Origin of the sequence: Rhodococcus sp. Leaf278, from assembly GCF_001426085.1 — a bacterium.
Lineage (GTDB): Bacteria > Actinomycetota > Actinomycetes > Mycobacteriales > Mycobacteriaceae > Rhodococcoides.
In genome coordinates, this window is record NZ_LMRR01000034.1 from 115,344 (window position 1) to 173,014 (window position 57,671).

Annotated in this window: 53 protein-coding genes (2 of these 53 cut by a window edge); 40 read left to right on the top strand and 13 right to left on the bottom strand. The window is 65.2% G+C overall.

Annotated features, from left to right (window positions below):
• Nucleotides 1-521: the 3' portion of a 3-dehydroquinate synthase gene (aroB, locus tag ASG84_RS19565; protein ID WP_057478660.1), read on the top strand. 592 nt of this gene lie to the left of the window's left edge; only the last 521 of its 1,113 coding nucleotides appear in the window; its start codon lies off the left edge, out of view; its stop codon occupies nucleotides 519-521.
• 87 nt (nucleotides 522-608) lie between these two features.
• Here aroB and ASG84_RS19570 read toward each other — a convergent pair whose 3' ends face one another.
• Nucleotides 609-1,277, bottom strand: coding sequence for a B-4DMT family transporter (locus ASG84_RS19570; RefSeq protein WP_057478791.1), 669 nt, complete (start codon nucleotides 1,275-1,277; stop codon nucleotides 609-611).
• Between the two features lie 106 nt (nucleotides 1,278-1,383).
• Between ASG84_RS19570 and ASG84_RS19575 the strand changes: the two genes are divergently transcribed.
• The 17 genes from ASG84_RS19575 (at nucleotide 1,384) to ASG84_RS19655 (ending at nucleotide 19,698) form a co-directional block, all read left to right on the top strand.
• Nucleotides 1,384-2,487 (top strand): M24 family metallopeptidase, encoded by a 1,104-nt coding sequence (locus ASG84_RS19575; RefSeq protein WP_057478661.1) that lies wholly within the window; start codon nucleotides 1,384-1,386, stop codon nucleotides 2,485-2,487.
• Nucleotides 2,488-2,563: 76 nt separating this feature from the next.
• Nucleotides 2,564-3,127: an elongation factor P gene (efp, locus tag ASG84_RS19580; protein ID WP_057478662.1), complete on the top strand. Its 564-nt coding sequence runs from the start codon at nucleotides 2,564-2,566 to the stop codon at nucleotides 3,125-3,127.
• A 1-nt stretch (nucleotide 3,128) separates the two neighbouring features.
• The gene (nusB, locus tag ASG84_RS19585) at nucleotides 3,129-3,683 is read left to right on the top strand and encodes a transcription antitermination factor NusB (RefSeq protein WP_057478663.1); all 555 of its coding nucleotides are present in this window, start codon (nucleotides 3,129-3,131) and stop codon (nucleotides 3,681-3,683) included.
• Nucleotides 3,684-3,800: 117 nt separating this feature from the next.
• Nucleotides 3,801-4,388 carry a bifunctional pyr operon transcriptional regulator/uracil phosphoribosyltransferase PyrR gene (gene pyrR / locus ASG84_RS19590; RefSeq protein WP_057478664.1) on the top strand — a complete coding sequence of 196 codons (588 nt, stop codon included), beginning with the start codon at nucleotides 3,801-3,803 and terminating at the stop codon, nucleotides 4,386-4,388.
• The gene (locus ASG84_RS19595; RefSeq protein WP_057478665.1) at nucleotides 4,385-5,326 is read left to right on the top strand and encodes an aspartate carbamoyltransferase catalytic subunit; all 942 of its coding nucleotides are present in this window, start codon (nucleotides 4,385-4,387) and stop codon (nucleotides 5,324-5,326) included. The genes pyrR and ASG84_RS19595 overlap by 4 nt, the downstream gene beginning before the upstream one ends.
• Nucleotides 5,323-6,639, top strand: a complete 1,317-nt coding sequence (locus ASG84_RS19600; protein ID WP_057478666.1) for a dihydroorotase — start codon at nucleotides 5,323-5,325, stop codon at nucleotides 6,637-6,639. Before ASG84_RS19595 ends, ASG84_RS19600 begins: the two co-directional genes overlap by 4 nt.
• 4 nt (nucleotides 6,640-6,643) lie before the next feature.
• Nucleotides 6,644-7,150, top strand: a complete 507-nt coding sequence (locus ASG84_RS19605) for a PH-like domain-containing protein (RefSeq protein ID WP_057478667.1) — start codon at nucleotides 6,644-6,646, stop codon at nucleotides 7,148-7,150.
• On the top strand, nucleotides 7,147-8,277 hold the full coding sequence (carA, locus tag ASG84_RS19610) for a glutamine-hydrolyzing carbamoyl-phosphate synthase small subunit (protein WP_057478668.1): 1,131 nt from the start codon (nucleotides 7,147-7,149) through the stop codon (nucleotides 8,275-8,277). The genes ASG84_RS19605 and carA overlap by 4 nt, the downstream gene beginning before the upstream one ends.
• Nucleotides 8,277-11,618, top strand: a complete 3,342-nt coding sequence (gene carB, locus ASG84_RS19615; protein WP_057478669.1) for a carbamoyl-phosphate synthase large subunit — start codon at nucleotides 8,277-8,279, stop codon at nucleotides 11,616-11,618. Before carA ends, carB begins: the two co-directional genes overlap by 1 nt.
• Nucleotides 11,615-12,445, top strand: coding sequence for an orotidine-5'-phosphate decarboxylase (pyrF, locus tag ASG84_RS19620; protein ID WP_200936632.1), 831 nt, complete (start codon nucleotides 11,615-11,617; stop codon nucleotides 12,443-12,445). The genes carB and pyrF overlap by 4 nt, the downstream gene beginning before the upstream one ends.
• Nucleotides 12,446-12,653: 208 nt before the next feature.
• A complete protein-coding gene (gene mihF / locus ASG84_RS19625) occupies nucleotides 12,654-12,974 on the top strand; it encodes an integration host factor, actinobacterial type (RefSeq protein ID WP_027496987.1) in 321 nt (106 codons plus the stop codon).
• A 5-nt stretch (nucleotides 12,975-12,979) separates the two neighbouring features.
• The gene (gene gmk / locus ASG84_RS19630; protein ID WP_057478670.1) at nucleotides 12,980-13,591 is read left to right on the top strand and encodes a guanylate kinase; all 612 of its coding nucleotides are present in this window, start codon (nucleotides 12,980-12,982) and stop codon (nucleotides 13,589-13,591) included.
• Nucleotides 13,592-13,663: 72 nt separating this feature from the next.
• Complete coding sequence (gene rpoZ, locus ASG84_RS19635) at nucleotides 13,664-13,969, top strand: DNA-directed RNA polymerase subunit omega (protein ID WP_032377808.1); 306 nt, start codon at nucleotides 13,664-13,666, stop codon at nucleotides 13,967-13,969.
• 23 nt (nucleotides 13,970-13,992) lie between these two features.
• On the top strand, nucleotides 13,993-15,246 hold the full coding sequence (gene coaBC / locus ASG84_RS19640; RefSeq protein ID WP_156399620.1) for a bifunctional phosphopantothenoylcysteine decarboxylase/phosphopantothenate--cysteine ligase CoaBC: 1,254 nt from the start codon (nucleotides 13,993-13,995) through the stop codon (nucleotides 15,244-15,246).
• 184 nt (nucleotides 15,247-15,430) lie between these two features.
• Entirely contained in the window at nucleotides 15,431-16,645 is a 1,215-nt protein-coding gene (metK, locus tag ASG84_RS19645) for a methionine adenosyltransferase (protein ID WP_057478672.1), read from the top strand.
• 148 nt (nucleotides 16,646-16,793) lie between these two features.
• On the top strand, nucleotides 16,794-18,761 hold the full coding sequence (locus ASG84_RS19650) for a primosomal protein N' (RefSeq protein WP_200936637.1): 1,968 nt from the start codon (nucleotides 16,794-16,796) through the stop codon (nucleotides 18,759-18,761).
• Between the two features lie 82 nt (nucleotides 18,762-18,843).
• Nucleotides 18,844-19,698, top strand: coding sequence for a cyclase family protein (locus ASG84_RS19655; RefSeq protein WP_057478673.1), 855 nt, complete (start codon nucleotides 18,844-18,846; stop codon nucleotides 19,696-19,698).
• On the opposite strand, the gene ASG84_RS19660 is transcribed toward ASG84_RS19655, so the two are convergent.
• On the bottom strand, nucleotides 19,611-21,341 hold the full coding sequence (locus tag ASG84_RS19660) for a GGDEF domain-containing protein (protein WP_057478794.1): 1,731 nt from the start codon (nucleotides 21,339-21,341) through the stop codon (nucleotides 19,611-19,613). The genes ASG84_RS19655 and ASG84_RS19660 overlap by 88 nt on opposite strands.
• Before the next feature lie 295 nt (nucleotides 21,342-21,636).
• Between ASG84_RS19660 and ASG84_RS19665 the strand changes: the two genes are divergently transcribed.
• The 3 genes from ASG84_RS19665 to ASG84_RS19675 all read left to right on the top strand — a co-directional run bounded on the left by ASG84_RS19665 (nucleotide 21,637) and on the right by ASG84_RS19675 (nucleotide 24,837).
• Entirely contained in the window at nucleotides 21,637-22,359 is a 723-nt protein-coding gene (locus tag ASG84_RS19665; protein ID WP_082521111.1) for a PadR family transcriptional regulator, read from the top strand.
• 88 nt (nucleotides 22,360-22,447) lie between these two features.
• On the top strand, nucleotides 22,448-23,371 hold the full coding sequence (fmt, locus tag ASG84_RS19670; RefSeq protein WP_057478674.1) for a methionyl-tRNA formyltransferase: 924 nt from the start codon (nucleotides 22,448-22,450) through the stop codon (nucleotides 23,369-23,371).
• On the top strand, nucleotides 23,368-24,837 hold the full coding sequence (locus ASG84_RS19675; RefSeq protein ID WP_057478675.1) for an RsmB/NOP family class I SAM-dependent RNA methyltransferase: 1,470 nt from the start codon (nucleotides 23,368-23,370) through the stop codon (nucleotides 24,835-24,837). The genes fmt and ASG84_RS19675 overlap by 4 nt, the downstream gene beginning before the upstream one ends.
• A 16-nt stretch (nucleotides 24,838-24,853) precedes the next feature.
• On the opposite strand, the gene ASG84_RS19680 is transcribed toward ASG84_RS19675, so the two are convergent.
• On the bottom strand, nucleotides 24,854-25,243 hold the full coding sequence (locus tag ASG84_RS19680) for an MmcQ/YjbR family DNA-binding protein (RefSeq protein ID WP_057478676.1): 390 nt from the start codon (nucleotides 25,241-25,243) through the stop codon (nucleotides 24,854-24,856).
• A 35-nt stretch (nucleotides 25,244-25,278) separates the two neighbouring features.
• On the opposite strand from ASG84_RS19680, the gene rpe reads away from it, so the two are divergent.
• From rpe to ppc, 15 genes are all read left to right on the top strand, one after another.
• Nucleotides 25,279-25,953, top strand: coding sequence for a ribulose-phosphate 3-epimerase (gene rpe, locus ASG84_RS19685; RefSeq protein ID WP_057478677.1), 675 nt, complete (start codon nucleotides 25,279-25,281; stop codon nucleotides 25,951-25,953).
• A 22-nt stretch (nucleotides 25,954-25,975) separates the two neighbouring features.
• Nucleotides 25,976-27,007 (top strand): bifunctional diaminohydroxyphosphoribosylaminopyrimidine deaminase/5-amino-6-(5-phosphoribosylamino)uracil reductase RibD, encoded by a 1,032-nt coding sequence (gene ribD / locus ASG84_RS19690; RefSeq protein ID WP_057478678.1) that lies wholly within the window; start codon nucleotides 25,976-25,978, stop codon nucleotides 27,005-27,007.
• Complete coding sequence (locus tag ASG84_RS19695; protein ID WP_057478679.1) at nucleotides 27,008-27,619, top strand: riboflavin synthase; 612 nt, start codon at nucleotides 27,008-27,010, stop codon at nucleotides 27,617-27,619.
• An 87-nt stretch (nucleotides 27,620-27,706) separates the two neighbouring features.
• Nucleotides 27,707-29,029 (top strand): bifunctional 3,4-dihydroxy-2-butanone-4-phosphate synthase/GTP cyclohydrolase II, encoded by a 1,323-nt coding sequence (locus ASG84_RS19700; protein ID WP_235581749.1) that lies wholly within the window; start codon nucleotides 27,707-27,709, stop codon nucleotides 29,027-29,029.
• Complete coding sequence (gene ribH, locus ASG84_RS19705; RefSeq protein ID WP_057478681.1) at nucleotides 29,026-29,523, top strand: 6,7-dimethyl-8-ribityllumazine synthase; 498 nt, start codon at nucleotides 29,026-29,028, stop codon at nucleotides 29,521-29,523. Before ASG84_RS19700 ends, ribH begins: the two co-directional genes overlap by 4 nt.
• Nucleotides 29,524-29,552: 29 nt before the next feature.
• Complete coding sequence (locus ASG84_RS19710) at nucleotides 29,553-30,011, top strand: PH domain-containing protein (protein ID WP_057478796.1); 459 nt, start codon at nucleotides 29,553-29,555, stop codon at nucleotides 30,009-30,011.
• A gap of 72 nt (nucleotides 30,012-30,083) precedes the next feature.
• Entirely contained in the window at nucleotides 30,084-32,174 is a 2,091-nt protein-coding gene (uvrC, locus tag ASG84_RS19715) for an excinuclease ABC subunit UvrC (RefSeq protein ID WP_057478797.1), read from the top strand.
• A gap of 83 nt (nucleotides 32,175-32,257) precedes the next feature.
• Nucleotides 32,258-33,124: an RNase adapter RapZ gene (gene rapZ, locus ASG84_RS19720; protein ID WP_057478798.1), complete on the top strand. Its 867-nt coding sequence runs from the start codon at nucleotides 32,258-32,260 to the stop codon at nucleotides 33,122-33,124.
• A complete protein-coding gene (locus tag ASG84_RS19725; protein WP_057478682.1) occupies nucleotides 33,121-34,146 on the top strand; it encodes a gluconeogenesis factor YvcK family protein in 1,026 nt (341 codons plus the stop codon). The genes rapZ and ASG84_RS19725 overlap by 4 nt, the downstream gene beginning before the upstream one ends.
• Entirely contained in the window at nucleotides 34,137-35,120 is a 984-nt protein-coding gene (gene whiA, locus ASG84_RS19730) for a DNA-binding protein WhiA (RefSeq protein ID WP_032377822.1), read from the top strand. The genes ASG84_RS19725 and whiA overlap by 10 nt, the downstream gene beginning before the upstream one ends.
• Before the next feature lie 120 nt (nucleotides 35,121-35,240).
• Nucleotides 35,241-36,260 (top strand): type I glyceraldehyde-3-phosphate dehydrogenase, encoded by a 1,020-nt coding sequence (gene gap, locus ASG84_RS19735; protein ID WP_032365753.1) that lies wholly within the window; start codon nucleotides 35,241-35,243, stop codon nucleotides 36,258-36,260.
• 5 nt (nucleotides 36,261-36,265) lie between these two features.
• A complete protein-coding gene (locus ASG84_RS19740; RefSeq protein ID WP_057478683.1) occupies nucleotides 36,266-37,477 on the top strand; it encodes a phosphoglycerate kinase in 1,212 nt (403 codons plus the stop codon).
• Nucleotides 37,478-37,480: 3 nt separating this feature from the next.
• Nucleotides 37,481-38,266 (top strand): triose-phosphate isomerase, encoded by a 786-nt coding sequence (gene tpiA / locus ASG84_RS19745; RefSeq protein WP_032403368.1) that lies wholly within the window; start codon nucleotides 37,481-37,483, stop codon nucleotides 38,264-38,266.
• 119 nt (nucleotides 38,267-38,385) lie between these two features.
• Nucleotides 38,386-38,619 (top strand): preprotein translocase subunit SecG, encoded by a 234-nt coding sequence (gene secG, locus ASG84_RS19750; RefSeq protein ID WP_057478684.1) that lies wholly within the window; start codon nucleotides 38,386-38,388, stop codon nucleotides 38,617-38,619.
• Between the two features lie 51 nt (nucleotides 38,620-38,670).
• Nucleotides 38,671-41,502, top strand: a complete 2,832-nt coding sequence (gene ppc / locus ASG84_RS19755; protein ID WP_057478685.1) for a phosphoenolpyruvate carboxylase — start codon at nucleotides 38,671-38,673, stop codon at nucleotides 41,500-41,502.
• Nucleotides 41,503-41,771: 269 nt separating this feature from the next.
• Here ppc and pgl read toward each other — a convergent pair whose 3' ends face one another.
• From pgl to tkt, 5 genes are read right to left on the bottom strand one after another with little or no spacing between them, the layout of a single operon-like run.
• Nucleotides 41,772-42,518 carry a 6-phosphogluconolactonase gene (gene pgl / locus ASG84_RS19760; RefSeq protein WP_057478686.1) on the bottom strand — a complete coding sequence of 249 codons (747 nt, stop codon included), beginning with the start codon at nucleotides 42,516-42,518 and terminating at the stop codon, nucleotides 41,772-41,774.
• Nucleotides 42,511-43,419: a glucose-6-phosphate dehydrogenase assembly protein OpcA gene (gene opcA, locus ASG84_RS19765; protein WP_327213087.1), complete on the bottom strand. Its 909-nt coding sequence runs from the start codon at nucleotides 43,417-43,419 to the stop codon at nucleotides 42,511-42,513. Before opcA ends, pgl begins: the two co-directional genes overlap by 8 nt.
• Nucleotides 43,416-44,972 (bottom strand): glucose-6-phosphate dehydrogenase, encoded by a 1,557-nt coding sequence (zwf, locus tag ASG84_RS19770; protein ID WP_057478688.1) that lies wholly within the window; start codon nucleotides 44,970-44,972, stop codon nucleotides 43,416-43,418. Before zwf ends, opcA begins: the two co-directional genes overlap by 4 nt.
• A 6-nt stretch (nucleotides 44,973-44,978) precedes the next feature.
• Entirely contained in the window at nucleotides 44,979-46,103 is a 1,125-nt protein-coding gene (tal, locus tag ASG84_RS19775; protein WP_057478689.1) for a transaldolase, read from the bottom strand.
• A 3-nt stretch (nucleotides 46,104-46,106) separates the two neighbouring features.
• Nucleotides 46,107-48,206 (bottom strand): transketolase, encoded by a 2,100-nt coding sequence (tkt, locus tag ASG84_RS19780; protein ID WP_057478690.1) that lies wholly within the window; start codon nucleotides 48,204-48,206, stop codon nucleotides 46,107-46,109.
• Nucleotides 48,207-48,623: 417 nt separating this feature from the next.
• Here tkt and ASG84_RS19785 point away from each other — a divergent pair, with 417 nt between their 5' ends.
• A complete protein-coding gene (locus ASG84_RS19785) occupies nucleotides 48,624-49,631 on the top strand; it encodes a heme o synthase (protein ID WP_057478799.1) in 1,008 nt (335 codons plus the stop codon).
• 23 nt (nucleotides 49,632-49,654) lie between these two features.
• On the opposite strand, the gene ASG84_RS19790 is transcribed toward ASG84_RS19785, so the two are convergent.
• A complete protein-coding gene (locus ASG84_RS19790; RefSeq protein WP_057478800.1) occupies nucleotides 49,655-50,620 on the bottom strand; it encodes a quinone oxidoreductase family protein in 966 nt (321 codons plus the stop codon).
• A gap of 136 nt (nucleotides 50,621-50,756) precedes the next feature.
• Between ASG84_RS19790 and ASG84_RS19795 the strand changes: the two genes are divergently transcribed.
• Nucleotides 50,757-51,128, top strand: coding sequence for a hypothetical protein (locus ASG84_RS19795; RefSeq protein WP_057478801.1), 372 nt, complete (start codon nucleotides 50,757-50,759; stop codon nucleotides 51,126-51,128).
• Between the two features lie 65 nt (nucleotides 51,129-51,193).
• Here ASG84_RS19795 and ASG84_RS19800 read toward each other — a convergent pair whose 3' ends face one another.
• Genes ASG84_RS19800 through mptB form a run of 4 tightly spaced genes read right to left on the bottom strand, consistent with a single transcriptional unit; the run spans nucleotide 51,194 to nucleotide 55,605 of the window.
• Nucleotides 51,194-52,210 carry a COX15/CtaA family protein gene (locus ASG84_RS19800; RefSeq protein WP_057478691.1) on the bottom strand — a complete coding sequence of 339 codons (1,017 nt, stop codon included), beginning with the start codon at nucleotides 52,208-52,210 and terminating at the stop codon, nucleotides 51,194-51,196.
• A gap of 55 nt (nucleotides 52,211-52,265) precedes the next feature.
• A complete protein-coding gene (locus ASG84_RS19805; RefSeq protein WP_442970991.1) occupies nucleotides 52,266-53,060 on the bottom strand; it encodes an ABC transporter permease in 795 nt (264 codons plus the stop codon).
• A gap of 2 nt (nucleotides 53,061-53,062) precedes the next feature.
• On the bottom strand, nucleotides 53,063-53,965 hold the full coding sequence (locus ASG84_RS19810; protein ID WP_442971000.1) for an ABC transporter ATP-binding protein: 903 nt from the start codon (nucleotides 53,963-53,965) through the stop codon (nucleotides 53,063-53,065).
• A 38-nt stretch (nucleotides 53,966-54,003) separates the two neighbouring features.
• Entirely contained in the window at nucleotides 54,004-55,605 is a 1,602-nt protein-coding gene (mptB, locus tag ASG84_RS19815; RefSeq protein ID WP_057478803.1) for a polyprenol phosphomannose-dependent alpha 1,6 mannosyltransferase MptB, read from the bottom strand.
• A gap of 406 nt (nucleotides 55,606-56,011) precedes the next feature.
• Here mptB and ASG84_RS19820 point away from each other — a divergent pair, with 406 nt between their 5' ends.
• Together ASG84_RS19820 and sufB are read left to right on the top strand one after the other, a co-directional pair.
• Nucleotides 56,012-56,716: a helix-turn-helix transcriptional regulator gene (locus ASG84_RS19820; protein WP_442971001.1), complete on the top strand. Its 705-nt coding sequence runs from the start codon at nucleotides 56,012-56,014 to the stop codon at nucleotides 56,714-56,716.
• Nucleotides 56,713-57,671, top strand: the 5' portion of a protein-coding gene (gene sufB / locus ASG84_RS19825; RefSeq protein WP_032398021.1) for a Fe-S cluster assembly protein SufB. The gene runs 487 nt beyond the window's last position; 959 of the gene's 1,446 nt are visible here — the first part of the coding sequence; the start codon lies at nucleotides 56,713-56,715; its stop codon lies beyond the right edge, outside the window. The genes ASG84_RS19820 and sufB overlap by 4 nt, the downstream gene beginning before the upstream one ends.

Consider the following 57,671-nt stretch of genomic DNA (forward strand, 5'->3'; position numbering starts at 1 on the left):
TCATCGAGGCCGATCCGGCGGCGGCGCTCGATCCCACCGGTGACGTTCTACCGGAGTTGATCAAGCGGTCGGTAGAGGTCAAGGCAAAGGTGGTGGCGGCGGATCTGCGCGAGTCGAACCTGCGCGAGATTCTGAACTACGGTCACACGCTTGCCCACGCCATCGAGCGACGCGAGCAGTACCGCTGGCGCCACGGTGCCGCGGTGTCGGTCGGTCTGGTGTTCGCGGCCGAGCTCGGACGGCTGGCCGGTCGTCTGGACGACACCACGGCCGACAGGCATCGCTCGATTCTCGAATCGGTCGGATTGCCGGTCACCTACGACGAGCACGCGTTCGGGGACCTGCTGAAGGGCATGCAGACGGACAAGAAGAATCGGGCCGGACTGTTGCGGTTCGTCGTCCTGGACGGTCTGGCCAAGCCGGGACGGCTGGAGGGTCCCGATCCAGCTCTGCTCGTTGCCGCATTCTCCGCGGTCGGTCGCGAGGCCCCGGCGACCGGTGGGTCCGCGATCATGCTGTGAGGATCGGCTCCTGTTCCGGAGGAGATGAGAACGGGCGGTGAGTGACGCGTCATGCGTCGCTCACCGCCCGTGTGTCTGTGGCCGGAGTCAGGAACCGTCGGCGCTGCCGTGTCGGTTGCCGCGCTTGTCCATTCGGGGCTTCCCGTCGGCGTCCACTGCCGAGAACACCTCCGTGTCGGCTTCGCCGTGCTCGGCGGCCCACTGGGGTTCGGAGCGCGTGGGCTCTGCTTGCGATCGAGTGTCGCGACTCGACTCGGCGCGTTCCGCGCTGCCTGCCTTGACCAGCTCGCGGTCGTGGGCACGGTCGGCGTCGGACGTCGCCAGCTTCTTCTTCGCTTCGCGGTTGACGATCAACCGACCGACGAACACCGCAATGCTGGCCACGATGAAGATGGTGAGAATGGTGAATGCTGCGCCCGAGGTGAGCTCGAAGATCAGACCGTTCTGACCGAGGCTGAAGTCGACGAAGAAGTCGATGATCCAACTGAGAAGTCCAGCGAGCAGTCCTGCGACCGCCGCGGCCTTGAGCCACACCATCGTGAGGTCCTGGCCGTCGTCGGGATCAGGATGATTACGACGATCACGGACTCCGTCGATTCCCGCCCAGACGACGATCACGAGGACCACGAGGGCGTATGCCACCCATCGCAACGCCGAGCCGCTCAGCGGCCACATCGATACTGCCGCCCCCAGCAGCAATCGAACGACGGCGTTGATCAATCCCATACTTATGCCACGCACTGCCCACCCAGTCATGCGGCACAGCATATCCGCACGTCGCCGTTCGTGTGGCAGGGCCCACAAAGTTCGAGTCCGACGCGTCCGGGCAGAGGTGCCAGGGGCGAGCAGTAATGTCGAACGCATGCCTGCTGATTTCGGTGCCCGTCGCGGCGCCCTGCGTGAACTGTTGGCCGCCGACGGCCTCGATTCGATGTTGATCACCGACTTGCTGAACGTGCGTTATCTGACCGGCTTCACCGGTTCGAATGCGGCGCTGCTGGTCTCGGCGGCGGATTCGAGCCACGGTGAGAACGAGACCGTGATCTGCACCGACGGTCGGTATGTCACCCAGGTCGCGGAGCAGGTGCCGGATCTCCGTGCGGAGATCGATCGCGCGTCGGCGATACACCTCCTCCGATCAGGGGTGTCGGGTCGTGGTGGCCGTATCGGGTTCGAGAGTCACGTGGTGACGGTCGATGCTCATCGGGCCTGGGCAGAGTTGGACGGGCGCGTCGAATTGGTGCGGGCACCGGGTGTGGTCGAGTCGCTGCGCATGGTCAAGGACGAGTTCGAGGTGGGATTGCTCCGCGATGCGTGCCGCGCCGCCGACGATGCGCTTGCCCAATTGCTGAGCGGAGGCAGCATCCGCGCCGGGAGAACCGAGCGTGAGGTGGCCCGCGAACTGGAATCCGCGATGCTCGACCACGGTGCCGATGCGATCTCGTTCGAGACGATCGTGGCTGCCGGGGTCAATTCCGCAGTGCCGCATCACCGCCCGACGGATGCGGTGTTGGCCGTGGGTGACTTCGTGAAGCTGGACTTCGGTGCGCTCGTGGGCGGGTACCACTCGGACATGACCCGGACCTTCGTGATCGGGAGTCCGGCGCAGTGGCAGCGCGACCTGTACGAGTTGGTGCAACGGTCGCAGACGGCCGGGCGAGAGGCGCTGGCACCCGGGGTGAACACAGCTTCGGTCGACGCGGCGTCACGCTCGGTCATCGACGACGCCGGGTACGGCGAGCACTTCTTGCACGGCCTCGGTCACGGCGTCGGCTTGGAAATTCACGAAGCGCCCGGAATCGCGAAGACGAGCACCGGTACACTGCTGAGCGGTGCAGCGGTCACCGTCGAGCCGGGTGTCTACTTCTCCGGTCGCGGCGGCGTTCGGATCGAGGACACACTCGTCGTTCGCGACGGGGGTCCGGAACTGCTCACCCTGACAAGCAAGGAACTCACGTCCGTCTAGCGCGCGGGCGGGAGCAAATCCCGCACCAGACCGACGGCGCGTCACGCGCACAAACGATTGAGGAGACGCGAAGCAAGTGGCTTCCACCAGCGATTTCAAGAACGGACTGGTTCTCAACCTGGAGAACCAACTGTGGTCGATCATCGAATTCCAGCACGTCAAGCCCGGCAAGGGGCCTGCCTTCGTGCGGACCAAGCTCAAGAACGTGCTCTCGGGCAAGGTCGTCGACAAGACGTTCAACGCCGGTGTGAAGGTCGAGACCGCAACGGTCGACCGTCGCGACATGACCTACCTGTACCACGACGGCAGCGACTACGTGTTCATGGACGCCGACACCTACGACCAGCTCTCGATCGGTGAGGCCACGGTCGGTGACGGTGCGCGATTCCTGCTCGAGAACCTGCGCGTCCAGGTCGCCATGCACGAGGGCGTCCCGCTGTACGTCGAGCTTCCCGTCACCGTCGAGCTCGTGGTCAAGCACACCGATCCCGGCCTGCAGGGCGACCGCTCCACCGGTGGCACCAAGCCTGCCACGATGGAGACCGGAGCCGAGATCTCGGTGCCGCTGTTCATCAACACCGGCGACAAGCTCAAGGTCGACTCGCGTGACGGCAACTACCTCGGGCGTGTGAACTCCTAACGTGTCATCGAAGAAGTCGGCATCCTCCGGCGCGCAGAGCGGTGCCCCCGGTGCCAAGAAGCTGGGCGCGCGTCACAAGGCCCGTAAGCGTGCGGTGGACTTCCTGTTCGAGGCAGAGGCGCGCAACGTGGACCCGGTGAACCTGGCCGCCGAGCGCATCGAACTCGCGCGCGGCGACGACACCATCGCGCCGGTCAGCGAGTACACCTCGACGTTGGTCGAGGGTGTGGCGGAGAACTTGGATCGCCTCGACGGAGTGATTGCCGATCACCTCAAGGATTGGACGCTCACGCGTCTTCCTGCAGTCGACCGGGCCATCCTTCGGATCGCCGTCTGGGAGCTGTTCCATGCCACCGACGTGCCTCCCGTCGTCGCCGTCGACGAGGCCGTCGAGCTGGCCAAGCAGTTGTCCACCGACGAGTCGCCCGGCTTCGTCAACGGTGTGCTCGGTCAGATCGTTCTGGTCGCGCCTCAGGTACGCGCGGCGGCAGCGGCGGTCTCGAGCCGTACACAGGCCGAAGCCACCGCCGAGACGCCGGTCGACGCCGAACAGTGACCGAACGCTCTGCGAGCCTGGTAGGTGTGGTTCGCAGAGCGTTGCTAGGCTCTACGCAGTTTCATGTCAGACATCCTTTAACGATCCGTCCAGAGAGGCGGAGAAGGAGGTCGTAGTTTGTCTGCGCCCGAAAGCTCGTCTGCGAACTCTGCTGTTCGCGAATTGCTGTCCTCGGCCGATGTGGGACGAACCATCTCCCGCATGGCCCATCAGATCATCGAGAAGACGGCCCTCGACGCCGCAGACTCACCTCGCGTCGTCCTCCTGGGCATTCCCACTCGCGGCACCACTCTGGCCGAGCGCCTCGCCGAACGCATCGAGGCATTCTCCGGCGTTCGACCCCCGCTGGGTTCTCTCGACATCACCCTGTACCGCGACGATCTTCGCAACAAGCCGCACCGTCCCCTGGAGAGGACGTCGGTCCCGGCCGGCGGTGTCGACGACGCGTTGGTCGTGCTGGTCGACGACGTCCTGTTCTCGGGCAGAACAGTTCGCTCCGCGCTCGACGCACTACGCGATCTCGGTCGACCGCGCGCCGTGCAGCTGGCGGTTCTCATCGACCGCGGGCACCGCGAGCTCCCGCTTCGGGCGGATTACGTGGGCAAGAACGTGCCCACTGCGCGCACCGAGGACGTGTCGGTGCTGCTCTCCGAACACGACGGCCGCGACGGTGTCAGCCTGTCCGAGGGGGGATCGGCGCGATGAAGCACCTTCTCTCGGTCGCCGATCTCACCGTCGACTCGGCCACCGAACTCCTCGACGAAGCCGAACGCTTCGAGCAAGCGCTGCTCGGACGCGAAGTCAAGAAGCTGCCGACGCTGCGCGGACGCACCATCATGACGGTCTTCTTCGAGAACTCCACGCGCACTCGCGTCTCGTTCGAGGTGGCCGGCAAGTGGATGAGTGCCGACGTCATCAACGTCAGTGCCAGCAGTTCATCGGTGTCGAAGGGGGAGTCGCTCCGCGATACCGCGATGACGTTGCGGGCTGCTGGAGCCGACGCCCTCATCGTTCGACACCCGGCATCGGGTGCCGCACACCAAATAGCTCAGTGGACCGCTGATCAAGGCGCTGGCCCCGCGGTGATCAACGCGGGCGACGGAACCCACGAACATCCCACCCAAGCCCTCCTCGACGCGCTGACGGTTCGTCAACGTCTGGGCACCATCGCCGGCCGACGAGTCGCGATCGTCGGCGACATTCTGCACAGCCGGGTGGCGCGGTCGAACGCGATCCTGCTGGCCAAGCTCGGTGCCGAGGTGGTGCTGATCGCGCCACCGACTCTGCTTCCCGTTGGTGTGTCCGGCTGGCCGGTGCGGGTGTCACATGACATCGACGCCGAACTGCCCGGGTTGGATGCTGTGCTGATGCTGCGCGTGCAGGCAGAACGAATGAACGGCGGGTTCTTCCCCTCGGCTCGGGAGTACTCCATCACGTACGGGCTCTCGCAGCGCCGACTGGAGCTGCTGCCCGATCATGCCGTCGTGCTGCACCCCGGTCCGATGCTGCGCGGTATGGAGATTGCATCCTCGGTCGCGGACTCTCCCAAAACTGCAGTCTTGCAACAGGTTACGAATGGAGTTCACGTGCGGATGGCGGTGCTGTTCCGATTGCTGGTCGGTTCGGACGGGGGTGCCTCATGACCGCATCCACCTCCTCGGTGCTGCTGCGGGGCGTGCTGCTGTACGGCGAGGGCTCCGAAACCGACGTGCTGATCACCGGCGAGGAAATCGCCGCGATCGGTGCCGACCTCGATGCCGAGGACGCGCAGGTGATCGACGCCCGCGGGCACATTCTGCTGCCCGGATTCGTCGACATGCACACGCATCTGCGCGAGCCGGGCCGTGAAGACACCGAGACGATCGAATCCGGTTCGGCAGCTGCGGCTCTCGGCGGTTATACCGCGGTGTTCGCCATGGCCAACACCGATCCGGTTGCCGACTCGGTGGTCGTGACCGACCACGTCTGGCGTCGGGGACAGGAAGTCGGCCTCGTCGACGTCCACCCGGTCGGTGCGATCACCGTCGGCCTCAAGGGCAAGCAACTCGCCGAGATGGCCACGATGGCAGCGGGAATCGGCCGAGTGAAGATGTTCTCGGACGACGGCCACTGCGTCGACGATCCACTGATCATGCGTCGGGCGTTGGAGTACTCGAGTTCGCTCGGTGTGCTCATCGCTCAGCACGCCGAGGAGCCACGGCTCACAGTCGGTGCCGTCGCGCACGAGGGGCCTACTGCTGCACGGCTCGGACTGGCCGGTTGGCCGCGTGCGGCCGAGGAATCGATCGTCGCACGGGACGCCCTGCTGGCCCGAGACGCCGGTGCGCGGGTGCACATCTGCCATGCGTCCACCGCCGGCACCGTCGAGTTGATGAAGTGGGCACGCGGACAGGGGATCAAGATCACCGCCGAGGTGACCCCGCATCATCTTCTGCTGGACGATTCGCGCCTCGAGACGTACGACGCGATCAACAAGGTGAACCCGCCGCTGCGCGAGAAGTCCGATGTCGACGCCCTCCGTCGAGGCCTCGCTGACGGTGTGATCGATTGTGTGGCAACCGATCACGCGCCTCACGCCGAGCAGGACAAATGCTGTGAATTCTCGATTGCCCGTCCCGGCATGCTCGGACTCGAGACCGCTCTGTCCATCGTGGTCGACACGATGGTGACGCCCGGCCTACTCGACTGGCGTGGCGTCGCCAGAGTGATGAGCGAGCGTCCCGCGCAGATCGTCGGGCTGTCCGACCAGGGCCGGCCGATCGAGGTGGGCGAGATCGCCAACCTCACCGTGGTCGATCCGGACGCGAGCTGGACGGTATCGGGCAAGAAATTGGCCAGCGTCGCGCACAACACGCCGTTCGAGGACATGACCTTCTCCTCGAAGGTGACCACGACGGTGTTACGCGGACGAATCACCGTCCACGGCGGAGTCGTGACGAACAGGGCAGGGGAGTAGAGCCGTGGACAGAGTTCTCATCGTCATCGGATTCATCTTGTTCTGGGCGTTGATGATCGCGCTGATCTTCTGGGGTTGGCGAGGACGGCAGAAGCGTCAGGAAGAGCGAATCGGCGAATTCCCCTCAGTGCCCCAGGATCTGGGTGCCACGCACATCGAGCCGGCCACCGGCCTGTACGTCGGCAGTACCATCGCGCCGAGCTGGCAGGACCGTATCGCCGTCGGCGACATCGGCCACCGCGCGACCGGGGAGCTGTCGCGACACGAGAAGGGGATCCTTCTCGATCGGGACGGCGAATCTCCCATCTGGATTCCGACCCACTCGATCCGCGCGATCCGAACCGAACGCGGACTTGCGGGGAAGGTCATGACCAAGGACGGTCTCCTCGTGATCCGCTGGGAGTTGCCGACGGGGACCGAGATTGACACCGGCTTTCGAGCCGACGACAAGCAGATCTACCCGGTGTGGACAGAGAGTTTCACCGGAGAAACCAAGGAGGAAACCGCGTGAGCAGCGCAGTTCTTGTTCTGGAGGACGGCCGGACATTCCGCGGCACCACATTCGGCGCACAAGGGCGCACCCTCGGCGAGGCTGTGTTCTGCACCGGAATGACCGGATACCAGGAGACACTCACCGACCCGAGCTACCACCGACAGATCGTCGTCGCGACCGCGCCGCAGATCGGCAACACCGGCTGGAACCAAGAGGACGGTGAAGCCGCCAGCGCACAGGATCCCAACAAGATCTGGGTGGCCGGCTACGTCGTCCGAGATCCGGCACGCCGCACGTCGAGTTGGCGTTCGACCGGAACTCTGCAGGATCAGCTCGAGGCCCAGAACGTCGTGGGCATCGCTGGAATCGACACGCGCGCTCTGGTCCGGCACCTGCGCACCCGCGGCTCGATGCGGGCGGGAGTTTTCTCGGGCGACGCGCTCGGCACTGCGGAGGAGATGCTGGAGCAGGTGAACGGTCAGCCGTCCATGCTCGGTGCCGATCTCGCCGGTGAAGTCACCACTGGAGCCGGGTACACAATCGAGCCGACCGGTGAGGCTCGATTCACGGTCGTCGCAGTCGATCTCGGTATCAAGACCAACACTCCCCGGATGTTCGCCGAGCGCGGTATCCGAGTGCACGTGGTGCCGTCGAGCACTACCTTCGATCAGGTTCTGGACCTGAACCCGGATGGTGTCTTCCTGTCCAACGGACCGGGCGACCCGGCCACAGCCGACACCAGCGTCGCGCTGACCAGGCAGGTTCTCGAACGGGAGCTGCCGCTCTTCGGGATCTGCTTCGGCAACCAGATCTTCGGACGGGCTCTCGGCCGTGGCACCTACAAGATGAAGTTCGGCCACCGCGGCATGAACATCCCGGTGATCGAGCACACCACCGGCCGCATCGCGATCACCGCACAGAACCACGGATTCGCACTCGAAGGCGAAGCAGGCGAGGAGTTCGACACCGACTTCGGTCGTGCTCGGATCAGCCACACCTGCGCCAACGACGGCACCGTCGAAGGCGTCGAGCTGATCGGCGGTAGCGCCTTCTCCGTGCAGTACCACCCCGAGGCCGCGGCCGGTCCGCACGACGCCGCCTACCTCTTCGACCGTTTCACCAGCGTCCTTCAGGAGAAGAAGTAATGCCACGCCGCACAGACCTGAACCACGTCCTGGTCATCGGATCCGGCCCGATCGTCATCGGTCAGGCCTGCGAGTTCGACTACTCCGGCACCCAGGCCTGCCGAGTGCTTCGCGAGGAAGGGCTCCGCGTCAGCCTCGTCAACTCCAACCCGGCGACGATCATGACCGACCCCGAGTTCGCCGACGCCACCTACGTCGAGCCCATCACGGCGGAGTTCATCGAGAAGATCTTCGCCCGCGAGGCCGAGCAGGGGCACCCCATCCAGGCCGTGCTCGCCACCCTCGGTGGCCAGACGGCGCTCAATGCTGCTGTTGCACTGCATGATCAGGGCATTCTCACGAAATACGGTGTCGAGCTGATCGGTGCCGATTTCGACGCGATCCAGCGCGGTGAGGATCGGCAGAAGTTCAAGGACATCGTCGCCAAGGTCGGTGGCGAGTCCGCCAAGTCGGCCGTCTGTTACACGATGGACGAAGTGCGCGAGACCGTCGCCGAACTGGGGTTCCCTGTCGTCGTGCGGCCGTCGTTCACCATGGGCGGTCTGGGATCCGGACTGGCCTACAACGACCAGGACCTGACCCGAATCGCAGGCGGCGGACTGGCCGCGTCACCGACGGCGAACGTCCTCATCGAGGAGTCCATCCTCGGCTGGAAGGAATACGAGCTCGAGCTCATGCGCGACGGCCGCGACAACGTGGTCATCGTCTGTTCCATCGAGAACGTGGACCCTGTCGGCGTGCACACCGGCGACTCCGTGACCGTTGCCCCGGCCATGACGCTGACCGACCGCGAGTACCAGAAGATGCGCGATCTCTCGATCGACATCCTGCGCGAGGTGGGCGTCGACACCGGCGGCTGCAACATCCAGTTCGCGATGGATCCGGCGGACGGACGGCTCGTCGTCATCGAGATGAACCCTCGTGTGTCGCGCTCGTCGGCGCTGGCGTCGAAGGCGACCGGTTACCCGATCGCGAAGATGGCCGCCAAGCTGGCCATCGGATACACCCTCGACGAAATCATCAACGACATCACCAGGGAAACCCCGGCGTGCTTCGAGCCGACGCTGGACTACGTGGTCGTCAAGGCACCGAGATTCGCGTTCGAGAAGTTCCCCGGTGCGGACGGCACGTTGACCACGACGATGAAGTCCGTCGGTGAGGCGATGTCGATCGGCCGCAACTTCACCGAGGCATTCGGCAAGGTGATGCGCTCACTCGAAACCAAGCGGGCGGGATACTGGACCGGGCCGGAGGTGGAGGCCGAGAGTCTGGAGGCCTTGCTGAAGGACCTGTCGGTTCCTCAGGATGGCCGGATGTACGGGATCGAGAAGGCGTTCGCGCTCGGTGCCACTCTCGAGCAGCTCTTCGAAGCGACCAAGATCGACCCCTGGTTCCTGGATCAGTTCCAACAGATCCACGAGCTCGGCGTGCAGGTCCGCGAGGCGGCCGAATTCGACGAGGCGCTGTTGCGCCAGGCCAAGTACCACGGGCTGTCCGACCGTCAGATCGCCGCGTTGCGACCCGAACTCGACGGCGAGGACGGTGTGCGTGCGCTGCGCGACCGGCTCGGAGTGCACCCGGTCTACAAGACCGTGGATACCTGCGCGGCGGAGTTCGAGGCCAAGACCCCGTACCACTACGGCACCTACGAGCTCGACCCCGAAGCCGAGACCGAGGTTGCCCCGCAACCGGACCGGCCCAAGGTCCTGATCCTCGGATCCGGTCCCAACCGCATCGGTCAGGGCATCGAGTTCGACTACAGCTGTGTGCACGCGGCGCTGACGCTGTCCGAGGCCGGCTACGAGACGGTCATGGTCAACTGCAACCCCGAGACCGTCTCCACCGACTACGACACCGCAGACCGCCTGTACTTCGAGCCGCTGACCTTCGAGGACGTGCTCGAGGTCTACCGGGCCGAGGCCGCCTCGGGAACGGTGCGCGGTGTCATCGTGCAGCTGGGCGGCCAGACTCCACTCGGACTCGCCAAGCGACTGAAGGCCGCAGGCGTCCCGATCGTCGGAACCTCGCCCGAGGCCATCGACCTCGCCGAGGACCGGGGTGAATTCGGCAAGGTACTCGACGCAGCCGGATTGCCTGCAGCGAAATACGGCACCGCGACGACGTTCGACGGGGCCCGTGAGATCGCGTCGGGCATCGGCTACCCGGTACTGGTCCGCCCGTCGTACGTACTCGGCGGACGCGGGATGGAAATCGTGTACGACGAGGCGTCACTCGCGACGTACATCTCCAACGCGACGGAGATCTCGGACGACCGCCCGGTGCTGGTCGACCGTTTTCTCGAAGACGCGGTCGAGATCGACGTCGACGCGTTGTGCGACGGCACCGAGGTGTACATCGGCGGCATCATGGAGCACATCGAGGAGGCCGGTATCCACTCCGGCGACTCCGCGTGTGCGCTGCCGCCCATCACACTCGGCAAGACCGACCTGGAGAACGTGCGTCGGTCCACGGAGGCCCTCGCGAAGGGAATCGGTGTTCAGGGCCTGCTGAACGTGCAGTACGCGCTCAAGGACGACATTCTGTACGTCCTCGAAGCCAATCCTCGTGCGAGCCGAACAGTGCCATTTGTGTCCAAGGCAACTGCAGTGCAGCTCGCCAAGGCCTGTGCACGAGTGATGCTGGGGGAGAGCATCGCCGAACTCCGGACGGCGGGAATCCTGCCGGAGACCGGAGACGGTGGCACCGTCCCGGCCGGTGCACCCATAGCCGTCAAGGAAGCGGTGTTGCCGTTCAACAGGTTCCGCCGTGCCGACGGCACCGGAGTCGACACTCTGCTCAGCCCGGAGATGAAGTCCACCGGTGAGGTGATGGGAATCGACTTCGATTTCGGTACCGCCTTCGCCAAGAGCCAGACCGCCGCATACGGATCGTTGCCCGCGAGCGGCGCGGTGTTCGTATCGGTGGCGAACAAGGACAAGCGGTCGCTGATCTTCCCGGTGAAGCGGCTCGCGGATCTGGGATTCACCGTCCTGGCAACCGAAGGTACCGCAGATGTGTTGCGGCGCAACGGAATCAAGTGCGAGCAGGTGTACAAGCAGTCGGGTGAGGCTGTGCCGGAGGGTGAGCAGACCATCGTCGACCGCATTCTGGCCGGCGATATCGCGATGGTGATCAATACCCCGTACGGCAACTCCGGCCCCCGCGTCGACGGGTACGAGATTCGTAGCGCAGCGGTGGCACAGAACATTCCGTGCATCACCACGGTGCAGGGTGCATCGGCTGCAGTGCAGGGAATCGAGGCCGGTATCGCCGGCGGAATCGGCGTTCGGTCGCTCCAGGACCTACACGCCGGGCTGAAGGAAGGCCTGGTTCTGCCGTGAGTCATCACCGGAGTTGGTCGGATCGGCTGCGTTCGGCGGTCGGGGCACGCGGTAGATTGTGCGTCGGTATCGATCCACATCCGGCCCTGCTCGAGGCGTGGGAATTGCCACGCTCGGCCGACGGTCTCGAGGTGTTCGCCGAGTTGTGTGTCGAGGCGTTCGTCGGCGAAGTGGCGATCGTCAAGCCCCAGGTGGCGTTCTTCGAGGCGTACGGATCTGCTGGATACGCTGTGCTCGAACGCACTGTCAGTGTGCTTCGTGACGCAGGCACCCTGGTGATTGCGGACGCCAAACGCGGCGATATCGGCACCACTATGGATGCGTACGCGCAGGCGTGGCTCGAGCCCGAGTCTCCCTTGTCGTCGGATGCCGTCACGGTGTCGCCGTACCTGGGCTTCGATTCGCTGGGGGAGACCGTCGAGCGAGCAGTGCGCCATCAGCGCGGGTTGTTCGTGTTGGCCCGCACCTCGAATGCGGAGGGCTCGGGCCTGCAACAGGCGGCAACGTCGAACGGCGGGTCGGTGGCGCAGTCGATTGTCGATGCGGCGGCGACGCGTAACCGCGCCGATGCAGACACCGTGGGGTTGGTCGTCGGTGCCACTCGTGATCATGGCCTCGACCTGTCGAATTACACCGGTCCCATCCTCGCGCCGGGTCTGGGCGCACAGGGTGCAACGGTCTCCGATCTCGCGGACATCTTCCGTGATTCGCGTGAGCTGTTGCTTCCCAACTCCTCTCGAGGTGTGCTGGCGGCCGGTCCGTCGGTGACGGCATTGCGTGACGCCGCGACGCGGCTGCGCGACGAGATCGAAGCCGGTCTCGCATAGTCGACGCTGCTGCGCTCCGGCACTCGGGGGCGAGTTAGCGGTGAACGCGAGTCGTCGGTACGGTCGCTAGCGCTGCCGACGAACAGTGCGGACTGCCGTTGCCGAGCGCCGATGGCTGCACTACGTGGCAGTCGAACACCGATGGTCGACGTGCCGAGAGTGATCGTGTGCGTCGTATCGCCCAGAACGAGAAGACGGAGGAACCACAGTGGCCCTTCCCCAGTTGACCCCCGAGCAGCGAGCTGCCGCCCTCGAGAAGGCAGCTATCGCCCGTAAGGCTCGCGCCGAACTCAAGGAGCGTCTCAAGCGTGGCGGCACCGATCTCAAGCAGGTGCTGAAGGACGCCGAGACGGACGAGATCCTCGGCAAGATGAAGGTGTCTGCGTTGCTCGAGGCGTTGCCCAAGGTGGGCAAGGTCAAGGCCGCGGAGCTGATGACGGAGTTGGAGATCGCTCCCACCCGCCGACTTCGTGGTCTCGGCGATCGGCAGCGTAAAGCGCTGCTGACGAAGTTCGATTTCGAGGCCTGACCACAGTGGATGACGCTGCGACTTCATCGGCACCATCGAACGAACGGGGTCGATTGGTGGTGCTCTCCGGCCCCTCCGGCGTCGGCAAGTCCAGTGTCGTTCGGCTCGTACGCGCGGCGTTGCCCGAACTGGTCTTCAGTGTGTCGGTCACGACGCGATCACCACGGCCGGGCGAGGTGGACGGTCAGGATTATCACTTCGTGTCGGCCGAGGAGTTCGATCGAATGATCGCCGACGGCGAATTGCTCGAGTGGGCAAGTATTCACGGTGGTCTGCAGCGGTCCGGAACTCCGGCCGCACCCGTGGAGGCCGCGCTCGAGGCGGGCAGCCCGGTGCTGCTGGAGCTGGATCTGGCCGGTGCCCGCGCCGTGCGGGTGTCCAAGCCCGAGGCTCTGCTGGTGTTCATGGCTCCACCCACATGGGAAGACCTGGTCTCCCGGTTGGTCGGTCGTGCGACCGAGGAGAGCGCTGCGACCGAGCGTCGATTGGAGACCGCGCGGGTGGAACTGGCCGCTCAGGACGAGTTCGACACGGTGGTTGTCAATACCGATGTCGACCATTCGTGCGAACAGTTGGTATCCTTGTTGGTCGGTAGGTCGTCGGTCGGCAACAGTTGACCAGTTTCACGGCGCACGAAGCCCCGACCAGCTAGTTCGTAGCACCAACGATGCAATTTCAGGAGATCATCAGTGAGCAGCATTTCAGCGGCCGTTTCCGACTTCGACGGACGCAGCGCTCTGCCGGCCTACGACACGCCGCTCGGCATCACCAATCCACCCATCGACGAGTTGCTCGCTCGCACCTCGTCCAAGTACGCACTCGTGATCTACGCAGCCAAGCGGGCGCGTCAGATCAACGACTACTACAACCAGCTCGGTGACGGCATCCTCGAGTACGTGGGACCCCTGGTCGAGCCGGGTCTGCAGGAGAAGCCGCTCTCGATCGCTCTCCGTGAGATCCACGCGGACCTTCTCGAGCACACCGAAGGCGAATAAGAACCTCACAGAGGACATCTGACTTGCACGTTGTCGTCGGAGTCGGCGGAGGTATCGCCGCCTACAAGAGTTGTTCGCTCATCCGCAGTTTCACCGAGAGCGGGCATCAGGTACGGGTGATTCCGACCGCATCGGCCCTGGAGTTCGTCGGACGCGCGACGTTCGAGGCGCTGTCCGGTCAACCGGTGCACACCGGGGTCTTTGCGGACGTGCCGGAGGTTCCGCACGTCCGCCTCGGTCAGGACGCGGACCTCGTCGTCGTCGCGCCCGCCACCGCGGACCTGATGGCTCGCATCGCCGGGGGACGTGCCGACGATCTTCTGACGGCCACCCTGCTCACCGCGCGGTGTCCTGTGGTTCTGGCTCCCGCGATGCACACCGAGATGTGGGAGCACCCGGCCACGGTCGCCAACGTCGCGACCCTCCGCTCGCGCGGGACACACGTGATCGAACCGGCGTCGGGGCGACTGACCGGACGTGACACCGGTTCTGGCCGGCTTCCGGAACCGGACGAGATCTTCGCGCTGTCGATGCTCGTGACCGAGCGTGCCGACGCGCTGCCCCGGGACCTCGAAGGACGCCATGTTCTGGTGTCTGCCGGCGGTACTCGTGAGCCCCTCGACCCTGTCCGTTTTCTGGGCAATCGAAGCTCGGGCAAGCAGGGATTTGCACTGGCACGAGTGGCTGCTCAACGCGGAGCCCAGGTGACGTTGGTTGCCGGCTACACCAGCGACCTCCACGCTCCCGCCGCCGTCGACGTGGTGCACGTCAAGACGGCGTCGGACATGCAGGACGCGGTTCGCAAGCTTTCCGTCGGTGTCGATGCAGTGGTGATGGCGGCCGCGGTCGCCGACTTCCGTCCTGAGTCGATCGCGGGCAGCAAGATCAAGAAGGGTGCGAACGAGCCGTCGTCGATCCCGTTGATCCGCAACGACGACATACTCGCCGGCCTGGTCGCTGCTCGACGGGACGGCGACATCGAATCATCGACCGTCATCGTCGGGTTCGCCGCGGAGACAGGCGACGCCGACGGCGATGTGTTGACGTATGCGCGGGCGAAGCTCGAGCGCAAGGGCTGCGACCTGCTCGTGGTCAATGCCGTCGGTGACGGCAAGGCATTCGAAGTGGACCACAACGACGGCTGGTTGCTCGGTTCCGACGGTTCCGAGGCGGCGCTCGGTGAGGGCTCCAAAGCGCTTCTCGCGAGCCGCGTGCTGGATTCGGTGGCTCAGATGCTCGATACGCGCAGCCCCCGACAGAGTTCGAATCAGCCATGATGCCAAAGGTGCACGAGCGATGTTGTGCCGGATACTGTGCTGGACACGTGTCGTATCGATCGTAGAGATCAGGTTTGCCATGTTCCGGCAGGGGCGATAACACCGAGGGAACGTCAATTTTCGTGTAGTGCCCGACCGGCGCCAGGCGTCGGGTCGGGCAGGAACATGCGTCGAGAGGAAGTCCGTGAGCAAGTCCGGTAGTCGGCTTTTCACCAGCGAGTCAGTCACAGAGGGTCATCCAGACAAGATCTGTGACGCCATCAGCGATTCGATTCTCGATGCTCTGCTGACGGAGGACCCGCGTTCTCGTGTGGCCGTCGAGACATTGGTCACCACCGGTCAGGTGCACGTCGCTGGCGAGGTCAACACCACCGCGTACGCCGACATCCCCAAGATCGTGCGCGAGAAGGTGCTCGAGATCGGGTACGACTCGTCGGCCAAGGGGTTCGACGGAAATTCGTGCGGCGTGAACGTTGCCATCGGCGCGCAGTCTCCCGAAATTGCTCAGGGAGTCGATCATTCGCACGAGGCGCGAGTCGAAGGACTGTCCGACGACGAGATCGATCGTCAGGGCGCGGGAGATCAGGGGTTGATGTTCGGCTACGCCAACACCGACACTCCGGAGCTGATGCCGTTGCCTATCGCGTTGGCGCACCGGCTTTCTCGGCGGTTGACCGAGGTCCGCAAGAGTGGGGTGCTGCCGTACCTGCGTCCGGACGGCAAGACGCAGGTGACGATCGAATACGACGGTGACAACGCCGTTCGCCTCGACACCGTGGTCATCTCGACTCAGCATGCGGCCGACATCGATCTCGACAACCTGCTCACTCCTGATATCCGGGAAAAGGTGCTGGGATCGGTACTCGCCGAATTGGACGTGCCGACGCTGGACACCTCCGACGTGCGTCTGCTGGTCAACCCCACCGGAAAGTTCGTGCTGGGTGGCCCGATGGGTGACGCCGGCCTGACCGGACGCAAGATCATCGTCGACACCTACGGGGGCATGGCGCGGCACGGCGGCGGAGCCTTCTCCGGAAAGGACCCGTCGAAGGTCGATCGCAGCGCCGCCTACGCAATGCGGTGGGTCGCCAAGAACGCGGTCGCTGCCGGGCTCGCCGATCGCATCGAGGTACAGGTGGCCTACGCCATCGGCAAGGCCGCCCCCGTCGGGTTGTTCGTCGAGACATTCGGCACGGAGAAGACCGATCCCGCTCGTATTCAGGCGGCGATCAGCGAGGTGTTCGACCTCCGCCCCGGGGCCATCATCCGCGATCTGGATCTGCTCCGCCCGATCTACGCGCAGACGGCCGCGTACGGCCACTTCGGCCGTACGGATATCGATCTTCCGTGGGAATCCACCGATCGCGCGGGGAAGCTCCGCGAGGCTGCCGGGCTCTGAGTTCGGCTTCGGCCGCCCTGCACGTACCCTGCTCGCACCGGCTCGGTGCTCCGACATCGAGTGTGGGGTGAGAATCGAGGAGGGAGGTGCAGTGGCGGGCGTAGCACGGGTGGCAGCGTCGAATCTGCCGATCGCGCGGATTCTCCCGATGTTGCCGCTGCCGCATCTCGACCGAGAGTTCGACTACCTCGTTCCCGAGGAGCTCGGTGAGGATGCGCAACCCGGCGTTCGCGTCCGGGTGCGGTTCGCAGGCCGTCTGGTCGACGGTTTCGTGCTGGCCAGGCTGGCCGAGACCGACCACGACGGCAAGCTCGGATGGCTCGATCGGGTGGTGTCCGCGGAGCGGGTCCTGACACCCGAGATCGCCGAGCTCGCCGAGGCCGTAGCCGATCGCTACGCCGGAACGCGGGCGGACGTGCTGCGTCTGGCGGTACCGGCACGCCACGCGCGGGTCGAGGCGGAAGCGACATCCGTCGTCGATCCTCCGAACGAGCCTGCCGTCGACCGCGTGGCGTGGTCCGCTTACACCCACGGTCCGAACTTCCTCGACGCCCTGGCGTCCGGCCGCCTTCCGCGCGCGGTGTGGCAGGCGCTTCCCGGCGAACAGTGGTCGATTCGTCTGGCCGAGGCTGCGGCCGTGACGGTGGCAGGCGGTAGGTCTGCGGTGGTCGTGGTGCCCGATCAGCGCGATCTCGATCGCGTGGAAGCGGCGTGCACGGCGTTGCTCGGGGCCGAACATGTTGTGGCGCTGTCGGCCGGACTCGGTCCGGCCAAGCGGTATCGGCAGTGGCTGAGGTGTCTGCGATCGGGATCGGTCGTCGTCGTCGGAACGCGGAGTGCCGTTTTCGCTCCGGTGTCGACACTCGGCATGATCGCGATCTGGGACGACGGTGACGACAGTTTCGCGGAGCCTCGGTCCCCGTATCCACACGCGCGCGAGGTGGCATTGCTCCGCGCCCACGTGTCCGGGACGGCTTTGGTGATCGGTGGACACTCGCGCACGGCGGAGGCCGAAGCGCTCGTCGACTCGGGCTGGGCCCACGACCTGGTCGCTCCGCGTGAGCTGGTCCGTGAGCGCCAACCTCACGTGGTTGCGCTTGCCGATTCGGACCATGCTCTGGCGCGGGATCCGGCGGCTCGCGTGGCCCGTTTACCGGCGATTGCCTTCGAGGCTGCCCGGGCGGCGTTGAAGGCCGATGCACCTGTGCTGGTTCAGGTTCCACGTGGCGGTTATGTGCCGTCACTGGCATGCGCGAAGTGCCGGAATCCGGCGCGGTGTCGTCGATGCAACGGCCCGCTGGCCCTTCCCTCGGCCGCGGGCAGTGACGGTGCGAGCAGTCCGACGTGTTCGTGGTGCGGAATTGCCGACGCTGCACATCGATGCACGGTCTGCGGATCGCGAAATCTCCGTGCGGTCGTGATCGGGGCGGGCCGAACTGCCGAGGAACTGGGGCGGGCCTTTCCGGGTGTGCCGGTACACAATTCCGGAGGTGCGACAGTGCTCGACTCGGTCCGTCCCGGTGCCGGACTCGTGGTGTCCACGGTCGGTGCCGAGCCGACGGTCGAGGGTGGCTACGGCGCGGCGTTGCTGCTCGACGGCTGGGCATTGCTCGGCCGGGCCGATCTGCGTGCCGCAGAGGAGACCCTACGTCGGTGGATGACGGCCGCCGCCATGGTGCGACCGGGTTCCGACGGTGGCCGTGTGGTCGTCGTGGCCGAATCGGAGATCCCTACTGTGCAAGCCTTGGTTCGCTGGGATCCTCTGTGGCACGCGAGGAGTCAGCTGGACGAGCGTGTGGAGGTGCGTTTTCCGCCGGCCGTCCACGTTGCAGCGATAGACGGCACCACCGAGGCGATCATGGCGCTGGTCGAGAGTGCAGACCTACCCGAGGCCGTGGAGGTGCTGGGGCCGGTCGATCTACCGGACGGTCAACGCCCGCCGGCGAGCAGTGGAGAGGACGGGCTTTCCGGTGATGTGCAGCGGCTGCTGATACGCGTGCCCCGTAGTACCGGGGCGGCGCTGGCTCGGGCGTTGTCCGCTGCGCAGGCATCTCGCAGTGCCAAGAAACTGGGCGCGGGAGTGCGGGTCCAGATAGATCCGATTCGGATCGGTTGACGCTGCCTTCGGGGTTCGGCAGGGCCTAGAGTTGCGTCGGGGAGGCGCACGGGGTGCCGACGAGAGGTGGAGAGTGGGGGATATGAAGAGAAGGCAGCTCTTTCGCCGAGTGACAACAGGTGTGGCAGTGCTGATGGGGGCACGGTTGGTTGCGCCCGCCACCGCCGACGCCCTGCCCGGTACCGGCTCGGCGCAGCCTGCCGGGCCTGCCGTTCCGTTGGACCGCATGCTCGGGATCGTGTCTCTGTCCCATGTCAACGATCCCGCGCTCACCCCGATCTTTCCCGGTGATCCCGAGTTCTCACTCGACACGGCATTCACAGTCGCCGAGGACGGGTTCTACCTCCAGTACGTCAAGGAGGGCGAACACACCGGCACGCACTGGGGGGCACCCGCGCACTTTCAGGAGGGTGGACTGACCGCCGACCAGCTCGATCCGGAAGATCTGTTTCTGCCCGCGGTGAAGATCGATATCCGGCAGCAGGCAGCGGCCGACGCAGACTATGCCGTCACAGTCGCAGATCTGCAGAACTGGGAGGCTCGACACGGCGTCATTCCGACGGGGGCGGCCGTGATCGCCTGGACCGGATGGTCGTCGCGTTGGGGCACAGACGCGTACGCCAATGCGGACGCGGACGGTGTGACACATCAACCCGGGTTCTCTGCGGAGGCGGCGCAGTGGTTGATCGACACGGGCAAGCTGGCGGATCGCGGCGCACTCGGCACCGATACCTTCGGACCCGATCTGGGCAACGACGAGACCTACCCGGTGTCGGTCAAGCTCTACGATCGGCGACGGATCAGCTTGGAGAACCTGACGAATTTGGAGTCCATCCCGGCCACAGGCGCCTATGTTCTGGTCGGCGGCCCCATCAACCGAGCCGGATCTGGTTCTCCTGCAACAATATTCGGCCTGGTTCCTAAATTGTCCCGATAGGTGTCGATCGGTACCGCGCTGAGCGCGCCCATGATGTCGTAGGCGTAGACCCTGGCCTTGCCCTCACGCTTGGCCCGATACATCGCGCGATCGGCGAGCCGCATCAGCTCGTCCTCGTCGATATCGGTGGTTCGTGGTGCGGTGTGGTCGGCATCGGCCTCGGTTGCCCGGCCTATCTCCACGACACCGACGCACGCTCCGACCGAGACCGGATGCCCGTCGATGTCATGGGGAGTCTGCATCGCTTCGGCGATGCGTACCGCGGTGGCGTGACCGGTGTCGAGGTCTGCGTACACCAGGGCGGTGAACTCGTCACCGCCGAAACGCGCCACCACTCCCTCCCCGACACACGTGTTCAGTCGCCGTGCAAGTTCGATCAGCAATTCGTCGCCGCCGCCGTGGCCGAATCGGTCGTTCACGCTCTTGAAGTTGTCCAGGTCGATCAGAAGCAGGACTGAGCTCTGGCGGCCCGCCCGGGCGTCGTTCACTGCCGCGCGCAGATGTTCGTCGAACGACGATCGATTGAGCAGTCCGGTCAGACCGTCGTGATGCGCGCGGTAGGTCAGCTCGTCCCGAGCCAGAGTCAAGCTACGGAGCAGGTTGTCGTTCTGTATCAAGGTGACCATCTGTCGGACGAGTGAGAGCAGCACCACCGCAACCCCGAGCACGATGACCGTCGAGTCGAGGGTGCCGGTCAGCACACGCAGAACCGCCAGCACGATGCCGATGGCGCCCATCAGCGCGTAGGGCAGCAGCATCTGCGTTCGTTCACCGGCGACGCTGGCTGTGGACGTAAGCGCAACGGGCTCTCGGCCGTATGCCGACGGGCCGTACGTCACAGGGCCGGATGTCGACGGGCGGTCGTCGAGGGTTCTGGGTGTGGCGGCCGCGAGAGCGATGAGCGCGGTGCCGGCGATGAATCCCCCGTCGGTGAGGACGGGCATGAATTCTGCCCCGATTGCGACCAGGTACGCGTAGATGCTGTCCGAGATCGCCAGCATCAGGATCCCTGCACCGAGCAGGGTGAGCTGTGACCTGTACCGAGCCGCGATGGTCGGAATCACGATGAGCAGCACGATCATGGCGACGAGAACCAGATCGGTGATGGGGTACATGACGGCCACCAGGAACTCGATGGGTTCGGACTCCGACGAGTGCACGACCGCACCGAGCACAGTGGCCCATGACAGAACGAAGAGTGATCCCACGACGACGGCACCGTCGAGCAGCGACATGAGCCAGATATGGCGGGCACCTGCGGCCGCTCGTCGGGGCGACACTCCCACGAAGGCGAACAGAGCGGGAACGGCGAAGACAGGGAAGAGGAAGAACCCGAGGTCTGCGACCGATGCGGTCGGCAGTGGCATGTCGAGCACGGATCGGTAGAAGGCCCATACCGCCATGCCTGCGCTCCAGCACGCCATTCCCGCGGCCATCAGCACGCGCCACTGGCGTTCGGAACCCGTCCGACTCCTGGCAGTCCGGCCGCAGACGACCGTCGCGGCGATTCCGCCTGCGAGCTGTGCGACGTCGTCGATCAGCACCGAGATGCGGTGGCCGAGGACGCCGGATCCGACCAGGAGGACGACAGCGAGAACGCAGCCGAGCACGACGAGAACCCGTCGCCCCGCTGATCCGGCCATGCGGCCTCCCTCGTTCGTGAGCGGGTGCCGACACGCCAGTCGCAGAGATCGGTGGCTCGTACCGGCCGGTCCATCGTACCGAGAGCCGACGGTTGTCGAAGCTTCATGGGAGTCGAACACCACGAACTCGGCGACAATCTTGCGCAAATTGTATTGCCGATATATCGTCGAAACGTCAAACGATACAGAGGAGAACGACATGAACTACGCATTCGAAGGATTCGCACACGAATTCGGACGTCGCGGAGGCCCCCGGATGGGGCCGTTCGCAGGCAGTGGAGGCGGACGCGCGCACATGCGCGGCGCACCGTTTCAGATGTGGGTTGCCCAGACCGACGATGACGTCCCGGTGGACGAGGGCGGTCATCGAGAGCGAGGGCGCGGAAAGAGGGGACACGGTGATCGCGGCAGGCGCGGTGCGGGAGGTGGGTTCGGACGCGGCCGCGAGGGCATGCGGCCCGGTTTCGGGGCTGGTGGTTTCGGACCGAATGCAGATTTCGGCCGAGGCCGGGGCAGAGGAGGACGAGGCCGACGCGGAGACGTGCGAGCGGCAATCCTGCTGCTGCTCGAGGAGCGTCCGATGCACGGATACGAGCTCATCCAACAGATCGCCGACAAGAGCAACGGCACCTGGAAGCCGAGCCCCGGCTCGATCTATCCGGCTCTGTCTCAGCTCGAGGACGAGGGTCTGGTTCTCATCGACAAGGTGGCCGGACGCAAGACGGCAGCTCTGACCGATGAGGGGCGATCGCACATCGACCAGCATCGCGAGGACCTGGGCAGTCCGTGGGACGACGTTGCCGACTCGGTCGGTTTCGACGCGCGAGATCTTCGGGCGCTCATCGGACAGTTGATGGGAGCAGCAGGCCAGGTGGCCGCAGTCGGCACGTCCCGGCAGGTCGAACAGGCCGCCGACATCCTCGTCGAGGCGCGCAAGTCCATGTACCGCATCCTCGCGGAGGACGGCCCCGACGACGCCGAGCCGGACGAGGCGGTCGACGTTCCCGACGCGACATGAACGCTGGGTGCGGAATCGTCCGCAGCGCTCGGCACTCCCTAGGATGGACACCCGAGATCGTTTCGTCCATCCCAGGGAGTTGCCTACAGTGCGCGTCGTCTTTGCCGGAACACCGGACCCCGCAGTCCCATCGCTGCAGAGGTTGCTGGAGTCCGAACGCCACGAGGTGATCGCCGTGGTGACCCGGCCCGACGCCGCATCCGGGCGAGGGCGAAAGACCGTCCGATCCCCGGTCGGTCTGCTGGCCGACGAGCACAGCATTCCGGTGTTCACGCCGGCGAAGCCGTCGGACCCGGATTTCGTGTCGCAGCTGATCGACCTCGCACCCGACGTCTGCCCGGTTGTGGCATACGGTGCGCTGCTGCCTCAGCCGGTGCTCGACATTCCTCGTTTCGGCTGGATCAACCTGCACTTCTCGCTGTTGCCCGCATGGCGCGGTGCCGCGCCCGTGCAGGCCGCCATCGCCGCAGGTGACGAGATCACCGGCGCCTCCACCTTTCTGCTCGACGCGGGAATGGATACCGGACCGGTGCTCGGCGTCGTCACCGAGAGAATTCGTTCGACCGACACCACGGGTGACCTGCTCGCCCGACTCGCATCGAGCGGAGCCGAACTGCTGACCGCAACCCTCGACGCGATCGAGGACGGAACCGCGAGCGCCCATACCCAATCCGACGACGGTGTTTCGTACGCGAGCAAGGTCACCGTCGACTCGGCACGCATCGACTGGAATCGATCCGCCGCCTACATCGATCGGCACATCAGGTCGGTCACCCCGGCTCCGGGCGCGTGGACGACGATCGGCGAACTCCGCGTCAAGATCGCCCCGGTAGAGCTGGTGCCCGACACGCTGCCTCCCGGCGCGATCGAGGTACGCAAATCCGGTGTGCACATCGGAACAGGCACGGCCGCAATTGTTCTCGGGGATATTCAGCCCCAGGGCAAGAAGGTCATGAAGGCACTCGACTGGGCGCGCGGCGCTCGGCTGGACGATACGGCGGTAGCGCGATGACAGACCCCGACAAGCCCCGCAAGCGCGAGTCCGGTCAGCCGCGGAAGTTCGTGAAGAAGTCGCCAGGAGCTCGTGGTCCCAAAGGAAATCGGCCTCCGCAGGGCGCGGGACCCCGCGCAGTCGATGCGATCGACCCGGCACGCCGCGCGGCCAGGGACGTACTCAAGGCGGTCCGCGAGCGCGATGCCTACGCCAACCTGGTGCTGCCCGGCCTGCTCCGAGAGCGGAAGCTGGACTCGCGCGATGCTGCGCTGGCCACCGAACTCGCCTACGGCGCATCCCGCGCGCGTGGGGTGCTCGACGCGGTGATCGCCCACGCGGCCGGGCGGCCTGCTGCGGAAATAGACGGGCCTCTGCTCGACATTCTGCGGCTCGGCTCCTACCAGTTGCTTCGGACTCGGGTGGCACCGCACGCGGCCGTCGCCACGTCGGTGGATCTGGCCAGGTCCGAATTCGGCACCGGCAAAGCAGGTTTCGTCAATGCAGTGCTGCGGCGCGTGTCCGAACGGACGGCTGCGCAGTGGGTGGACGAACTGGCACCCCCCGCAGCGAAGGATCCGGTCGGCCACCTCGCCTTCGAGTACGCACATCCCAAGTGGATCGCACAGGCCTTCGCCGACGCGCTGGGTGCCGACGCCGGTGAACTCGCCGCCGTACTCGAAGCCGACGACGCACGGCCCTCGGTTCACCTCGTCGCGCGGCCCGGAGAGATCTCGGCAGAAGAACTGGCGTTGATCACCGGGGGAGAGGAAGGACCTTATTCGCCGTACGCCGTGCACCTCGACGGCGGCGATCCCGGCAAGATCGACGCCGTCCGGGACGGACTGGCCGGAGTTCAGGACGAGGGCAGTCAACTCGTCGGACGGGCGCTCACCCTCGCGCCGCTGATCGGTGTGGACGGTGGTCGATGGCTGGACCTCTGTGCCGGCCCGGGAGGTAAAGCCGCCCTGATCGGTGCCATCGCCGAGATCGACGGTGCCACAGTCGATGCCGTCGAGCCCACACCGCACCGCGCCGATCTGGTGTCCAAGACGACCAAGGACCTTCCGGTGACGGTGCATACCGTCGACGGCAGGCAGTCCGGACTCGACGGTGGCTACGACCGAGTACTCGTGGACGCGCCGTGCACCGGGCTCGGGGCTCTACGCCGTCGGCCCGAGGCGCGGTGGCGACGACAGCCGTCCGACGTCGCAGCCCTGGTGACGCTGCAGAAAGAGTTGCTGGCAGCGGCGATCGACCTGGTTCGCCCCGGTGGGGTAGTGCTGTATTCGACGTGCTCGCCACACCTGTCCGAAACCACCGCTGTCGTCGCCGAGGCGGTCCGCCGCTTCGGCGTCGAACAGCTCGACACCCGCGAGCTCGTCCCGGGAGTGCCGAAACTCGGTGACGGTACGTCCGTGCAACTGTGGCCGCACCGGCACGGTACGGACGCGATGTTCATGGCGGCGCTGCGTAAACCGATGTGACCGGGAGGCGGCGGATTCAGCCGCCGGCCAGGAACGCCTCGGCGACGTGCTTCGGGGCGTGGACGAGCCACCCGTCGATCACGAGTTCGCGAAGTTCGTCGTCGTCGGTGTTGTCGAGGTCGACCAGCACCGCGGCGAAGCCGTCGAAGTGAGAGATGGTGAAGCACGCCCGCGGATGTGCGGCGAGGATGGCCTCCTTCTCGTGCAGGTCCGCAGTCAGAACGGCGAGGATCGGTCCGGTGGGCGGCGTCTCGTCGCCGAACCGTTTCAGGTCGGCCTTGCTGAACGGGCGGATCCACGCGAACACGTTCTTGCCGACCGCCCATGCCGAATGTCCGTACCTGACGCCCTCGCTGACCTCGGGCAGTTCGGCGATCATCGCCGTGGCGGAGTCGATGGTGGCCATGGGCGCACCATACCGCTCGGCTAGGCTCGTCAATCGTGGTTTCCCCGATGATTGCCCCCTCCATTCTGTCCGCCGATTTCGCACGGCTCGCCGCCGAAGCCGAGGCGGTGTCCGGAGCCGATTGGCTGCACGTCGACGTCATGGACGCGCACTTCGTTCCCAACCTCACGCTCGGTCTTCCGGTCGTCAAGAGTCTGCTGAAAGCGACGAACATCCCCCTCGACTGCCACCTGATGATCGAGGATCCGGCGCGCTGGGCCCCTCCCTATGCCGAGGCCGGGGCCTACAACGTGACCTTTCACGCCGAGGCGGCCGACGACCCGTCCGCCGTGGCACGTGACATCCGCGCAGCGGGCGCAAAAGCCGGCCTGTCCGTCAAGCCCGGCACGCCCATCGAGCCGTACCTCGAGATCTTGCGTGACTTCGACACCTTGCTGGTGATGAGCGTGGAGCCCGGCTTCGGCGGGCAGTCGTTCATGCCCGAGGTGCTCTCCAAAACGAAAGCTGTTCGGGCACTTGTCGATTCAGGTGATCTACGATTGGTGGTCGAGATCGACGGCGGAATCAATTCCGACACGATCGAGCAAGCGGCCGAAGCCGGTATCGACTGCTTCGTCGCCGGGTCGGCCGTCTACGACACTGCCGACCCTGCCGCCGCCGTGCGCGATCTTCGCGCCCGGGCCGCCCACGCATCGCACCACCTGGCCTGATGGACGACCCGGGCACAGTCGTATGAGCGTCGAAGGCAGGGCGGTGTCGATCGTCGACGCCATGGCCCTCGCCATCGAGGCCTCCGAGTCCGCCCGGGGTATCAGTGCCCCGAACCCTGCGGTCGGTGCCGTGATCCTCGATGCAGGCGGAACCGTCGTAGGAGTCGGATCCACGCGTCCACCCGGCGGACCTCATGCCGAAATCGTGGCCCTGGCCGAGGCCGGGGATCGAGCTCGCGGCGGCACAGCCGTAGTGACCCTCGAACCCTGCAACCACACCGGTCGCACCGGACCGTGTTCACAGGCGCTGATCGAGGCGGGCATCGCGGCAGTCGTGTACGCCGTGGCCGATCCGAACCCGCTCGCATCAGGCGGCGCAGACACCCTGCGCGGCGCGGGCATTCGCGTCGAGCAGGGGATAGGCGAACGCGACGTACGACAGGGTCCGCTGCGGGCATGGCTGCACAAGCAACGCACCGGGCGGCCGCACGTGACCTGGAAATATGCCGCGACTCTCGACGGCCGTAGCGCCGCCGCCGATGGGACGAGTCAGTGGATCACCGGTGCCGAGGCGCGGGCGCACGTGCACGCCGAGCGGGCCAAGCTCGATGCCATCGTCGTGGGAACCGGAACCGTTCTGGCCGACGACCCGCGGCTGACCGCCCGTCGCCCCGACGGGTCCCTCGCGCCCCATCAGCCCGTGCGCGTCGTCGTCGGATCGCGGCCGATACCGGCGACCGCGGCGATTCGTGGGTCGGAGGCACCCACGGTGTTTCTCGACACACACGATCCGGCGGCGGTGATCGAAGCTCTAGGCGAACACTCCGATGTCCAGATCGAAGGCGGTCCGACGCTGGCCGGAGCATTCCTCGCTGCCGGGTTGATCGACCGCGTCGTGGCCTATGTCGCCCCGGCCGTGTTGGGCAGCGGACCCGCGGCGGTGGAGAATACGGGCATCGGAACAATTGCCGACGCAATTCGGTTCCGCACGGAGACAGTCACCATGATCGGCAACGACATACTGATCGGCGTCGTGCCCGAAGGAGCGAATTAGATGTTCACCGGAATCGTCGAAGAGCTGGGCGAGATCGTGGCCAAGGACGAACTGACCGACGCTGCTCGCTTCACCGTTCGCGGGCCGGTGGTGACCTCCGATGCGGGCCACGGGGACTCCATCGCGGTCAACGGGGTGTGTCTGACCGTCGTGGAGGTACTTCCGGACGGCGGCTTCACCGCCGATGTCATGCAGGAGACGTTGAACCGATCCAGCCTGGGTGCCCTCGACGTCGGGAGCCGCGTCAACCTCGAACGCGCCGCGGCACTCGGCAGCAGGCTCGGTGGGCATCTCGTCCAGGGCCACGTCGACGGAACCGGAACTGTGGCGAGTCGCTCACCCTCGGAAAACTGGACCGTCGTGCGCATCACCATGCCCACCTCGGTTGCGCGCTACGTCGTGGAAAAGGGCTCGATCACCGTCGACGGAGTCTCGCTGACCGTGTCCGGGCTCGGTGTCGACGACGGTGCGCACTGGTTCGAGATTTCACTGATACCCACCACCCTCGATCTGACCACGCTCGGCACGGCCGAGGTCGGATCACCGGTCAACCTCGAAGTCGACGTGATCGCCAAGTACGTGGAGCGGCTGCAGTCGATCGACGCACAGTAAGTACTGTTGAAGTGCACGCAGGTAACGGTGCATCGGAGACATTCGAAGGGCGCTGAGCCAGGCCCGAGACGTATGGAGCGCACTTTCGTGACCAGGTTCGACAGTATCGAGCGCGCAGTTGCGGACATCGCTGCGGGCAAAGCCGTGGTGGTCGTCGATGACGAGGACCGCGAAAACGAAGGCGATCTGATCTTCGCCGCCGAGAAGGCCACCCCGGAGTTGGTCGCCTTCATGGTTCGCTACACCTCCGGCTATCTCTGTGTTCCGTTGTCCGGTGAGGATTGCGACCGACTCGGTCTGCCGCCGATGTTCGCCACCAACCAGGACAAGCACGGAACCGCGTACACGGTGACCGTCGACGCCCGCGAGGGAATCGGAACCGGGATCTCGGCCTCCGACCGTGCAGCCACGATGCGACTCCTCGCCGATCCCGACACCGGGGCCGGCGACTTCACTCGCCCCGGCCACGTCGTACCGCTGCGCGCCAAGGACGGCGGAGTCTTGCGTCGCCCCGGCCACACCGAGGCGGCCGTCGACCTGGCCCGGATGGCCGATCTGCGGCCCGCAGGCGTCATCTGCGAAATCGTCAGCCAGAAGGACGAAGGCGCGATGGCCCAGACCGACGAACTTCGCGTGTTCGCCGACGAGCACGATCTCGCGCTCATCTCGATCGCAGACCTGATCGCCTGGCGTCGCAAGCACGAAAAGCACGTCGTGCGCGTCGCCGACGCACGAATCCCCACCAGCCACGGCACCTTCCGGGCTGTCGGCTACCAGAGCATCTACGACGAGGTCGAGCATGTTGCCCTCGTGCGCGGCGACATCGCCGGGCCCGACGGTGACGGCAACGACGTGCTCGTTCGCGTCCACTCGGAATGCCTCACCGGTGACGTCTTCGGCTCGCTGCGCTGTGACTGCGGACCGCAACTGGACGCCGCCCTCGAAATGGTGGCCGCCGAGGAACGCGGAATCGTCCTCTACATGCGCGGACACGAGGGCCGTGGAATCGGACTGCTGCACAAATTGCAGGCCTACCAGTTGCAGGACGCCGGCTCCGACACCGTCGACGCCAACTTGCAGCTCGGCCTGCCCGCCGACTCCCGCGACTACGGAATCGGTGCCCAGATCCTCGTCGACCTCGGTGTGTCGTCGATGCGTCTGCTCACCAACAATCCGGCCAAGCGAGTGGGACTCGACGGCTACGGTCTGCACGTGACCGAGCGAGTGCCGATGCCGTTGCGCGCCAACGCCGAGAACCTCACGTACCTGCGCACCAAGCGCGACCGCATGGGCCACGACCTCACCGGTCTGGATGAGTACGAAAATGGTCATTCCGCAGGCTCCACTCCTGTTCCTGACAATGGTCATTCCGCAGGCTCCACTCCCGGCGAAAACGGAGTCACCCCATGAGCGGCGACGGCGAACCCACCCTCCAGCTCGCCGGTGCGAACGATCTGAAGCTGGCGATCGTGGCCGGCCAGTGGCATCGAACGATTTCCGAGGCACTGCTCGCGGGAGCGCTGCGCAAAGCCGAGTCGGCGGGAGTGGAGGACGTCACCGTGATCCGCGTCGCCGGTGCCATCGAGTTACCTGTCGTCGCTCAGGCGCTGGCCCGCAACCACGATGCCGTCGTGGCCCTCGGCGTCGTCATCCGCGGCGGCACACCGCATTTCGAGTACGTGTGCGACGCCGTCACGGCCGGCTTGACGCGAGTATCGCTGGACGAGGGCACTCCGGTCACCAACGGGGTGCTCACCACCAACGACGAGCAGCAGGCGCTCGATCGGGCCGGCCTGCCCGGCTCGTTCGAGGACAAGGGCGCACAGGCGACTGCAGCGGCGATCGATACGGCGTTGACTCTGAAGCATCTGCGCCAACCTTGGACGAACCAGGAGTTCACGTGACCGGCGGCGAACCGACCCAACAGTGGGACATGCAGGTGAAATCTCGCAAGTCCGCGCGCTACGCCATTGCGACGGCAGTCTTGCTCGTCGTGGCGCATTCGACCGTCGCTGTCCTGCTCCGGGTATCACCGACCGGGGTGTACTTTCGGACCGCCGACCAACTCGCGATGGCCGGAATCGGAGTTCTGCTCGGCGGCCTGGCATTGGTGCTCACCCGCCCGCGAATTCGTGTCGGACCCGCAGGTGTCGCGGTACGTAACTTGCTCTCGGAGCGCCTGATCGAATGGGATCTGGTGCAAGGGCTGTCCTTCCCCGACGGAGCGATGTGGGCACGTGTCGACATCCCCGACGACGAGTTCATCAACGTGATGGCCATCCAGTCCAACGATCGTGAGCACGCGGTCGCCGCAGTGCGGAAGTTCCGGACACTCGAACGCAAATACGCACCCACCGCATCGGTTCCGACCGACGCGGTGGATCAGAACTGACGTAGCAGGGCATCCACCACACCTGAGCTGCGGATGCGGAGAACGTCGGACCCGACGGCTAACGTGGTTGCCGTGTCCGACCCCGCTACTTACCGTCCGGCCACCGGAACTATCCCGGTGGAGCCGGGTGTGTACAAATTTCGAGATCCCCACGGCCGCGTCGTCTACGTGGGTAAGGCCAAAAGCCTCCGCAGTCGGCTCAACTCCTACTTCGCCGACGTCGCCTCGTTGCATCCTCGCACCCGCCAGATGGTCACCACCGCGGCGTCGGTCGAATGGACGGTAGTCACCACCGAGGTGGAGGCACTGCAGCTCGAGTACAACTGGATCAAGGAATTCGATCCGCGATTCAACGTCCGCTACCGGGACGACAAGAGCTATCCGATGCTCGCGGTGACGATGAACGAGGAATACCCACGTCTGTTCGTGTACCGCGGACCTCGCCGCAAGGGCGTGCGCTATTTCGGCCCGTACGCGCACGCGTGGGCCATTCGCGAGACGCTCGATCTGTTGCTGCGGGTGTTCCCTGCGCGCACGTGCTCGACCGGAGTGTTCAAGCGGCACAATCAGATCGGCAGACCCTGCCTGCTGGGGTATATCGACAAGTGCTCGGCGCCGTGCGTCGGCCGGGTCAGCGCGGAGGAGCACCGCCGCACCGTAGAGGACTTCTGCGACTTTCTGGCCGGTAAGACCGACAAGCTCGTGCGGCAGCTCGAGAAGAAGATGCAGGCGGCATCCGAGGACTTGGACTTCGAGACCGCCGCGCGTCTACGCGACGACGTCGGTGCACTGCGTCGCGCCTTGGAGAAGCAGGCGGTGGTGCTCGGCGACGGTACCGACGCCGACCTTGTCGCGTTCGCCACCGACGCCCTCGAAGCTGCCGTGCAGGTATTCCACGTTCGCGGTGGCCGTGTTCGAGGACAACGGGGCTGGGTGGTGGAGAAGGCGGGTGAAGTGATCGAGCGGCAGGACGAGGCCGATCTGCCCGCACTGGTCGAGCAGTTCCTCACTCAGTTCTACGGCGAGCAGGCCGCGCTGACTGCACAGGCACCGGGCGGCGACGACGGTGGCTCCAATGCAGTTCCGCGCGAGGTGCTGGTGCCGGTTCTGCCCGACAATGCCGACGAGGTCCAGACGTGGCTCAGCGAGCTTCGGGGGTCCAACGTGACTCTGCGTGTTCCTCAGCGCGGCGACAAGAAAGCGTTGGCCGAGACCGTCGAGCGCAATGCCAAGGAAGCCCTGCAGCAACACAAGCTGAAGCGAGCGGGGGATTTCACGTCGAGATCTGCTGCGCTGCAAGGGATTCAGGAAGCTCTTGATCTGGATTCGGCACCGTTACGCATCGAGTGCATCGACATCTCTCATGTCCAGGGAACCGATGTGGTGGCATCTCTCGTCGTCTTCGAGGACGGGCTGCCTCGCAAGAGCGACTACCGCCACTACGCGATCAAGGAAGCGGCAGGCGACGGGCATTCCGATGACGTCGCCAGCATCGCCGAGGTGACTCGGCGTCGATTCCTCCGACACTCCGCCGATGGGGCGACCGAAGCGAGCGGAGGCGATCTGGCTCCGGAAGCAGCACTCGACCCCCAGACCGGCAGGCCTCGAAAGTTCGCCTACCCACCGAACTTGTTCGTCGTGGACGGCGGTGCCCCTCAGGTGGCCGCAGCCGCGGCGGTGCTGGACGAACTGGGCGTGACCGACGTGGCAGTGGTCGGTCTCGCCAAGCGACTCGAAGAGGTGTGGGTGCCCGGCGAGGAGGATCCGGTCATCCTGCCGCGAACCAGCGAGTCCCTCTACCTGCTGCAGCGAGTTCGCGACGAGGCACACCGATTTGCAATCACGTTCCACCGCAGCAAGCGATCTCGTCGAATGACGGCCTCGGCCCTCGATTCGGTCCGCGGACTCGGCGAATCGCGGCGAACGGCGCTGGTCGCACACTTCGGTTCGGTCGCCAACCTCAAGCGTGCGACGGTCGCGGAGATCGTCGAGGTGCCGGGAATCGGGGAAACCACCGCGAAGTCAGTGCTGGCGGCGCTCGGTTCGGACGCGGACGACGCCGATGTAGGCGATGATGGCAACGCAACTGAAACGACATCGGGCGAGAACACGACGGAACATGCGATCGCACCGCGCGTGGAATCGGCGGGACAGGCTTCGTAGTGAGCGAACACCAGACACAGAGACATCCGCCATCCGACGATCAGGTCGAGCCGCCTGCCGAGCCGGAATCGCGGCACGATGGGATAGAGGTGGCGTTGGTCACCGGCGTCTCCGGTGCAGGGTTGCGCACTGCAGCCAAGATTCTCGAGGACCTCGGTTGGTACGTCGCCGACAACCTGCCCCCCGAGCTCATCTCGAAGATGGTCGACCTCGGACTGGAATCTAGGCCCCGCATCGAGCGACTCGCGCTGGTGATGGATGTCCGAAGCCGACTGTTCACCGGGGATCTGGGCTGGGTCGTCCAAGAGCTCGACTCCAAGGGAGTGCGCAACCGCGTGCTGTTCCTGGACGCGTCCGACGCCGTGCTCATTCGCAGATTCGAGTCCAACCGGCGCAGTCATCCGTTGCAGAACGACGGTCAGGACGGAACGCTGACCGAGGGCATCACCGCAGAACGGTTGCGGCTCGCGCAGGTCAAAGCTGCGGCCGATCTGACCGTGGACACCACATCGCTGTCGGTTCATCAGCTGCGACGCAAGATCGAGACGGTGTTCGGTGATACGAACACCAGCGGCGTCGGCGTCACAGTGCAGTCGTTCGGATTCAAGTACGGCCTGCCGATGGACGCCGACCTGGTCTGCGACGTCCGCTTTCTGCCCAATCCACATTGGGTGCCCGAGCTCCGCGAGCACACAGGACAGGACGCGGACGTACGCGATTACGTCTTGGGGCAGGACGGAGCCCGCGACTATCTGCAGACGTACGCGCACCTGTTGAATCTGACGATCGAAGGATATGTGCGGGAAGGCAAGAGGTACATGACGGTAGCCGTGGGCTGCACCGGAGGTAAGCATCGAAGTGTGGCGATGACCGAAGCGCTCGCTGGAATTCTCGCCGAACAGGGTGATGTGTCCGTGCGCGTACTGCATCGCGATCTGGGTCGCGAATGAGCGAGGTCGGTACCGCAGCGCAGGGGCCGGGTCCGAAGATCGTTGCCCTCGGCGGCGGTCACGGTCTGTACGCAACCCTCTCCGCGGCCAGGCTGCTCGGCCACGACGTGACCGCCATCGTCACGGTTGCCGACGACGGAGGATCGTCGGGGCGTCTGCGGGCCGAGCTCGGCGTCATCCCGCCGGGAGATCTGCGCATGGCACTGGCTGCGCTGGCTCGCTCCGACGAGCGAACGCAGCTGTGGACCGATGTTCTGCAGCATCGGTTCGGGGGTACGGGTGCGTTGGCCGGACACTCGGTGGGCAACCTCATCCTCGCCGGCCTCACCGAAGTGCTGGGAGACCCGATCGCTGCGCTCGACGAGATGGTGCGGATGCTCGGAATCGACGGGCGAGTGCTTCCGATGTCGCCCATCGCACTCGACATAGAAGCGGACGTCTCGGGCCTCGAGGACGACCCGCGGGTCAGCCGCGTCATCCGTGGACAGGTGGCGGTGGCGACCACCCCCGGCAAGGTTCGGCGAGTGCGGTTGCTGCCACCCGACCCGCCGGCTTCGGCGGATGCCCTCGCGGCGATCGAGCAAGCCGACCTGGTGGTGCTCGGTCCCGGGTCCTGGTTCTCGAGTGTCATTCCACACGTGCTGGTGCCGGATCAGCTCGCCGCGCTGGCCCGTACTTCCGCGCCGAAGGTGCTCGTGTTGAACCTGGCACCGGAGCTGGGGGAGACCACCGGATTCTCCGCCGAGCGCCATGTCCACGTACTCTCCCAACACGCACCTGATTTGGGAATCGACTACGTGTTGGTCGATTCCGCCTCGGTCCCGGAGGGCAGCAACCGCGAACACGTAGCGCGGGCAGCAGCCCGGCTCGGTGCTGAGGTCGTTTACGTCGATGTTGCCGAAAACGGCACTCACGCACATCATTACGGAAAGCTTGCTGCAGCTCTCGGTTCCATCGTGACGCCCACCGGCGGCACTGCACCGACTGCTGCACGCAGAGAGGGGATCACTTCGTGGCCATGACAGCGGAGGTCAAGGACGAGCTGAGCAGGCTCACCGTCAGTCAGGTCAGTTGCCGCAAGGCCGAGGTGTCCGCGCTCCTGCGATTCGCCGGTGGATTGCACATCGTGGCCGGTCGGGTCGTGGTCGAGGCGGAGGTGGATCTCGGGTCCATTGCCAGGCGGCTGCGTCGCGAGATCTTCGAGCTGTACGGCTACTCCTCGGACGTGCACATGCTCGGTGCCGGCGGGCTGCGCAAGACCTCGCGTTATGTGGTCCGAGTGGCCAAGGACGGGGAGGCTCTGGCTCGCCAGACCGGTTTGTTGGATCTGCGTGGGCGCCCGGTTCGTGGACTACCCGCGCAGGTGGTCGGCGGCACGGTGGGGGACTCCGAAGCAGCGTGGCGTGGTGCGTTCCTCGCACACGGCTCGCTCACCGAACCGGGCCGATCCTCGGCGCTCGAGATCAGCTGCCCAGGGCCGGAAGCCGCCTTGGCGCTCGTCGGAGCGGCCCGCCGACTCGGCGTCGCCGCCAAGGCCCGAGAGGTTCGCGGAACCGATCGAGTGGTCGTGCGCGACGGCGAGGCCATCGGCGCGCTTCTCACCCGGATGGGAGCACAGGACACCAGGCTCGTCTGGGAAGAACGTCGAATGCGGCGCGAGGTGAGGGCCACGGCCAACCGACTCGCGAATTTCGACGACGCAAACCTCCGACGCTCGGCTCGAGCGGCCGTTGCCGCCGCAGCGCGGGTCGAGCGAGCGCTGAACATCCTCGGCGAGGACGTGCCGGATCATCTCGCTGCCGCGGGTTCGCTCCGAGTTCAGCATCGCCAGGCGTCACTGGAAGAACTCGGGCAACTGGCCGACCCGCCGATGACGAAGGATGCGGTGGCGGGTCGAATCCGGCGCCTGCTGTCCATGGCCGACCGCAAGGCGAAGGAAACCGGAATTCCGGACACCGAGTCTGCAGTCACCGCGGAGTTGCTCGACGAGGCGTGACCACTCCGATCGAGTGATGCGCGCGCTCTGCCTGCGCGCACACTAGGGTAGGAACCGCGTGTGGCACCCCGCACGCAGGCACAATCAGACATCTGTTTTCACAACTTTTAGGAGCGAACAGTGACGATCCGGGTAGGCGTCAACGGCTTCGGCCGCATCGGGCGTAACTTCTTCAGGGCAGTCGACGCGCAGAAGGCGCTCGGTACCACCGACATCGAAATCGTTGCTGTCAACGACCTGACCGACAACGCATCGCTCGCACACCTGCTCAAGTACGACTCGATCCTGGGCCGCTTGCCGCACGATGTCTCGCTCGAGGGCGAAGACACCATCGTCGTCGGCGGCCAGAAGATCAAGGCGCTGTCGCTGCGCGAAGGCCCGTCTGCACTTCCGTGGGGTGACCTGGGCGTCGACGTCGTCGTCGAGTCCACCGGCATCTTCACCGACGCTGCCAAGGCCCAGGGCCACATCGACGCCGGTGCCAAGAAGGTCATCATCTCCGCGCCCGCCAAGGGTGAGGACATCACCATCGTGATGGGCGTGAACGACGACAAGTACGACGGCAGCCAGAACATCATCTCGAACGCGTCGTGCACCACCAACTGCCTCGGCCCCATCGCCAAGGTTCTCGACGACGAGTTCGGCATCGTCTCGGGCCTGATGACCACCATCCACGCGTACACGCAGGATCAGAACCTGCAGGACGGCCCGCACAGCGACCTGCGTCGCGCCCGCGCGGCAGCGCTGAACGTCGTCCCCACCGGTACCGGTGCAGCCAAGGCCATCGGCCTGGTTCTCCCGCAGCTGCTCGGCAAGCTCGACGGCTACGCACTTCGGGTGCCGATCCCCACCGGCTCGGTCACCGACCTGACCGCTCTGCTGAAGAAGAAGGCCAGCGCGGACGACATCAACGCCGCGATGAAGGCAGCAGCCGAAGGCCCGCTGAAGGGCATCCTGAAGTACAACACCGATCCGATCGTGTCCTCGGACATCGTGACCGACCCGCACTCGTCGATCTTCGACGCGCCGCTGACGAAGGTCATCGACGATCAGGTCAAGATCGTCTCCTGGTACGACAACGAGTGGGGCTACTCCAACCGCCTCGCCGACCTCATCGGTCTCGTCGGCAAGTCCCTCTGACACCGATGGCTGTCAAGACACTGCAGGATCTGCTCGATGCCGGTGTCGAAGGCCGTGGCGTCCTCGTGCGATCGGACTTCAATGTTCCGCTCGAGGACGGCGCGATCACCGATCCCGGCCGTATCCAGGCGTCGATCCCGACACTTCGAGCGCTGGTCGAGGCGGGTGCCAAGGTCATCGTCACCGCCCACCTCGGGCGTCCGGACGGCAAGCCCGACGCGAAGTACAGCCTGGCACCCGTCGCCGCGAAGCTCGGCGAGCTGCTGGGTCGCCACGTTCAGCTCGCGGGCGATGTGGTGGGTCAGGACGCCGAGGCTCGCGCCGAGGGTCTGACCGACGGCGACGTGTTGCTGCTCGAGAACATTCGTTTCGATCCGCGCGAGACCAGCAAGGACGAGTCCGAGCGAGTTGCTCTGGCTCGTGAGCTCGTAGCGCTGGCCGGCGACGACGCGGCATTCGTCTCCGACGGATTCGGCGTCGTGCACCGTAAGCAGGCGTCGGTCTACGACGTGGCGCAGTTGCTGCCGCATTACGCGGGCACCCTCGTCGCTGCCGAGGTCGAGGTGCTGGCCAAGCTCACCGAGGATGCGGCACGTCCGTACGCGGTGGTGCTCGGCGGCTCCAAGGTCTCGGACAAGCTCGGTGTCATCGAGGCGTTGGCTCCCAAGGTCGACACCTTGGTGATCGGCGGCGGAATGGCCTTTACTTTCCTTGCGGCACAGGGTTATTCGGTCGGAAACTCGCTGCTTCAGGAGGATCAGATCGGAGTCTGCAAGGATTTGCTCGAGCGCTTCGGTGACGTGATCCACCTTCCCGTCGACATCGTCGTGGGAGACAAGTTCGCGGCGGATGCCGAGGCGAAGACCGTGAAGGCCTCCGAGATTCCGGACGGCTGGATGGGCCTGGACATCGGACCCGACTCGGTCAGTCGTTTCGCCGTCGTCCTCTCGAATGCCAAGACCGTCTTCTGGAACGGACCTGCAGGGGTGTTCGAGTTCGACAAGTTCTCGGCCGGCACCAAGGGCATTGCCGAAGCGATCATCGGAGCCACCGAGAAGGGCGCGTTCAGCGTCGTCGGCGGCGGCGACTCCGCGGCGGCGGTGCGCACCCTCGGGTTGCCCGACGACGGCTTCTCGCACATCTCCACCGGCGGCGGTGCTTCCCTCGAATACCTCGAAGGCAAGCAGCTCCCCGGCCTATCCGTCCTGGAGGCGTAACGCATGGCACGTAAGCCGCTCATCGCGGGCAACTGGAAGATGAACCTCAACCACCTCGAGGCCATCTCGCTGGTGCAGAAAATCGCTTTCTCGTTGCCCGAGAAGTACTTCGACAAGGTCGACGTGACGGTGATCCCGCCGTTCACCGATATCCGTAGCGTGCAGACCCTGGTCGAGGGCGACAAACTCCTGCTCACGTACGGTGCACAGGATGTCTCGTCCGAGGACAAGGGTGCCTTCACCGGCGAGATCAGCGGTTCGATGCTGGCCAAGCTGGGATGCACCTTCGTCGTCGTCGGTCACTCGGAGCGACGCACGCTGCACAGCGAGGACGACGCCGTCGTCCTCGCCAAGACGAAGGCGGCGCTGAAGAACGGCCTGACTCCGATCGTCTGCATCGGTGAGGGGCTGAACATTCGCGAGGCCGGCGAGCACGTGGCCTACAACGTGGCCCAGTTGCGTGGTTCGCTCAGCGGGCTGTCGGCCGACGACATCTCGAAGGTCGTCATCGCCTACGAACCGGTGTGGGCGATCGGCACCGGTCGAGTTGCGTCGGCATCGGACGCGCAGGAAGTGTGCGGTGCAATTCGCGAGGAACTGAAGGCGCTGTCCTCGGACGAGGTCGCCGCGGGCGTGCGCGTGCTGTACGGCGGCTCGGTCAACGCGAAGAACGTCGGCGAGATCGTCGGCCAGCCCGATGTCGACGGTGCCCTGGTCGGGGGAGCGTCGCTCAAGGCGGACGAATTCGCCACGCTGTCGGCTATCGCCGCAGGTGGACCCCTGCCCTGATCGACCCTCGGCAACGCTGCAACGAACGGTTCTCGGACACCTCGCTTCGGCGGGGTGTCCGAAGCCGTTCGTGAGGCCAGGTAGGCTGCTGAAGGCATCGAATCGAGTTTGAGGTGGACATGGATCTGTTTCTGGATATTCTGCTGGTCATCACCAGTCTGGCGTTGATCTTGCTGATCCTGCTGCATCGCGGCAAGGGTGGCGGATTGTCCAGTCTGTTCGGTGGCGGAGTGCAGTCCAGCCTGTCCGGTTCCACCGTCGTCGAGAAGAACCTGGATCGTCTGACGCTGTTCACCGGCCTGATCTGGCTCATCGCCATCCTCGGAATCGGCCTGGAGATCAAGTACACCTGATCCACTTCGGCTCCGAGTGCGAGTTGGTGACGAAGCGACGATACTGGGTGGATGAGCGAATCCTCTTACGAGTCAGTCGGTTCCCCAGCCTTCGTCCCGCCGACAGCTCAGGGCCGCGAGTTGACCGAGCCTCTCCGTGAGGACATCCGCTACCTCGGTGGCATCCTGGGTGAGATCGTTCGTGAACACGAGGGCGAGGACGTCTTCGACCTGATCGAGTCGGCACGCGTCGAATCGTTTGCGGTACGCAGATCCGAGATCGAGCGTGACGACTCGGTCGGACGCTACACCGATGTGGAAGTGGCACAGGCAGTTCCACTCATTCGCGCATTCAGTCATTTCTCGCTGCTCGCCAATCTTGCCGAAGATCTGCACCGCGAACGTCGTCGCGCGATCCACCTCGATCGCGAGGATCCGCCACAGGACAGCAGCCTCGACGCGACGTGGCTGAAGATCGATGCGGCGGCTCCGACGCGCGAGCAGGTCGCCGCGGCGTTGACCGACGCGTTGGTGGCTCCGGTGATCACTGCCCACCCCACCGAAACACGTCGGCGGACGATCTTCGACGTGCAGTCGAAGATCACCGAACTGATGCGCCGGCGCGATGTGGCCACCGCAGCTCTCGAAAGCAAGGCTGCGAGCGCGACCAAGGAATTGGCCGTCATCGACGTGCAGATTCGCAGGCAAGTGCTGACCCTGTGGGAGACGGCTCTGATTCGGTTGTCGCGCTTGCGAATTCAGGATGAGATCGAAGTAGGGCTTCGCTACTTCGAGTCCTCGCTGTTCGACGTCATGCCGGCTCTCAACGCCGATGTGCGCGCAGCACTGCGGGCGCGGTGGCCCGAGGACGACCTGCTGCCCCGCCCCATCCTTCGCCCTGGATCATGGATCGGCGGCGATCGAGACGGCAACCCGAACGTCACCGGGGATGTGGTGCACACCGCGACCCACCAGGCGGGTTACGTCGCCTTCGAGCACTATCTCGACGAACTGGTCGCGCTGGAGAAGGAATTGTCGATGTCTGCGCGTCTGGTGGACGTGACCGAGGAGTTGACGGCTCTGGCCGGTGCCTCGGCGGAACCGGACGACCGTCGGGCGGACGAGCCGTACCGGGTGGCAATTGTCGGCGTCCGGGCCCGACTGACTGCCACTGCTCGTGCTGTGCTCGACGAGGTTCCGGTGTCCGGCATCGACCTCGGGGCGGAGAAATACGACGGTCCGCAGGACATTCTCGACGACCTCGACATCATCGATCGTGCCCTGCGGGCCGACGGGGACGGATTGATCGCCGACGATCGTTTGCTCCGGCTCAGGCAGTCGGTCGAGACGTTCGGATTCCATCTGCAGGCTCTGGACATGCGGCAGAACTCCGAAACGCACGAAGAAGTGGTCGCCGAGCTGCTGGCCTGGGCCGGGGTGCATCCTGACTATTCGTCTCTCGGCGAGGACGAGCGGGTCTCGCTACTGTCGCAGGAACTCGCGACTCGCCGCCCGCTGATCGGCCCCAACGCGCAGCTCAGTGAACTCGCAACCAAGGAACTGGGCATCGTCAGAGCCGCCAAGGAAGCCATCGACCATCTGGGGCCCGACACGATCCAGAACTACATCATCAGCATGTGTCAGTCGGTCAGTGACATGCTCGAGGCTGCCTTGCTGCTCAAAGAAGCCGGCATCTTCGACCCAGGCACGGACGGCGCGTCGCCCACGTCCACGGTGGGTGTGGTCCCGCTGTTCGAGACCATCGAGGATCTTCAGCAGGGTGCGGCGACGTTGCTCGCCACGCTCGACGTCCCCATCTACCGCGCCCTGGTGGCCGGGCGCGGAATGAACCAGGAGGTCATGCTCGGGTATTCGGACTCGAACAAAGACGGTGGGTATCTCGCAGCCAACTGGGCCTTGTATCGCGCCGAGTTGGATCTACTCGAAGCCTCGCGCAAGACGGGAATCCGATTGCGGCTTTTCCACGGCCGCGGCGGCACGGTCGGCCGCGGTGGTGGTCCCAGCTACGACGCTATTCTGGCGCAGCCGCCCGGTGTGGTGCAGGGATCCTTACGACTCACCGAGCAGGGCGAGATCATCGCGGCGAAGTACGCAGAGCCGTCCATGGCGCGTCGCAACCTCGAGTCTCTGGTTGCGGGAACCCTCGAATCCACTCTGCTGAACGTGGAAGGTCTCGGGGACGGCGCAGAAGCTGCATACGACATCCTGGACGACCTCGCCGCGAAGGCCCGCGCGGCATACGGCCGTCTGGTGCACGAGGAGCCCGGATTCGTGGAGTACTTCCGCACCTCCACGCCGGTTGCCGAGGTCGGTGAGCTGAACATCGGATCCCGGCCTGCTTCACGCAAGCCCACGAACTCGGTGTACGACCTCCGCGCGATCCCATGGGTGATGTCGTGGAGTCAGTGCCGAGTGATGTTGCCCGGCTGGTACGGCACCGGTTCTGCGCTCGAGGAGTGGGTCGGCGACGACGATGCGAAGCTCGACGTGCTGACCGACCTGTATCGAAAGTGGCCGTTCTTCCAGACCGTTCTGTCGAACCTCGCCCAGGTGATGGCCAAGTCGGATCTGGGTATCGCGGCACGGTATGCGGAGTTGGTTCCCGACGCAGACCTGCGCGCGAGGATCTTCGGCATGATCGAGGTCGAACACGCCAGAACGGTGCGGATGTACCTGAAGATCACCGGCCACAGTCGTCTGCTGGAAGACAATCCGTCGCTCGAGCGCTCTGTGCACAATCGATTCCCGTATCTGGAACCACTGAATCAGATGCAGGTCGAGATGCTGCGCCGCTATCGCAACGGTGACGACGACGAACGGGTCAAGCGTGGCATCCTGCTGACGATGAACGGCCTCGCGACGGCGCTGCGTAACAGCGGCTAGCCCCGAACCCCGCCGTCGTGCGCGTTGTGCGTACCCAGGCGTACGCACAACGCGCACGAGGGAGGAACCGGTCGGCGGTCGGTAGCGTCCAACGAGGTATGAGGCAGTGCAGCAACGACACCGATGCCTGGCGAGACGGATCCGCCTACCGCGCGAACGGTAGGCGGATCGGTCACTCGCCGACAGGACATGCCTGGGGCGTCAGCGACTACGAGGGCAATCGGCCGAGATGTGACCCCGACGCTGCCGAACCCAGCTGAACGGGTAGATCAGACAGTGTCCAGCTTGGACGCTGCGCCGGCGTCGAGGAACCAGACAGTCGACTCGGTGCCCAGCGCGCCGGCCGACGGGACCTCATCCGGATCAGCCCCGCCTACCGCGGCTGCGACAGCATCGGCCTTGTTCGCTCCCGATACGAGCAGCCATACGTGCTGTGCGCGGCGAACTGCGGGCAGCGTCAGTGTGATTCGTACGGGCGGAGGCTTGGGGGAGTCCTCGACCGCCATTACGTAGCGATGCTGTTCTCGCACGGCATCGGTATGCGGGAACAGCGAATTGATATGACCCTCGCCGCCCATACCGAGCAGGTGGATGTCGAATGCAGGTGTCGGCTCTCCCTCGGAACGCGAATGGAGGATCTGCGCGTACGTCGCTGCCGCTACCTCGGGATCGCTTCCGTGTGGTCCGTCGGACGCAGCCATCCGGAACACTCGATCCGGGTGAACGTCGACGTGGTCGAGCAGAGCCTCGGCGGCCTGCACCTCGTTGCGTTCAGGATCACCCGACGGCAGGAATCGCTCATCGCCGAAGAAGATGTCGACCTTGCCCCAGTCGATCGATCCGGAATCGTGGCGCAGCGCCTCCAACAACGCAATTCCCGTGCCACCGCCGGTGAGCACCACCGAAGCCGAGCCCCGGTCGGCCTGCGCGGCCGTGACGACCTCGACGAATCGAGATCGCGCAGCATCGACCAAGGCCTGCGCGTCCAGGTACTGAAGGATCGACGTTTTACTCATAGCTCACTTTCGACAATCCGTGCAGGGCAAGTTCGTAGATCTCGTCCGTGTCGAGTCTGCGCAGTTCCTCGGCCAGGCACTCGCGAGTGTTGCGCCGGGCCAGTGCAACTTCGGCGTCGGGCTGACCGGTGCGCCGCAACGTTGCGGTCTTACCGGTTTGCGGGCGCGTCAGCGAAATGATGCTGGTCTCTCTCATCAGTTCCACCTTCAGCTCACCCGCTCGGCGATACACCGGAACGTCGAGTTTCGCGGCAAGCCAACCGGCCAAGATGTCGAGTGCAGGCTCCTCCGCCAGTCCCGAGACCGTTGCCGAGACGACGGCCTCGAACGGAGCCTGGTCCAGGGCCGTGGCCAACAGGCCGCGCCAGTACGTGATGCGACTCCAGGAGAGATCGGTGTCGCCCTCGGTGTAGCTGCTCAGCCGTCCCTTGATCGCAGCCGTCGTGTCGGGCGAATTCGTGGCATCGGTGATACGTCGAATCGCCAAGCGTCCCAACGGGTCCTTAGCGGGAACAGCCGGTGCTTCGTCCGGCCACCATGCCACGATCGGAGTGTCGGGCAGCAGGAACGGGATCACCACACTGTGCTCGTGATCGGCCAGTTCACCGTTGAGCCGCAGTACTACGACCTCCGATGCACCGGCGTCACCTCCGACGCGGATCTGTGCGTCGAGGCTGGAATCGGCCGATCGGTCGCCGTGGATGAGCACGATGACGCGGCACGGGTGCTCGCGGCTCGCCTCGTTCGCTGCGTCGATCGCCCGCTCGGCCTTGGCCGGATCGCGGCTGGCGACTATCAAGGTCAGCACGCGTCCGATGGTGACTGCGCCGCCTGCCTCGCGAACCTCCACCAACTTCTTGCCGACCTCGGCCGTCGTGGTGGCGGGAATGTCGACAATCACGGCCTTCTCCATTCGCGTCCGGTGCGCTGCATCATCTCGTCACCCGAGGAGGGACCCCAGGTACCGGCTTCGTACGGTTCCGCGGTGCCACCCGACGCCCAGAAGTCCAGAATCGGGTCGAGAATCTTCCAAGAGAGTTCGACCTCGGCGTTGACCGGGAACAGGGAGGGCTCACCGAGCAACACATCGAGAATGAGACGCTCGTATGCCTCGGGCGAGGATTCGGTGAACGCCTGGCCGTAACTGAAGTCCATGGAAACGTCCCGTACCTGCATGCTGGATCCGGGAACCTTCGAGCCGAAGCGCATCGTCACGCCCTCGTCGGGCTGGACTCGGATGACCAACGCATTCTGGCCGAGTTCTTCGGTCATCGTGGCGTCGAACGGCAGGTGCGGCGCGCGTTTGAACACCATGGCGATCTCGGTGACTCGGCGACCGAGCGCCTTGCCGGTGCGAAGGTAGAACGGCACTCCGCCCCACCGTCGCGTATCCACCTCGAGAGTGATGGCGGCGTAGGTCTCGGTGTTGGACTCGGAGTCGAATCCCTCTTCCTCCTTGAGCCCCTTCACTTTCTGGCTGCCCTGCCAGCCTGCGGAGTACTGACCGCGAGCCGACGTGCGATCGAGGGGCTCGGCGAGCTTGGTAGCAGAGAGCACCTTGATCTTCTCCGACTGCAACTCCTTGGGGTTGAAGCTGACCGGCTCCTCCATCGCCGTGATGGCGAGCAGCTGCAGAAGGTGGTTCTGGATGACGTCACGGGCCGCGCCGATGCCGTCGTAATACCCTGCGCGACCGCCCAATCCGATGTCCTCGGCCATCGTGATCTGAACGTGGTCGACGTAGTGCGCGTTCCAGATCGGATCGAACAACTGGTTCGCGAAGCGCAGCGCCAGAATGTTCTGCACCGTCTCCTTGCCCAGGTAGTGATCGATGCGGAACACGGTGTCCTCGGGGAACACGCGGTTCACGACCGCGTTGAGCTCTTTTGCGCTCTCCAGGTCGTGGCCGAACGGCTTCTCGATCACCACACGACGCCAGTTGCCGTCCTTGCTCTGAGCCAGGCCGGAACGCGACAGCTGCTCGAGAACGACAGGGAATGCGCTCGGTGGGATGGACAGATAGAAGGCGTGATTGCCGCCGGTGCCACGGGTCTCGTCCAGTTCGGTCAGTGTTCGCGACAGCTCGTCGAACGCTGCGTCGTCGTCGAACGTGCCCTGAACGAACCGGAATCCCTCGGCGAGGGTGTTCCACACCTCCTCGCTGAACGGAGTGCGCGCGTGATCGCGAACGGAATCGTGCACGATCTTCGCGAAGTCCTGGTTCTGCCATTCCCGACGGGCAAAACCGACCAAGGCGAAACCGGGGGGGAGTAGCCCCCGGTTCGCCAGGTCGTACACCGCAGGCATGAGCTTCTTGCGCGCGAGATCACCGGTCACTCCGAAGATGACCATGCTGCATGGGCCCGCGATGCGGGGGAGCCGCTTGTCTCGTGCGTCGCGGAGTGGGTTGAGCCAGTCCGCTGAATGGAGAGGTTCGGTTTCTGCGGTGGGCACAGTCGGTCAGCTCTTCTGACCTGCTTGGCGAAGCTGCTCGCCGGTGGCCTCGAGCAATTCGTTCCAGGCCGACTCGAACTTCTGTACGCCTTCGTTCTCCAAGGTCAGGAAGACATCGGTGATGTCGATCCCGAGAGCCGAGATGCGATCGAATATCTCCTGCGATTCCGGTCCCTTGCCCGAAACGGTGTCGCCGACGATCTCACCGTGATCGGCCACCGCGTCCATGGTCTTCTCCGGCATCGTGTTGACCGTGTTCGGCGACACGAGCTCGGTGACGTACATGGTGTCCGGGTACGCGTCGGACTTCACGCCGGTCGAGGCCCACAGTGGACGCTGCGGACGCGCGCCGCTGCCGACGAGCTCGCGGAAGCGAGGCGCGACCTCGAAGACCTGCTGGTACGCCACGTAGGCGAGACGAGCGTTGGCCAGCGCGGCTTTGCCCTTGAGCTCTTCTGCGTCCGGCGTGCCGATCGCGTCGAGCCTGGAATCGATCTCGCTGTCCACGCGGGAGACGAAGAACGACGCCACCGAGTGGATCTTGTCGAGATCGTGACCGGCCGCGCGCGCCTTCTCCAGACCCTCCAGGTAGGCGTTCATCACCAGCTCGTACCGCTCCACGGAGAAGATCAGCGTCACGTTCACGCTGATACCCTCGCCGACCACCTTGGCGATGGCGGGAATGCCTTCTTCGGTCGCCGGAATCTTGATCAGCAGATTCGGTCGATCGACGATCTTCCACAGCTCGACGGCCTGCTCGTACGTCTTGTCCGCGTCGTGTGCCAGGCGAGGATCGACCTCGATCGACACTCGGCCGTCGACGCCTGAACTGGCCTCGTACTGGGGCATCAGGATGTCGCACGCCTCGCGGACGTCGTCCGTCGTGACGGTGCGGATCGTGGTCTCGACGTCGGCACCTTCACCGGCAAGCTTGGTGACCTGCTCGTCGTAGGCGTCACCCTTGCTCAGGGCGGCCTGGAAGATCGACGGGTTGGTCGTCACCCCCACGACGCTCTTGGTGTCGATGAGGTCCTTCAGGTTGCCCGAACGGATGCGGTCACGAGAGAGGTCGTCCAGCCACACCGAGATGCCGGCTGCGGAGAGCTCTGCGAGATTCTTGTTCTGGGTCATGGATTATCCCTTCACGTTGGTGATGGAGCGCTGAGCGGCTGCGGTGACGGCCTCGGCGGTGAAGCCGAACTCACGGAAAAGTGTTGCAGCATCGGCAGATTCGCCGTAGTGCTCGAGCGAGATGATTTCGCCGAAGCCGCCGACGATCTTCCACCACGGCATGGCGATGCCGGCTTCGATCGACACACGGGCCTTCACGGTCGGCGGAAGCACCTGGTCGCGGTAGTTCTGGTCCTGGCTCTCGAACCACTCGACGCAGGGCATCGACACCACCCGGGCGGCAATGCCCTGGGCCTCGAGCTGCTTCTGCGCTTCGACTGCGTACTGCAGTTCCGAGCCGGTACCGATCAGCACGACGTCCGGCGTCGCCTCGGAAGACTCGACGAGGATGTATCCACCCTTCGAGACACCCTCGAAGCTGGTGCCGTCGAGGATCGGGATGCCCTGACGCGTCAGTGCGAGCCCGACGGGGCCGCTGCTGCTGGACTTGGCGAGCACCGCCTGCCATGCGAATGCGGTTTCGTTGGCGTCACCCGGACGAACGACCGAGAGGTTGGGGATTGCCCGCAGCGCCGCGAGGTGTTCGACCGGCTGATGCGTCGGGCCGTCCTCGCCGAGTCCGATGGAGTCGTGGGTCCACACGTAGATGGGATCGATGTCCATCAGCGACGCGAGCCGAACGGCCGGCCGCATGTAGTCGCTGAACTGCATGAACGTGCCGCCGTATGCACGGGTCGGACCGTGCATGACGATGCCCGACAGGATGGCGCCCATCGCGTGCTCACGAATACCGAAGTGCAGCGTGCGACCGTACGGCTCGGCGTCCCAGTCGTCGGTGGAGATCGACGTGGGGCCGAAGGACTTGGCACCCTTCATGGTCGTGTTGTTGCTGCCGGCGAGGTCGGCGGAGCCGCCCCACAGCTCGGGCAGAACCGGGCCGACGGCGTTGAGGACCTCACCCGACGCCGCACGCGTGGCGACGGCCTTGCTGCCGGGCTCCCAGGTGGGGAGAACGTCGGTCCAGTTCTCGGGCAGCGTGCCCTGGGTGAGGCGATCGAGCAGCTTCTTGCGCTCGGGCTCACGAGCGGCCCAGGCGTCGAACCGGGTGGTCCACTCGGCGTGGGCCGTGCGGCCACGTTCCTGCAGTTTGCGGGTGTGCCCGATCACCTCGTCGGTGACCTCGAAGGTCTTGGCTGGGTCGAAATCGAGAGCCTGCTTGACCTTGACGATTTCTTCGTCGCCGAGCGCCGCTCCGTGGACGGCACCGGTGTTCATCATGGTGGGGGCCGGGAAGCCGATGATGGTGCGCAGCACGATGATCGACGGCTTGTCGGTGACGGCCTTGGCCGCTTCGATGGCCTCTTCGATCGCGGTGACATTCTCGCCGCCCTCGACGACCTGTACGTGCCAGCCGTAGGCCTCGTAACGGGCAGCGGTGTTCTCGGACAGAGCGATGTCGGTCGAGTGCTCGATCGAGATCTTGTTGTCGTCGTAGAACAGGATCAGATTGCCGAGTTGCTGAGTGCCGGCGAGGGACGAAGCCTCGGACGTGACCCCTTCCTCGATGTCACCGTCGGAGGCGATCACGTAGATGAAGTGATCGAACGGGCTCTCCCCGAGTGCGGGTTCGGGATCGAACAGACCGCGTTCGCGGCGAGCAGCCATCGCCATGCCGACGGCGGAGGCAAGTCCCTGACCGAGCGGGCCGGTGGTGATCTCGACGCCGTCGGTGTGACGGAACTCCGGATGTCCGGGAGTCTTCGACTTGTAGGTACGCAGCGCCTCGATGTCGGCGAGCTCGAGGCCGAAGCCGCCCATGTACAGCTGTAGGTAGAGGGTCAGGCTCGAATGTCCGCACGAGAGCACGAACCGGTCGCGCCCGATCCAGTGGGAATCGGTGGGATCGTGACGCATGGTGCGCTGAAAGAGGGTGTAGGCGAGGGGAGCCAGGCTCATCGCGGTTCCGGGGTGGCCGTTGCCGACCTTCTGCACTGCGTCCGCTGCCAGAACACGAACGGTGTCGACCGCTCGGGTGTCCAGGTCCGTCCAGTCGCTCGGGTGGTGCGCCGTGGTGAGGACGTCAATATCGTCTGTGATCGACACGAGCAGAAATCTCCTGACATTCGTTCGAGTTGTGGCTCTGTGGAGTTCGTCGCTCGGCCGCGACAGTCGTGCGCCTGCGTTGAGCGCGCACACGGTCGGTGCCGAAGGACGTCCTCCACCAGCCTAGTTCTGTCCGACCCTACTGTCGTGCCTTCCCCCGGCCGATTGCACGCGGGTTACTCGCAGACGACATATTTCCCCACTTTGGGTGCCCTGCGAATTGGAGGTGCAAACCCTGCCGTCTACCATCGTGTGTAGTAGGCGCACGTACGTCGGATCCAGTGGCCGATTTCAGGATCGCGGCGAGTGAACGTGCGCGCTGGCGTCCATGGTCGTCGTGCAAAGTGAACCCGCGTGCCGGTGGCGCGTGAGCAAGTGGCCGAGCGCCAGAGAATGACAGTCGTGCGAGGAGACGCAGTGCGAATTGGGCAGCAGCCGGGCGGACACGGATTCGCAGGCGGCCCCGGATTCGGAGCCGACGATCAGGGTGAGCCCGCAGAGGTCGCACCGGTGACGTCCGCCCCGCGTCGAGCGCTCGCTCTCCTCCTTGCGTACGTTGCACTGACGAAGCCACGCGTCATCGAGCTCCTCCTCGTGACCACCATCCCCGCGATGCTGCTGGCCGACCGCGGTCACGTCGATCCGTGGCTGATTCTGACCACGCTTTTCGGTGGCATGCTGGCCGCGGCCAGTGCGAACACCTTGAACATGGTGGTCGACGCCGACATCGACAAGGTGATGAAGCGCACCGAGAAGCGCCCGCTCGCCCGAGGTGCCATGCCGGTGTCGCATGCTCTGGTCTTCGGGCTCGTCCTGGGCGTGTTCTCGTTCTTCTGGTTGTGGGCCACGACGAATCTGCTCAGTGGCGTGCTCGCGGTCGTCACGATCTGCTTCTACATCTTCGTTTACACCCTGATCCTCAAGCGGCGCACATCGCAGAATGTGGTGTGGGGTGGCGCGGCCGGTTGCATGCCGGTGATGATCGGTTGGTCCGCCGTGACCGGCACGATCGGCTGGCAGGCGCTGGTGATGTTCCTGGTCATCTTCCTGTGGACACCGCCGCACACCTGGGCGCTGATGTTGCGCTACAAGGAGGATTACCAGGCCGCGAACGTGCCGATGCTGCCCGCCGTCGCCTCCGAAACCAAGGTCACCAAGCACATCGTGCTCTACGCATGGGCGACCGTCGCAGCCACTCTCGCGCTGGCACCGGGTTCGGGCGTCATCTACGCCGTAGTCGCCGTGGCCTCGGGAGCATGGTTCCTCGTGGTGGCGCACCGCCTGTACGCGGGAGTTCGAGCCGGAACTCCGGTAAAACCGCTGAAGCTTTTCATTCTTTCCAACGAGTACCTGGCCCTGGTGTTCTGCGGCCTTGCTGTGGACTCCGTACTCGGCTGGCAGACGCTCGCTCAGATCTTCTCCTGAGCGAGCGTCTGTCGCGAGCCTGATCAGGGAATCAGGACGATGGACCCGGTCGTCTTGCGCGACTCGAGATCGATGTGGGCCTGCGCCGCTTCGTCGAGTGCGTATTGCGCACCCACCTGGACCGTGAGCGCTCCACTCGCCATCGCTTCGAATACGTCACCGGCCCGCCACTCCAGTTCGGCTCGGTCCCGGATGTGATGCGCGAGCGTGGGCCGGGTCAGGAACAGCGAACCCGCTCCGTTGAGACGCTGCGGATCCAGAGGCGGTACCGGACCGCTGGCGGCACCGAACAGGGCCAGAGTGCCCCTGATCCGGAGCGACGCCATGCTGGCTTCGAATGTGTCCTTCCCGACGCCGTCGTACACCGCGTGCACGCCTTGGTCGTCGGTGATGTCGCGAACGCGTGCGGCGATGTCCTCGTCGTACCTGAGCACGTGTGCTGCACCGGTCCGTTTCGAGAGTTCGGCCTTCGCGTCCGTGGACACCGTCGTGATCACGTTCACACCTTTGGCCACTGCGAGTTGTGTCAAGAGCAATCCCACGCCGCCTGCTCCGGCGTGGACGAGCACGGTGTCACCCCGCTGGGCGGGGTAAGTGGATTCGATCAGATAGTGCGCCGTCATACCCTGTAGGAGCGCCGACGCGGCCTGATCCGAAGCAATGCCGTCCGGAACTGCGATGGCCGAGGAGGCGTCGACCAGCACGTACTCGGCGTAGCTACCCGGTGCCGCGGCCCACGCGACGCGGTCTCCCGTCGCGAAACCGGTGACGTCCGAGCCGACCTGATCGATCAGCCCCGACCCTTCGTCGCCGGGAACGTACGGCAGCGCGCGTGGGTACAGGCCACGGCGGAAATAGGTATCGATGTAATTGATACCGATAGCGTCGGTACGAACCAGGAGCTGAGTAGGCCCCGGTGTCGGTATCGGCACATCGACGACCTTCAGAACCTCGGGACCGCCGGTGTTGTCTACTCGAATGGCACGCATGAACTCTGTTCTACACGGGGTGCCGGTGGCACGGCACGCGGATGCGGTCGTCACGGGTGACCCAGCCAAGTTACTGATCAGTAACGACTCGATGGGTCGATGCAGGCAGCGTGTACCACCTCGGTATCGTGTCTGCATGGCTACCGAAATCGACAGCGCAGGCATCGAGAAGAACACGTCCGACGATGTTCCCAAGGGAACGCTGGCGGCAGTGAAAGGTTTTCTTGCAGATCACGGAAACGCTGCACAGGTCGTCATTCAGCCCATCGGTCGAGCCGGCACCCGGCTCACCATGGTCGGTGCCGACGGGGTGCTCGGTGATCAGGTGGTTGCTACTCAGGCCATTGCCAAAGCGGTTGTCGACGAGTTCGACGAACTGACCGAGGCCGAATGGGACCGCGAGCTGGTCAGTTCGGTCAACCCGGCACCAGGCCACTACGAGAAGATGGCCGGCTGGGTCGCGCGTCAGAAGAAGTTCCCCAAGGCCCGCAACCAGGCAATCGTCTGAGCGAAAGACCTTCGCCAAATTTGTTCGATCTGGCGGGAACCGTTTCGGAACCCGATGCGTCGAAGTCAGTGGAGGGGCAGTCGGCCATCTGAGGGGGAGGTCGGCTGCCCCTCCACCTCGTTCGAAGTGACGCGTGCGGTCTCGACCGGGCCGCGGGTGCGGCAGGCGGCCCAGAGCGCAGCAGTTGCAGCAGTGCACGCGCCCGCTCCGGCAACGTGGAAGGCAACGAGAACTGCAGGAACGCCGGTGAAGTACTGCACCAGTCCGATCAGAGACTGTGCGAGTACCAGCACGATCAGAACGTGCAACCGACGCTTGACCGAATTCGGCGCATGCACCGCGTACAGCGCGAAGCCCAGCCCGACCAACAAGGCCAGGTAGCCGACCAGAAACTGGGAATGCGCGTGGACGAGGGTCACGATCTCGATTCCGAGACGCGGCACGGGTTCCTCGATGCTCTTGTCGCCTGCGTGCGGACCTGCCCCGGTCACCATCGTGCCCGCGATCAGCACACCGGTCAGAGCCACTCCGGACAGTCCGACGAGAGCGCGCAGCGCAGCGGGGACGGTGGGGGTCGATTCGGATGCCGCATCGCGTTCGCCCACCTTGGCGTACAGCAGGGTGGCCAACCAGACCATGGCCATCGAGACGACGAGGTGAACTGCGACCGTCCACCACAGCAGTCCGGTCAATACGGTGAATCCACCGATCACTGCCTGCACAACGGTGCCGAGTGGCATCAGCCACGCGAAGAAGAGCACCTCGCGGCGACGGCGTGCGCGGGTGACCGCAATGACTACGGCGGCGGCGGCGAGCACCACCACGAAGGTGAGGAGTCGGTTGCCGAACTCGACGGCCTGGTGCAGCACCGGGACCTCGGACACTCCGACCGGAGTGAAGCTGCCGGGAAAACACTGCGGCCAGGTGGGGCACCCCAGCCCGGACCCGGTCACTCGCACCACTGCGCCGGTGACGGCGATGCCGCCCTGGGTGACGATCGCGATCAACGCCAGAATTCGCTGCACCCGAAGCGACGGCAGAGGGAAGAGATCGACGACGCGCAAGAACGCTCTGTACAGCACACCACGATGGTAAACGCCGAACAACTACACAGCGTCGTTGGGTAGCCGGCCTGCGTCAGGTGAACTTGAATGTGCGGACCGCAAGTGTGCTGCACACTGCCGCCCACACCAGCAGCACGACGACGCCGAACACGTCGAAGGACGATGCGACGCCTCGGCTCAGTGCTTCACCCAGTGCCCCGGACGGAACGATGCGTGCCACGTTCTGCACGCCCTGGGGAATCTGATCGTCGACGAAGACCGCGCTGCCGATACCGAGCATCACGAACCAGGCGATGTTCGCCAGCGCCAATACGATCTCCGCCCGCAACGTGCCGCCGAGCAGCAATCCCATGGAGGCGAAGGTGACGGTACCGAGAGCGATGATCACGGCTCCGAGCAACAGGCCCGTGGCGGTCGGACGCCAGCCGAGAGCAACACCGATGGAGCCGAGCAGAATCGACTGCAGGATCACGACGATGACGACGGCGGCGGATTTGCCGCCGATGATTCCCCAGCGCGGAAGCGGTGTTGCACCGAGTCGCTTGAGCGCGCCGTAGCGACGGTCGAAACCGACCGCAATGGCTTGACCGGTGAACGCCGTCGACATGATGGCCACCATCATCACCGCAGGCACCACTCGGGCGACCCGGTCGTCGCCCAGCGCACCGAACGGCAGCAGAGTGAGACCGACGAGCAATGTGATCGGGATGAACATCGTCAGCAGCAACTGTTCGCCGTTGCGTAGCAGCAACTTCAGTTCGAGGCGGGTCTGCGCCAACAGCATTCGCGACGCCGAGGCCGGTTGCGGACGAGGTGAGAACAGACCTGTCTCGAATCGGTTGTCGGCGAGCCGGGCTTCTCTGCGCACCGTCACTTCCTCAATTCTCTACCGGTCAGTTCGAGGAATACGTCCTCGAGACGGCGCTGATCGACCTGCAACTCGGTGGCCAGGACGTCCTGCTGCGCACACCAGGACGTGACGATCACCAATATCTGCGGCTCGATGACACCCGACACCACGTACGACCCGGGCGTCGGTTCCGACGGTACGTACCCCGGGGGGAGCGCCGCGTCGAGCATCGAGAGTTCGAGTCCAGGGGGAGCGGTGAAGCGCAGTTGGCCCTCGGCACCCTGTTTGGTCAGTTCCGAAGGCGAACCCGACGCCACCACCCGGCCGTTGTCGATGATCGTCAACCGATCCGCCAGCTGCTCGGCCTCGTCCATGAGATGCGTCGTGAGCAGCACGCCCACACCGTCTCGCCGCAGTGCGTCGATCAGCTCCCAGACCAGCAGTCGGGCTTGTGCGTCGAGACCGGCAGTCGGTTCGTCGAGAAACACCAGTTCTGGACGCCCGACGATGGCGCATGCCAGCGCGAGGCGCTGCTGCTGTCCGCCGGAGAGGCGTCGATACGGGGTGCGCACAGCCGAGGTCAGACCGAGGCAGTCGAGCAGCCACGCCGGATCGTGCGGATCGGCCGAGTACGACGCAACGAGCTCGAGCATCTCACCGGCTTTGGAACCGGGGTACGCGCCGCCGCCCTGGAGCATGACGCCGATGCGCGGCCGCAGCTGCGCCGACTCTGCGATGGGGTCGAGTCCGAGGACGCGGACCGACCCGCTGTCGGGGACGACGAAGCCTTCGCACATCTCGACGGTGGTGGTCTTGCCTGCACCGTTCGGGCCGAGGAGCGCCAGGACCTCGCCGGGGCCGATATCGAGGCTGAGGCCGTCCACCGCGGTGACGCCGTCGTACGACTTGCGCACGTCGTTCAGCTGTACGACACGTTGCGCCGCTGTGGACGTACCGGGGATCACGAGGGTTCAGCGTATTCGTCGGCACTCCGGTCGCGTGCCGGCGGTCCGGTGCGTGTGGGCCACGGCATACGGTTTCGTGTCAGCAAATACAACACTGCGATGGTCAGGATCGTCATCACCGCGGCCTGCACGATCTGAAAGGGCAGGTATTCACTGCCGTTGGGCATCAGGATGACGCTGACCAGAGACGAGAAAGCGATTGCGGGCCGCCGGAACGACGGCGTCGTGGCCCACGCTGCCAGCGGAATGACCGCCCACAGCAAGTACCAGGGTTGAACCACCGGAAAAAGCAGTACGACCGCGCCCAGCGCGACGCCGAGTGCTCCGACCGGATGCAGGCGCCCACGGAGAACCGCGACCAGCATGCGGACGACGATGACGGCGGCCACTACGGCCGCGATCGGACGAGTGAGACCCAGCACGGCGGTGGTGTGGTCGCCGAGGCCGAGCAGAACTCCCACGAATCCGGTGCCCAAGCCCAGGATGGTCGGGATCGACATCCAGCTGCGCACGACGCCGGCCGTGCCCAGAGTGTTGATCCACCCGAATCCGAGTCCGCTACCGAGACTGACCGCGACTTGGACCACGACGGCAATCGTGCCGAGAAGGACTGCGACGTACACCACGGAGCGGAGGGTCCCGCCCCATCGCCTCGACAGCGCCATTCCGACGAATCCGAGCGCGATCAGAGACGGGATCTTGATCGTCGACGACAGCGCGATCAATGCCGCTCCGCCCACCAGGAATGCGACGTCGGTCCTCTGCATCGCTCCCGAGCGTTCGATGCCCCGCAGTGCAAGCTCGGTACCCGCGAGCATGAGCCCGATCATCAGGGCCTCGTTGTGAATTCCGGCCACGAGATGGAACAGCAACAGCGGGTTCGCGGCACCGAGCCAGAGCGCACTGACCGAGGCCACCCCGCAGCGTCGGGCCAGACGCGGTAGAGCCCAGACGATCAGCGCGACTCCCGCCAGCGCGAGAAGGCGATGCAGAAAGATGCCGGCAACAATGTTCTCGCCGGTCAGGTAGGTGATTCCGCGGCCCATCCACAGAAACAGCGGACCATAGGGTGCCGGGGTTTCACGCCAGATGTTGGGAACGGTTCGGGTCAGCACGTTGTCTGCACCGAGCGCCGTTTGGGGGCCGACTTCGTAGGGGTCGAGTCCGCGCGCGGTGATCTCGCTCTGCGCCAGATACGAGTACACGTCACGCGAGAACATGGGTGGCGCAACACACAGTGGCAGAATCCACAGCAGCAGCGTGCGGTCCATCTGCGATCTGGTGAGTCGCCGTGGGATGTTTCCGGATCGCGTTCGACCCAGGGCGAACCTGCCCAGTAGCAACCAGGCAATCACCACGATGACGGTGCCGGTCATGGTCACCGTCAGCGCGGAGCTGGCCATGCGGGACGGCAGGCTCAGGAATCGAACTCCGGCAACGGGATTCTGCAGCACCGGCTGCGCTCCGGCACCGAGGGCACCTATCGTCATCAGCAGCGCGCCCGCCGCACCGAACCGACGAATGTTGCGGAGCTGAACCGTCTCCTCCGGATTCAGCCCGGGCGCTTCCGGCTCGTCTCCGTGCAGGGTGGCCACCACGCCACCCGGCGGAGTGGGTTCGAGTCCGAAGACTCGTCGTGCGGGGGCGACGGCGTATCGGTGAAGAACCTGTCCGAGCGCTGATCCGGAGTCGGTCGGCCGACGGCCTCTGCCCGTGAAACGTGAGCGGTCGGAACTCTGCTCACTGTCGGTCGATGACACGATGCGAGCGTAGCTGTGCCACTGTCCGACGCCCGCACCGTCCTCCCGACCGAGATGGGACGAACATCGCGACCGTCATAGGGCACCCTTGGTGGACCAGGCAAAACAATTCCGTCACACTGGTGTTGTGAAAACAACCGAAAGCACGTTCGCGCGTCCGGGGAGTGTCGATTCCTCGACCGCCGGCGCAGGCGCGCCGTCGGTTCGACAGCCCTCGCTCCCCGAAGGACAGACCAGGGGTGCGGTGGTCACTCTACTGCTGGAAGAGGGCCCCATCACGGCCTCGGACATCGGCACGCGGCTGGGATTGAGCGCGGCAGGGGTTCGACGTCATCTCGATGCGCTCATCGATGCAGGCGAGGCTCGCATCACCACCCCGGCAGGGGCGCGTCAGCGTGGCCGCGGTCGACCGGCCAAGTACTTTCAGCTGACGGCCGCCGGACGTAACCGCCTCGGCCACACCTACGACGATCTCGCCGGTGCCGCCATGCGGCAACTTCGCAAGATCGGCGGGGACGCGGCCATCGAGACGTTCGCCCGGCAACGCGTGAACACGATCGTGGCCGACGTCGAACCGGCGTCGGGGTCCGACGCACACTCCGTGGAGGATGCGGCGGAGCGAATCGCCGACGCCTTCAGTGCGGCCGGTTTCTCCGCGACCACGCGTCAGGTGGGTAACGGCGTCCAGATCTGCCAGCACCACTGCCCGGTATCGCACGTCGCCTCGGAGTTTCCAGAGCTGTGCGAAGCGGAACAGACCGCGTTCGCCGAGATCCTCGGCACACACGTGCAGCGTTTGGCAACCATCGCCAACGGCAATTGCGCTTGCACGACGCACGTACCGCTGTCACCGACGCGGTACTCGAATACCGATAGTTCCGACAAGAAGACTCCCGACGCGCAGCCCCGTGTCGGAGAACGCCCACGCCTCCGGAAGGAGCTCGCATGACCGTCACACCAGACCAGGTGACACCCACCGCGCCGCTGACTCAGGACGAGACCATCGCCTCGCTCGGCACGTACGGATACGGCTGGGCCGACTCGGACGTAGCCGGTGAAAGCGCCAAGAGAGGTCTCTCCGAGGCCGTCGTTCGGGACATCTCGCAGAAGAAGAGCGAGCCCGAATGGATGCTCGAGGCGCGCCTCAAGGCTCTCAAGACGTTCGAGCGCAAGCCGATGCCCAATTGGGGATCCGATCTCGATGGCATCGACTTCGACAACATCAAGTACTTCGTGCGCTCCAGCGAGAAGCAGGCTGCGACGTGGGAAGACCTGCCCGAGGACATCAAGAACACGTACGACAAGCTCGGTATCCCCGAAGCCGAGAAGCAGCGCCTGGTCTCCGGTGTCGCTGCCCAGTACGAGTCGGAGGTCGTCTACCACTCGATCCGTGAGGATCTCGAAGCGCAGGGCGTGCTGTTCCTCGACACCGACACCGCGCTGAAGGAGCAGCCCGAGCTGTTCCGCGAGTACTTCGGCACCGTCATTCCCGCGGGCGACAACAAGTTCTCCGCGCTGAACACCGCGGTGTGGTCCGGTGGATCGTTCATCTACATCCCGCCGGGCGTCCACGTGGACATCCCGCTGCAGGCCTACTTCCGGATCAACACCGAGAACATGGGTCAGTTCGAGCGCACGCTGATCATCGTCGACGAGGGTGCCTACGTGCACTACGTCGAGGGCTGCACCGCGCCGATCTACAAGTCGGATTCGCTGCACTCCGCCGTCGTCGAGATCATCGTCAAGAAGGGTGGTCGTTGCCGCTACACGACCATTCAGAACTGGTCGAACAACGTCTACAACCTGGTCACCAAGCGCGCCAAGGCAGAAGCAGGCGCAACGATGGAGTGGGTCGACGGCAACATCGGCTCCAAGGTCACGATGAAGTACCCGGCTGTATGGAT

Coding starts and splice junctions, on each gene's coding strand:
- ASG84_RS19570 (WP_057478791.1), bottom strand. CDS start 1,277: ATGACTGGGTGGGCAGTGCGTGGCATAAGTATGGGATTGATCAACGCC.
- ASG84_RS19575 (WP_057478661.1), top strand. CDS start 1,384: ATGCCTGCTGATTTCGGTGCCCGTCGCGGCGCCCTGCGTGAACTGTTG.
- ASG84_RS19595 (WP_057478665.1), top strand. CDS start 4,385: ATGAAGCACCTTCTCTCGGTCGCCGATCTCACCGTCGACTCGGCCACC.
- ASG84_RS19600 (WP_057478666.1), top strand. CDS start 5,323: ATGACCGCATCCACCTCCTCGGTGCTGCTGCGGGGCGTGCTGCTGTAC.
- carB (WP_057478669.1), top strand. CDS start 8,277: ATGCCACGCCGCACAGACCTGAACCACGTCCTGGTCATCGGATCCGGC.
- ASG84_RS19650 (WP_200936637.1), top strand. CDS start 16,794: ATGTTGCCGCTGCCGCATCTCGACCGAGAGTTCGACTACCTCGTTCCC.
- ASG84_RS19655 (WP_057478673.1), top strand. CDS start 18,844: ATGAAGAGAAGGCAGCTCTTTCGCCGAGTGACAACAGGTGTGGCAGTG.
- ASG84_RS19660 (WP_057478794.1), bottom strand. CDS start 21,341: ATGGCCGGATCAGCGGGGCGACGGGTTCTCGTCGTGCTCGGCTGCGTT.
- ASG84_RS19665 (WP_082521111.1), top strand. CDS start 21,637: ATGCGCGGCGCACCGTTTCAGATGTGGGTTGCCCAGACCGACGATGAC.
- ASG84_RS19675 (WP_057478675.1), top strand. CDS start 23,368: ATGACAGACCCCGACAAGCCCCGCAAGCGCGAGTCCGGTCAGCCGCGG.
- ASG84_RS19680 (WP_057478676.1), bottom strand. CDS start 25,243: ATGGCCACCATCGACTCCGCCACGGCGATGATCGCCGAACTGCCCGAG.
- ribD (WP_057478678.1), top strand. CDS start 25,976: ATGAGCGTCGAAGGCAGGGCGGTGTCGATCGTCGACGCCATGGCCCTC.
- ASG84_RS19695 (WP_057478679.1), top strand. CDS start 27,008: ATGTTCACCGGAATCGTCGAAGAGCTGGGCGAGATCGTGGCCAAGGAC.
- ribH (WP_057478681.1), top strand. CDS start 29,026: ATGAGCGGCGACGGCGAACCCACCCTCCAGCTCGCCGGTGCGAACGAT.
- ASG84_RS19710 (WP_057478796.1), top strand. CDS start 29,553: ATGCAGGTGAAATCTCGCAAGTCCGCGCGCTACGCCATTGCGACGGCA.
- ASG84_RS19725 (WP_057478682.1), top strand. CDS start 33,121: ATGAGCGAGGTCGGTACCGCAGCGCAGGGGCCGGGTCCGAAGATCGTT.
- ASG84_RS19740 (WP_057478683.1), top strand. CDS start 36,266: ATGGCTGTCAAGACACTGCAGGATCTGCTCGATGCCGGTGTCGAAGGC.
- tpiA (WP_032403368.1), top strand. CDS start 37,481: ATGGCACGTAAGCCGCTCATCGCGGGCAACTGGAAGATGAACCTCAAC.
- secG (WP_057478684.1), top strand. CDS start 38,386: ATGGATCTGTTTCTGGATATTCTGCTGGTCATCACCAGTCTGGCGTTG.
- ppc (WP_057478685.1), top strand. CDS start 38,671: ATGAGCGAATCCTCTTACGAGTCAGTCGGTTCCCCAGCCTTCGTCCCG.
- pgl (WP_057478686.1), bottom strand. CDS start 42,518: ATGAGTAAAACGTCGATCCTTCAGTACCTGGACGCGCAGGCCTTGGTC.
- tal (WP_057478689.1), bottom strand. CDS start 46,103: ATGACCCAGAACAAGAATCTCGCAGAGCTCTCCGCAGCCGGCATCTCG.
- ASG84_RS19790 (WP_057478800.1), bottom strand. CDS start 50,620: ATGCGTGCCATTCGAGTAGACAACACCGGCGGTCCCGAGGTTCTGAAG.
- ASG84_RS19795 (WP_057478801.1), top strand. CDS start 50,757: ATGGCTACCGAAATCGACAGCGCAGGCATCGAGAAGAACACGTCCGAC.